Raw genomic sequence first — 57671 nt, forward strand, 5'->3', positions numbered from 1 at the left:
CAAGACGGCATAGCACTTGTCATTATTCTTCACGCCCGGGGGCCAACTTTGTTTTCCAAGATCCTGATTGCCAATCGCGGTGAAATCGCTTGCCGAGTTATCAAGACTGCGCGCAGGATGGGGATTGCGACGGTTGCCGTCTATTCCGATGCGGATGCGCGAGCGCCGTTTGTGAAAATGGCGGATGAGGCGGTGCATATCGGGCCTGCTCCCGCAGCAGAGAGCTATCTGATCCCGGAAAAGATCATTGCGGCTTGCAAGGAAACGGGCGCTGAGGCGGTGCATCCCGGCTATGGTTTTCTTTCCGAACGGGCGAGCTTCGTCGAAGCGCTTGCGGCGGAAAACATCGCTTTCATTGGTCCGCCAGCGGGCGCGATTGCGGCGATGGGCGACAAGATTGAATCGAAGAAGCTCGCCAAGGAAGCGGGCGTCAACGTGGTGCCGGGCTTCGTTGGCGAGATCCGCGACACAGATCATGCCGTCGAGATCGCAAACGAGATTACCTATCCGGTGATGATGAAGGCTTCAGCAGGCGGCGGGGGCAAGGGCATGCGCCTCGCGTGGTCTGAGAAGGACGTGCGCGAGGGCTTTGAGGCGACCAAGCGCGAAGGGCTCAATTCCTTCGGCGATGACCGCGTTTTCATCGAGAAATTCATCGAGAACCCGCGTCATATCGAAATCCAGATATTGGGCGATAAACACGGCAACATTCTCTATCTGAACGAGCGTGAGTGCAGCATTCAGCGCCGCCACCAAAAGGTGGTGGAAGAAGCGCCGTCGCCTTTCGTTACGCCGAAAATGCGCAAAGCCATGGGCGAGCAATCGGTCGCTCTGTCGCGGGCAGTCGATTACCACTCTGCCGGCACAGTGGAGCTGATCGTCAGCGGTGCGGATCCGACGGGTGAGAGCTTCTACTTCCTTGAAATGAACACCCGTCTGCAGGTCGAGCACCCTGTTACCGAGGCGATCACGGGGATTGATCTGGTCGAACAGATGATCCGTGTGGCCGCCGGTGAAAAGCTGGCGATGACGCAGGATGACATCGGCATTGAAGGTTGGTCGATTGAGAACCGCGTCTATGCCGAAGACCCCTATCGTGGGTTCCTGCCCAGCACCGGGCGCTTGGTTGAGTATCAGCCGCCGCTTGCTGGATGGACCGATGACGGCAACGCCAATGGTCGCCGCGGTGTTGACGGCGTGCGGGTCGATGATGGCGTCTATGAAGGCGGCGAGGTTTCGATGTTCTACGACCCGATGATCGCGAAGCTGATCACTTGGGGCGAGACACGCGATGAGGCGGCGGATAAGCAGATCAAAGCGCTCGACAATTTCCGGCTCAAGGGGCTGGGGCACAATGTCGATTTTCTCAGCGCGATTATGCAGCATGAGCGGTTTCGCTCTGGCGAGCTAACCACCGGCTTCATCGCCGAAGAATATCCTGATGGTTTTGAAGGCGCGCCTGCGGATGATGCATTCATGCGCCAACTTGCGGCGCTCTTTGCCGGGGCGGAATTCACCGAACGCGTGCGCGCTCAGCAGATTTCGGGACAGATGGCGAAAATGCCTAATCCGCCCTCTGATTGGTCGGTGAAGATCGGAGATCGGACTTTCGAGGTATTGCTGGAAGAAGGCGGCGCGACCGTTGACGGCTTGGCAATTCGCGGGACTTGGGATTGGGTGCCCGGCATGCGCTCCGCCGAGGTCACGGGTGAGAATGACATTGGCATTCAGATCGAACGCAGCGGTGTGCGCTGGCGGATCACCACACGCGGCGCGTCGCATGATGCGTTGGTTTTGCCCGCGAATATCGCTCCTCTGGCCAAGCATATGATCGAGAAGATCCCGCCGGATCTCTCCAAAATGTTGATCTGCCCAATGCCCGGCCTGCTTGTGAAACTGCACGTGGACGAAGGCGACGAAGTTCAGCCGGGACAGCCATTGGCCACGGTTGAAGCGATGAAGATGGAAAACATCCTTCGCGCTGAAAAAGAAGGCACAATTGCCAAGGTGAATGCGACCGAAGGCGAGAGCCTGGCCGTGGATGCAGTGATCTTGGAGCTTGAATAGAGCGTCACCGCTTCATGCAATCGCTGTGTTGCGTTTTTAGAAACTCACCGTTTCCTTTACTTTTTTACGCAAGATTATTCCAATTTTATAAAACAAGTCTGGTTTGGCTGTGCCAAATTCGGACGTGGCACTTGTTGGAACGCGACAATCTTTCGAATTCGCTGGCCAATCGGAAGATTGCGGGCAATCTTTGACCTCGTCCCGAATCAGCGGGGCCATTCGAGGGGTCGAAATGGCTAAGCAAGGCACAGGATTTTTTGACAGCAAAGGCCACTATTTCCGCTCGCCTGATGAGGCGACGTGCAGTGACTTGGCGGCTTTGCTCGGACAAATCGGCGACGGCGAAAGCCTCGCGCCAGGGATTGCGCACACGCTTCTAAAACGGCGGGCCGACATAGAGCGCCTGTTTGCCGAGCATGACGCCATGCTGATCGAGCAAGAGCGGATTAAGGCCGCGCTCGAAGGTCTGCCAGATAAGGTCGCAAAGTTGCCCACACGGGGCTGAGCCTCCGCTTGCGGTTTACCCCGCGGCCAATTGCTCATCCAAAAACACGGCGACATCGGCCAGGTCGACATCGCGCGCGACAAAGGCTTCGCCAATCGCATTGAGCAACAGGAATGGCAGCGTGCCGCCGGCCATTTTCTTGTCATGCCGCATGTGATCGACGAGCTTGGCACCGCCGCATGACAGGCCTAGCTCACTGATTTCTGATCTGAGGCCCGCATTCTCCAGCGACCGTTTGGCACGGTCGGCATCTGCCATGCTGAAATGTCCCCGCCGCGCGGAATAACGGGCTGCGAGCACCATGCCGAGCGCGACGCCTTCACCGTGGAGCAGTTCCTGCGAAAAGCCAGTTTCCGCCTCCAAGGCATGGCCGAATGTGTGGCCCAGATTGAGCAAAGCGCGCCTGCCGGAAAGCTCGCGTTCGTCCTCAGCGACAATGCGCGCTTTGGCTCGGATGCTAGTGGCTATCGCATGGGTGAGGGCCTCTGGCTCGCGGGCGATCACTTTTGCGCCATTTGCCTCCAACCAGTCGAAGAATTCTGCATCGCCCAACAGACCGTATTTCAGCACTTCGGCATAGCCTGCGCCCATCTCGCGCGGCGGCAAAGTGGCGAGTGTTTCAGGGTCGATTAGAACCGCATTAGGTTGATGAAATGCCCCGATCAGGTTTTTTCCCGCACCCGTGTTAATCGCGGTCTTACCGCCAACCGAGCTATCCACTTGTGCAAGCAGTGTGGTGGGGATTTGCACGAATCCGCAACCGCGCTTCAGCACAGAGCAGGCAAACCCAGTAAGGTCGCCGACAACGCCGCCGCCGAGCGCAAACACATTGTCCCCGCGCTCAATGCCAAGCTCGAGCAGCCAATCGGTCAGCTTTTCAAGAACGCCCCAACTTTTCGCGCCTTCCCCTGGCTCAACCACAAACCAGTCAGCGGTAAAGCCTGCCGATTGAAGCGAGCGCTCGATGGCATCGCCGTAGATCCGTTTGGTGGCTGTATCGGCAACAAATGGCACCGCGCGCTGCGGGGCGCTTCCGGCTGCGCCATAACTCTTGAAAAAGGGCTCAGCGACGCGCGTAAAATCACTCAACAATCCATGATCAATGGTGACATCGTAGCTGCGCCCACCCAGTTCAACTGGAATTACATGCATTGGTCTATTGCCTCGATAATGCGGTGGGCCACGTCGTTGTGCGGGCCGTCCATGCTTTGGACCCTGATTTGGGCCTGTGAGTAGAAGGGTTCGCGCTCATTATAAAGGCGCGTCAGAATTTCCTTGGGGTCGCCGGTGCGCAGCAGCGGGCGCGTGTTGCGCCGCGACGTCCGTTCCACCAGAGTGTCGATATCGCAATCGATCCAAACCGCGATTGCCTTTTCCAAAATCAAGGCGCGCGTCTGATCATCGACGAAGGCGCCGCCGCCGGTTGCGATCACACCGGAATGTTCCTCCATCAATCTGGCAATGACGCGCCGCTCTCCATCGCGAAAATACGCCTCACCAAACTCATCGAAAATCTCAGAGATTTTACGCTGCGCGGCCTCTTCAATTGCATCATCAGCGTCAACGAAATCGCGCGAGAGCATGCTGGCGAGCCTTCGCCCGACTGTGGATTTGCCAACCCCCATTAATCCGACCAACACAATGGGGCGTGCGGTCTTGCGCTTTATACGCGCAATCTCGGCGGCAAAATCATCGTGGTTTGTAACGGGCTGCTCAGTCATTGCCGCATGGCCTATAGATGGGGTAGGGCGCGTGCAATATGGCTCGCACACATGGCACGATTAGACCTATGGAGAAACCGGCAGGGCGTCCCGGTGGCGGCGGGCGCTGGAAATGGTATTTGATAGCGGTGATAATTGCGGTGATAGTGCTGGCATGGGTTGATGGCGGTGAGGAACCGCTGCATCCGATTGTGCAAGAAATTAATGTGCCGGAGGCGCAGTGATGCATGGTTTGAAGATTACGCGCGGTATTCCAAGCCCGCTTGCTGGTAAGCGCACGCGTGTTGTTGTCGCAGCGATGGGCGCGGCTGTTCTGACGGGCGCTCTGGCTGCTGGCTATGCTGGCGCGCAAGATGCGCCGGAATTGCTTCTGCCGCCAGGCTTTGACGATCCGGCTCCGCCACCTCCGCCGCCGCCTCCACCCCCTCCGCCGCCAGCTGGTGTGAGCCCGAGCGGGCCAAGCGGCCCTGTGCCCACTGGGCCGGTTGCGCCGCCGCCACTACCTGGAGGCGGGGAATTGCCACCCGTGCCGAGCATTTCGAGTGACGCGCTGGGCAATTTGCCGACCGTTGCCGAGCTGGAGGGTATGTCGACTGACGAGCTCGACGATTTGCTCGGGCTGAAACCGCGCTATGATATTCCGCCCGCTGCCCGCCGGGCGCTCACGCAAGTTGGCGTGCTGAGCGAAGAGGAAGGCGGATTGCCCACCGCATCGCTGGCCAATCAATCCGCTGAATTGGTTCGCGCTGCGCTGGATGGGACGAGAGGCCAATTGGTTTCGCGCTGGGGTCACATCTTGCTGCGCCGTGCGGCGGTGAGCCGGCTTGAGACGCCCGAGGGTATGGACCCAGTGGAATTTGCTGCCCTGCGCGCTGGTCTGCTCAATCGCTTGGGCGAGTTCGCAGCTGCCCGCGCTTTGGTGCAGGACGTGGATACGGGCAATTGGAATACACCGCTGACGACGGCGGCGCTGCAATCCTATGTTGCCACATCCGATTTCGTCGGCGCGTGTCCGGCGGTTCGCTTGCAAGGGTCCGAACGCGACGATCCGCGCTGGGTCATGTGGCAGGCGATCTGCAACGCCTATGCGGGCGAAAGCGCTCTGGCTGGATCGCAGCTTGACCGCGCGCTCGACAATTCCATCGCGCCGGAGATCGATATCCTGCTGGCGCGCCGATACGCGGGCGCTGCGGGCAGCGGCCGAAGGGCGGTTGATGTGGATTGGGAAGGGGTGGAAGACCTCAACCCATGGCGCTTCGCCTTGGCCAATGCGGTTGGTGAGCCGGTGCCAGAGGCGCTGATCGAAGAAGCGGGCGCGTATTATCACCGCGCCGCAGCAACCGGGGCAATGGTGGCTTTGGGAGAGCGGGCCAAATATGCGGCTCGCGCCAGCAGTGAAGGCATTTTGTCCGCCTCCGCCATGGTTGGGCTCTACAGCCAGATATACGCCGACGATAATATCACTGGCGTGGCGGCAGACACCGCGACCCGCCTGCGCGAGGCCTATGTTGGCGGCGATCCATCCGTGCGATTGGCGGCGATGCAAGCGATCTGGGGCGACCCTTCGGAAGGCGGCGCGATCGCGGATTACAGCGGCTATGTCATGACCGCCTATGCGGCGGCGCGCATGCCCGCAAGCAGCGGCTTGGCTGACCAATCGGGCGCGCTGATTGCATCAATGCTGGCCGCAGGGCTGGACCGGGATGCGCTCGCATGGGCCGAAGTGGTGCCGGGCGGAAGCCTCGGTTGGGCCTTGATCGTGCTATCACAGGCAGAACGCGGCGTGCCCGCTTCGTCCGATGATTTGAGTGAGTTTGTTGGTAGTGATGCCAGCGCTCAGCAGCGCAAATCTCAGTTTCTGATCGCTGGCCTTGCGGGGCTTGGCCGGATTAGTAGCGCGGATCGCTCGACCTATGAGGACGAGCTCAGCCTTAATTTGGGGCGCCAGAGCAAGTGGTCTCGCATGATCTCCCGAGCTGGTGAGGTGGAAAACCAAGCCCTCGTATCCTTGCTCGCCGGGCTGGGTATGCAAGGGGAAAGCTGGGCGCAAATGACGCCTCGGCATCTCTATCATATCGTGTCTGCGCTAAACGCAGCAGGGCTTGGCGCAGAGGCACGCATGATCGCTGCGGAGGCGGTTGCGCGCGGCTAAGGCCGGTGCGCTGAGACAATGTCAGCCGCGACAAAAGCCTTTCTCGATATGCTGGCGGCGGAGCGCGGCGCGGCGCCGAACACTCTTTCTGCCTATGCGCGCGATCTGAGCGGCGCGGAGGAAGAGATTGGCGATTTAGCTAAGGCGAGCCGAGGTGATGTGTCGAAGCTAGCGGGCGCTTGGGCTAGCCTCGCGCCATCGACGGTCGCGCGCAAAACCTCTGCGGTTCGGCAATTCTTCGGCTTTGCACTGGACGAGGGGTGGCGCGAAGACGATCCCTCTGGCGCCTTGCCTCAGCCCCGCACGCGTCGGCCTCTGCCCAAAGTGCTCTCGCATGATGATATCGCGGCATTGTTCGACCGGGCTGAAATGGAGGCAGAGAGCGGCAAGCCGGACCGGGTCAGGCAATTGGCACTGCTAGAGCTGCTCTATGGATCGGGGCTACGCGCGACTGAACTTGTCTCGCTACCGCTTAGCGCGGTTCCGCGTGATGCGCCGTTTCTCACGGTCATGGGTAAGGGCGGTCAGGCGCGGATGGTGCCCGTGAGTCAGCGAGCGCAGGAGGCTTTGTCGGCATGGCTGGAAGTGCGCCCGCAAGAGCCTCGCCATCTGTTCCCCTCGCGCGGCGGCAAACATCTCAGCCGGGTGAGGCTGTTTCAATTGCTTAAAGAACTGGCGGCGCGCGCCGGGCTAGACCCCAAGGGCATCAGTCCGCATGTCCTGCGCCATGCCTTTGCGACGCATCTGCTTGAGGGTGGGGCAGACCTACGTGTGCTGCAAACATTGCTCGGCCATGCCGATATCGCCACCACTCAAATCTACACGCATGTGGACGCAGCCAGGCTCGTGGCTCTGGTGAATTCGCGCCACCCGCTTGCCACCCGCAGCACATCGGACTAGCGCAATTTTATGACTGCTTACCTCGAATTTGAGAAACCCGTTGCCAAGCTTGATGAGCGCATTGCCGAATTGCGCAGCGCGTCAGAAGGCGATGAAGTGGATATCGCGAGCGAGATTACGCGCCTCGAAACCAAGAGCGCCGATCTGCTCGCAACGACCTATGCCTCGCTGACGCCGTGGCAGAAGACACAAGTTGCGCGGCATCCCAATCGCCCGCATTTGCGCGATTATATCGAGCATGCCTTTGATGATTTCGTGCCGCTGGGCGGAGACCGTTATTATGGCGAAGATGATGCCATAATCGGCGGTTTTGCGCGGCTGAACGGCCGCCGGATTATGCTGATCGGGCATGAAAAAGGGCACAATACGGAAACCCGGATCAAGCACAATTTCGGCATGGGCAAACCAGAGGGTTATCGCAAAGCGATCCGTCTGATGGAAATGGCCGGACGCTTTGGTCTACCGGTGGTCACTTTGGTCGATACATCGGGCGCATTTCCCGGTGTTGAGGCGGAAGAGCGCGGCCAAGCAGAAGCAATTGCGCGCTCGACAGAGGCGTGTTTGGCGTTGCCTGTACCGATGGTCGCCGTGATCGTGGGCGAGGGCGGCTCCGGCGGCGCGGTCGCCTTGGCCAGCGCAGAGCGGGTCTTAATGCTGGAGCATGCGGTTTATTCGGTCATCTCACCGGAAGGCTGCGCATCGATCCTGTGGAGAACGGCGGATAAGGCGCCAGAAGCGGCGCAAGCGATGAAAGTGACGGCGCAGCATCTCAAACGCCTCGGCGTGATTGATCGGATCGTAAAGGAGCCGGTTGGCGGCGCGCACCGCGACCCAGCAGCGACAGCAGCAAATCTGGGCAAGGCAATCAGCAAAGAGCTGGACGCTTTGGTCGAATTGCCCAGCGAAACTCTAATCCGGAAGCGCGAGGAACGCTTCCTGCAAATGGGCGGTTAGCGCCGCCTTGGGCTGCGAAACGCGCGGCCTTTTGCAAGTATCGCGCGGTGAGGAGGGCCCATAGGGCTTGCCCAAAGCGTTGTTTTCCCGATATCCTTCAGCGAATTCCGCAAGAGCGGGTGAAAGGGTGCAGCTTCTGGTGGGAGGCTGCTTTTGAGGACCGGGAGAACCACTATGCCCAAGACAATTGCATCCAATTCGAAACGCTCAGGCCAATGCCGGATACGCTCCAGCCGGGCTCTGACTGTGACCATGGCGGCACCTTTGGCATTGGCGCTTTCAGGCTGCTTGGGCGGTGCGCCCATCCCTTCGGCTTCAACTCCGATAACTCAGACCGAAGCGCAGCAAGGCGCTGAATTTCATCCGCAATTGCTGGCCGAGTTCGGCGGTGCAATGACCGGACCTCAGGCTGCCTATGTCGAACAGGTGGGCAAGAATATTGCTGTGCAATCGGGCCTCGGCAATGCGCGCGCGAGCTTTACAGTCAGCACGCTCAACAGCTCGGTGAACAATGCTTTTGCTGTGCCCGGCGGCTATATTTACACAACTCGCCAGCTGGTCAGCCTGATGAATAATGAAGCCGAATTGGCGGCTGTGTTGGGGCACGAGGTTGGCCATGTGGCTGCGCGTCATTCGCAGCGCCGCCAGCGCGCGGCTCAGCGCAATCAGATCGGCGGAGTTCTTGGTGCGGTGCTATCAGGAGTGCTGCTCGGCGATAGTCAGATCGGGAATACTGTCAGCCGCGGCATTCTGCAGGGTTCGCAGATGCTTACCTTGAGTTTTTCTCGCAGCCAGGAATTGCAGGCGGATGAGCTGGGCATCGAATATCTCAGCCGTGCGGGTTACGATACGCGGGCGATGGGCACGGTTTTAGCCAGCCTAGCGGCGCAAAATTCGCTTGATGCGCGGCTTCAGGGACGCGGTGATGCGACCGTCCCAGCCTGGGCTTCCACTCACCCTGACCCTGCGAGCCGGGTGCAAACCGCCCTCTCAAAAGCCGGTCCCAGCGCCGGTGGAACGACCAATCGTGACACATTCTTAAGCCGAATTGATGGCGTGATTTATGGCGATGATCCCGAGCAAGGGGTGATTGAAGGACGCCAGTTCATCCACCCTGAATTGCGACTGTCGTTCACAGCGCCTCAGGGTTTTTACATGGTCAATGGATCGAGCGCGGTAAGTGTTAATGGTCAGGGAGGTCAGGCTCAGCTGACCCTCGCGCCCTATGCGGCTGATCTGAGCAGCTATGTGCGGCAGCAATTCACGACTTTAGGTGGACAGGATCAGCAACTTTCCCCGTCGAGCATCCAGCGCACAACCGTTAACGGGATCAGTGCCGCCTATGGAACTGCGCGGGTCAACAATGGCAATTCACAAGTTGATGTGGTCGTGTTCGCCTATGAGTTTGCGCGCGACCGGGCCTATCACTTTACGGCCATCACGCCTGCGGGGCAGGGCAACGCGTTTACAGCGATGTTCAATTCCATGCGGCGAATCAGTGCCAGCGAGGCCAGCCAAGTGATCCCGCGGCGCATCGATGTGGTGACGGTTGGGCGAGGCGATTCGGTTCAATCCTTGAGCCGGCGCATGGCCTATTCCGATTCCCAAGAGGCCCGGTTCCGGGTTTTAAATGCCTTGGGTTCCGGTGAGGTGGTGCGGGCCGGGCAGAAAGTGAAGCTTGTTGTTCGCGCGCGTTAACACGTTGGATCGTTAGGCTACGCTTTTGGAGCTGTAGGATGTAAAGGTTGTAAGCCTTGTCACCATTGAACAGTGCCACTCACTCTATTTTGGGCAAAAAAAAGCGGCGGGGGAAACCCCCGCCGCTTTTTTTTTGAGAAGTCTTTCGACTTAGTCGTTAGCCATCGAAGTAGACACTTCAGAGAACGTGGTGTTCAGCTGTGTGCCGAGGCCTTGCATAGCGCCGATTGCGGCAACAGCGATAAGAGCAGCGATCAGGCCGTACTCAATTGCGGTTGCGCCCTGCTCATCAGCAAAAAGTTTGTTAAAGAATTTCATTTGTAGTCTCCTGGTTCAGTCTTCGTTACCCTCGCCCACTCTGATTCGGAGTGAACGATCATCGGTCTAGTTATAAGCTGTTGAAGAAATCCTAATTCGCAGGCTTTCTAAAAAGTTAACCGCCCATAACCGCTTCAACGGCAGTTTGAACGCGAGCCCACATTCCCGTGTTCTCATCCGCAACACTGCGGAGAGCACCCAAGATTGCGATCACAACCAAACTGACGATCAGACCGTATTCGACAGCTGTGGCACCTTTTTCATCGCTCCGAATTTTTCTCAGAGTTTTAAGGAAAAGCATGTTTCACATCCGTCAATTACGTTCTCGATGAACAGACAAATGGTCGCAGCTCGTTAAGAAAAGGTTGATGGTAGCAAGAGAAATGGAAAAAATTCCGACATGACGATCAACTGGATGCCCGTTGCAGCAGGGGCGCTACAGGGCGCAGATGGTCTGTGGTTGATGCATCGGCGGCCTTTACACAAAGCGCATGGCGGCCTGTGGGAATTCCCTGGCGGTAAGGTCGAATCGGGGGAAACCCCTAGGTATGCGTTGATTCGCGAGCTTCACGAAGAGCTGGGCATTGTGATCCAGCCGAAGCATTGCAGCCCCGCTGGATTCGCTGAGGACGATGCAGCACCACACGAAAGCCCGATTGTCATTCTTCTTTACACAATCGCCAAATGGCAGGGCCTGCCCGCTGCATTGGAAGGCGGCGAAGTCGGTTGGTTCACCCCTGATCAGATTGCCGCGCTCGACAAACCGCCTTTGGATATCGCGCTAGCCAAGCAACTTTTCAAAAAAGCATGACACTCTCGCGCTAAAGGGATTGCCAAGCGCAGCCACCGCCCGTATGTGCCGCTCCTCCAGCGCACCCGTAGCTCAGCTGGATAGAGTACCTGACTACGAATCAGGGGGCCGGAGGTTCGAATCCTTCCGGGTGCGCCATGAAAAGGGACTGACCACGCGGTCGGTCCCTTTTTTGTTTCGGCTTGCCACCAGCCTAGAAGCCTCGCTCTCTTGCAATCTTCACATTTGCCACGCGTCAGATTTTGCGCAAAGGGTCTGCGCGGGATCCAATGAAGCAATAGAAAGCGATACGAATGAGCGACTTGCACGATCACGATATGGATCCCGACAACCCTGTGGCAAAGCCTGAGGTGCCCGATCATGTGCAGGACGCGATCCGCACATTGATTGAATGGTCCGGCGATGATCCCGCGCGTGAAGGTCTGCTCGACACGCCAAAGCGGGTGGGGCGCGCATGGCTTGAATATTGCCAGGGCTATAAGGAAGACCCCGCTATTCACATGAGCCGGGTATTTGAGGAAGTCGGCGGCTATGACGAGATCGTCATGCTGAAGGACATTCCATTCCAATCGCACTGCGAGCACCACATGGCGCCGATCACCGGCAAGGCGGCGATTGCGTATCTCCCCAATAAGAAGGTCGTTGGCATCTCAAAGCTCGCCCGCGTGCTGCATGGCTATGCCCGCCGATTGCAGATCCAGGAACGGCTAACGGCAGAGGTCGCGGCCTGCATCTGGGACAATCTGGAGCCGCAAGGCGTTGCCGTCGTGATCGAGGCGCAGCATGGCTGCATGACCGGGCGCGGTGTGCGCACACCGGGCGTTGGCATGATCACCTCGCGGCTCTTGGGCTGTTTCCTAGAGGATCACCGCAGCCGCAAGGAAGTCATGGCTCTGATGGGCTATGGCTAGGCTTTAGCAAGGCGGCGAGCCGCACTGGAACGCATTTGCGTTTTTCAAATCTGTGACTTTTGCACAAAAGCGCGTATTTCCAGCGGTTTGCGTGCAAAATGCAACGTGACGTTGTGACTTTTGGGATTTGTGCGAGTTTTGCGTGCCGCCAGCGCGCGAACTGGCCAAGCGCACTGCGCACGCGGACACACGCCGACGTCACCAACCGATCTTCACAATGTAAAAGAGCCGCGATCTGGCTAGCGGATGCGGCACAGGTAGGAAAACGCTCAGGCACTACATGGCACCTAGTTGGTTGCACGTTGTCGGAAACGTACAATGCACGCGTTGTAAATGTGTTATGGCAGCGGCAGTTTTACCAGGGGGGGTGCGGGAATACAATCCAACGTAGGCGAAAACAGAATTGGATAATCGGGTCGCTTGCGCACCACCCTTTTTCACTCAGAAGAAGGGAAACACACATGAAAAATACACTTTTGCTCTCGACAGTTCTATCGGCCGGGCTAGCCGCCGCTTTGATCGCCACACCGCAGGAAGCACGCGCGGATGACTGTCTGCTCGACCGCGACGATGATGGGAATGTGGATGCGGGCGCGACGGATAACGATGGCAGTGCGAACTCCGATAATGATGATACATCGATTGCTTGCGGCATTGGCGCACAGGCCACCGGTGACTTTGCAAGTGCTTTTGGAAGCAATTCAAATGCAGCGGGTGCTCGGACAATTTCGATCGGACGCCTTTCGGATGCGACCGAGGATGATTCAACGGCTGTTGGCCACAATGCGCAGGCCACCGCAGCCAACGCGACTGCACTCGGACAAGGTGCAGACGCGATCGCTGCGCAAGCCACTGCTCTCGGGCAGGACTCATTTGCCGACGGTATCGCCTCTCTCGCAGTGGGTCGTGCATCAGATGCTCGAGCGGACGGGGCTGTGGCCGTTGGCGGCGACGGTAGCGACGCAGGCGTTGATGGCGCTCAGGCGACTGCGATCGACGCGACTGCGGTAGGGGCCGACACGCTTGCTGATGGCGTCGGCGCAACGGCTGTCGGCGCGCAGGCTGACGCTGGTGGGCAAAACAGCTTCGCAGGCGGGTTCGGGTCCAGTGCCAGCGCAGAAAACTCAGTTGCCATTGGCAATGCTGCTATTGCCAGCGACAACGGCAACATTGGCATCGGCAGCAGTGCAAATGCCTCTGGACAGAATACTGTCGCGATTGGGCAAGGCGCAACCGCATCAGGCTTTAACGGAGTTACCATCGGTGGTGGGGCATCGAGTTCAGGCACGAGCTCAGTTGCCGTCGGGGGTAGCTCCAATGCAACTAATTTTGGCACTGCTGTCGGCAGGAGCGCAGATGCTTCCGGGTTCACTGCTGTTGCGGTCGGTATTGCCAGCGTTGCTAGCGGCAGCAATTCGATCGTTATGGGCCGTCTCGCGGATTCCACTGGTGAGGGTTCGATTGCCATCGGGTCAGATGGACAGGGCGGTTCACAAGGCGCGCAAGCAACCGCCGACCGTGCCATAGCGCTAGGTGCAGACGCCAATGCGTCTCAGGCCGAAGCGATGGCGCTGGGCAGCAACACCAATGCCAGCGCTGAGGGCGCGATTGCGATTGGCGGTGATGGAGCTGATGGTGATGCGCTGGGCGCGCAGGCGACGGCTGCGAATGCCATTGCGCTGGGCGCGGATGCTGTGGCGAGCAGTCAGGATGCGAGTGCTGTTGGGTCAGCTACGATTGCGATTGGTCAGGAGGCGTCAGTGTTTGGCGCAAGGGCGCGGACCAATGGCGCGTTGGCAACGGCTGTGGGCGCGCGTTCTGTGGCAACCTCAAATGGCACATCGGCCTTTGGGACGGGGTCTCAAGCCCGCGCGCTTAATGCGACCGCAATTGGCAACTCAGCGCGGGTTGAAGGCGCTTTCTCAACCGGCATCGGTGCAGGCGTCAATATTACTGACACAGCCAACTCAGCGGCTGCGGTGGGCTTTCAAGCAAACGTCAGCGGCAGCGCTGGCACAGCGGTGGGCAGCTCAAGCGAGGTCACCGCGCAATTTGGTACAGCTGTGGGCCGTGAGGCGAGCGTTACGCATGTGAACTCGACTGCGGTTGGTTTTCAGGCAGCCTCCACGGCAGCCAACCAAGTGGCGCTCGGAGGAGAGGGATCATCCGTGCGGATCGGCGATATCGACGCCAGCACGGCGGCTCAGGTGGGCCCGGTTGATGCGGTGACGGTGGATGCGAACGGCACGCTGGGCCGTCAGAGCGTGGCCACCGCCGCCTCGGTCGACAATGTGCGGGTGGCGCTTAACGCGGTTGCGCAGGTCTCCACCGCGCAGTTCGATGCGCTCAGCGGGCGGGTTGAGGCTCTGGATTTTCGGCTTGAAGAGCTGAGTGAGAGCACCAGCGGCGGGATCGCAGCGGCTGCTGCACTAGGCAGCGCCATCGCCATGCCGGACAAGGCCTTCACTATCGCCGGCAATGTCGCGACCTATCGCGGACAGCAGGGCTTTGCCGCGAGCTTCACTGGCCGTGTGAGTGACAGCTTTGCGATTGGCGCAGGGGTCGCTGGAAACACGGGTGACGGCTCCGTGGTCGCTCAGGCTGGCGTGGCGTTCGGGTTCTAAGCCTACTTGTACAGCAATGGCCCGGCGGAACCTTCGGGTCTCAACAAACAAAAAAGGGCGCCTCTTGCGGGGCGCCCTTTTTACGTTTGGATTGACCGGCTGATTACAGCTGGCCGAGCATATATTCCGCGCTGGAGACTTTGAACTCGCCGCCGTCTTCGACGTTCAGTTGTTCCACCACGCCGTCATTCACGACCATGGAGAAACGCTGTCCGCGTTTGCCCATGCCAAAGCCGCTACCATCCATTGTCAGGCCAACGGCCTCGGCAAAGTCGGCATTGCCATCGGCCAGCATGGTGATGTCGCCGCTGCCCGCGGCATCGTTCCATGCGCCCATGACGAACGCATCATTGACCGCTGTGCCGACGATTTCATCGACGCCTTTGGCTTTCAGCTCTTCCGCCTTATCGACAAAGCCAGGCAGGTGCTTGGCCGAACAGGTTGGCGTGAATGCGCCGGGCACGGAAAACAGCGCGACCTTTTTGCCCGCGAAATAATCTGCGGCTTGAACTTGCTCTGGCCCTTCTGCGGTTGCTTTTACCAAAGCCACGTCTGGGAGCTTGTCCCCTACTGAAATCGTCATCGCGCTGTCCTTTTTGTGAGAGTGAACTGTCGCCCATGATTTAATGCCCGCGCGGCCAGCTTCAAGCGCTATGTCGTGCTTAAGATGGCTTTACTGTGCTGGTTCAGCCTTCTGTAAAGGCGGCTGGACCATGGTAGGTTGAAACAGGGTCGCACTCATCTCATTTGTGAAAGCAATCGATCCCATCCCCCGCGCCGGATTTTGATCTGGCGCAAAGGGAGGCGGCTGTGCACGCCCCCGCGCAGCCGCCCACCACTTTACCGCTATTGCCCGCTTGCCGCAGCGCGCGTTCATTCAAGCGCTAGGGGTTCGCCGTGATCACATATAAAGATTACTTTATATTTGCTTGTCTAGCGGGTGGACGCTAGGGCGCATCCAACAATTTCACATTCCCCTAGGAGTCTCTCATGGCCACCGCAGCCGCTACTCAAGACTACATCATTAAAGACATCGCGCTGGCGCAATTTGGCCGCGACGAGATCCACATTGCCGAAACCGAAATGCCGGGCCTGATGGCGCTGCGCGAGGAGTATGGCGCGGCGCAGCCTTTGAAGGGCGCGCGGATCACTGGTTCGCTGCATATGACGATCCAGACCGCTGTGCTGATCGAGACGCTGATTGCTCTGGGCGCGGAAGTGCGCTGGGCGACCTGCAACATCTTCTCCACCCAAGATCACGCCGCCGCAGCGATTGCGGATCAGGGCATTCCGGTGTTTGCGATCAAAGGGGAGACGCTGGCTGACTATTGGGATTATGTTGGCCGCATCTTCGATTGGTCGACCGATGCCGACCCAGATCTGACCGCGAACCTTATCCTGGATGATGGCGGCGATGCGACGATGTTTGCGCTGTGGGGCGCGCGGATCGAAGCGGGCGAGGAAATGCCTGCTCCCGCGAACGCAGAAGAAATCGAATTCCAGCGCGCATTGAAAGCATTCGTCGCGGCAAAGCCGGGCTATCTCACCAATAGCGTCCAGAATATCAAAGGCGTGTCTGAGGAAACCACCACCGGCGTTATGCGCCTTTATCAGATCGGCAAGGCGGGCAAGCTGCCATTTCCGGCGATCAATGTGAATGACAGCGTGACCAAGTCTAAGTTCGACAACCTTTATGGCTGTAAAGAATCGCTGGTTGATGCGATCCGCCGCGCAACCGACGTGATGCTGGCCGGTAAGGTCGCTTGCGTCGCTGGTTACGGCGATGTGGGTAAAGGCTCGGCTGCGTCGCTGCGCGATGGCGGCGCCCGCGTGATGGTGACCGAAATCGATCCGATCTGCGCATTGCAGGCGGCGATGGACGGCTATGAAGTTGTCTCTATGGAAGAGGGCGCCAAGCGCGCCGATATCTTCGTGACCGCAACCGGCAATGAAGACGTGATCACCGGCGAGCACATGAAGCTGATGAAGAACATGGCGATCGTGTGCAACATCGGCCACTTCGACAGCGAGATCCAAATTTCCGCGCTCGACAATTACGAGTGGAAGGAAATCAAAGAGGGCACCGATATGGTGACCATGCCCGACGGCAAGAGCCTGCTGATCCTAGCCAAAGGCCGCCTCGTAAACCTCGGGTGCGCCACGGGTCACCCAAGCTTTGTGATGAGCGCGAGCTTCACCAACCAGACGCTCGCGCAGATTGAGCTCCACACCAAGGCGGACGAGTACAAGAACGAGGTCTATGTCCTGCCTAAGCACCTGGATGAGAAGGTCGCGGCGCTTCACCTTGAAAAGCTTGGCGTGCAGCTTTCACAGCTAAGCCAGAAGCAAGCGGATTACATCGGCGTGCCGAAAGATGGCCCGTTCAAGCCGGATCACTACCGCTATTGATCGTTTCAACTCATCGATAAATTTGAAAGAGCCCTCGCAAAGATACGAATTTGCGGGGGCTTTTTCATGCGCCACCCGTTGCATCGCGGCCCTGCGCCGCATAGCTGCATAATATGGAATTTTCTCCCACCGCTTTGGCTCTGATTGGCCTTGTGCTCGCCGCATGGACGGTGGGCGCTGCGGTGCTGGTGCTGCGCGCCTCTGGCCAGAGCCGGCGTACGGGCGCTTTGCAGACTTCGCTGCGGCGGATGCAGCGGATGCTCGATGTCGCGCCAGCGGTGCCTTTGCTGGTGCGGGTCGATGGCCGGATTGAGGCGCCAGAGCGGCTGGCGCGGTGGTTTGGGCTGGAAACCATGCCCAAGTTTTTAAGCGAGCTTGATGGCGGTGAGGGCGCAGGGCTGTCGGCTGAGCAATTGGCGGATTTGTCGGAGAACGTGCGCCGGACGCAAAAGAGCGCGGCCCCTTTTCAGTTTACTCTGACGCCGCCCGGCTCCGGACGCAGCCTCTCGCTGCAAGGGGCCTTGGCTGATCCGCAGGTTTCTCCGGGCGGCGCAGCGCTCGTATGGGTGTTCGACTTTTCTGAAAGCCAGCAAGAGTTGCACCGGCTGCGCGGTGCGGCGGCGCGGGCGGAGAGTGATTTTGCCGCATTGATCGGCCTGATCGAGGCCGCGCCTATGCCGATGTGGTTCCGCGGTGAAGATTTGAAGCTGCAACTTGTGAACCAGGCCTATGTCGATGCGGTTGCGGCGAGCGATGCTAATGATGTTGTCAAACAGCAGCTGGAATTGATTGAGCCGGTCGATGGAGAAGCGCCGTCAGAGATCGCCAGCAAAGCGCTGAGCGAGCAGGGCAAGATCGAACGGACCGTGCCCGCCACGATCCACGGCCAGCGCCGCAGTATGCGGGTTAGCGATCTGCCGCTCGGCACAGAAGGCGTTGCGGGATATGCGATCGACATCGAAGAGCAGGAGCAGGAACGGCGCGAGTTCAGCGCCTACCGCGATGCTCAGCGCTCCATGCTTGATCAGCTGTCTGCGGGCGTCGCTCTGTTTGATGCGAGCGAGCGCTTAACCTTTGCCAACCTGCCGCTGCGGCGTTTGTTTGAACTGACGGAGGGCTCGCTTGACGGCTCTATTTCCTTCGACCGCTTCCTAACCGATGCGCGCGAGCGTAAGCTGACCCCGGAAGTGCGCGATTTCCCGGAGTGGCGGCGTGAGCATGCCGCATGGTTTGAGGCGGCGGAGACGCAGGAAGAGGCCTGGCCGCTACCCGGCGGCACGCATTTGCGGATCGTGGCCCAGCCTATGCCAGACGGCGGGCTGGTGATGATTGCGGAGGACCGCACCGAGCAGCTCTCGCTCTCGGCGACGCGTGACACTCTGCTGCGCACCCGCGCGGCCACGCTCGATAGCCTGTTTGAAGCGCTGGCGATCTTTGCGCCCGATGGCTCTTTGCAATTGTGGAACCGCAGCTTTGCCGGGACATGGGGTCTGACCAGCGAGTTTCTCGATACGCACCCCAGTGCAGAGGCTCTGATCGCGGCCATCGGAGAGAATTTGGCAAAGCGCGGACAGGCGCAGTCGATCAGCGCGGTGGTGCGCGCGGCTACACTTGATCGTCAGGAAAAGGGCGGGCGGATTGCTCTGAAAGACGGGCGGACCTTGGAATTTGCCGGTGTGCCGCTGCCCGATGGCAATGGCTTGCTGACGGTGCTGGATATCACCGCGTCAGAAAACGCCGAGCGTGCGCTGCGGGAACGCAATGTCGCGCTGGAAGAGGCCGACACGGTGAAGGCGCGCTTCCTCGCCAATATGTCCTACGAATTCCGCACACCGCTGACCTCGATTGGCGGCTTTGCTGAGCTGATCAAGAGCGGCGCAGCGGGCGAGGTGAGCGAGCAAATGGGCGAATATGTCGATGCGATTATCGACTCGGTTAGCCGCCTGACAGACCAAGTTGAAAACGTGCTCGACCTCTCGCAAAGCGAAGCGGGCCTGATGCCGATCAGCAAGGAGGACGTCGATCTTTTGCCGTTCCTCACCGGGCTGGTGCGAGAGCGCGAGACCGCGATCGTCACTGCCGGATTGGGCCTCGATCTGCGGGGCAAGAAAGGCTGCGTTGTTCAGGCCGATCCAAGGCAATTGGGCCGCGCGCTTGGCAATCTGCTCGACAATGCGATTGCTGGCACGCCGGAGGATGGCAAAATCCTGATCAATATCGCGGCCAAGGGGCAGGGCGCAGAAATTGCAATCTCTGACAATGGCCGGGGCATGAGCGCAGAAGAGCTCGCGCGCGCGCTGGGCACGGCGGGCGCCGATGATGAAAAGCGCCAAGGGCTTGGCATACCGCTCGCGCGGCAATTGATCGAAGCGCATGGCGGCACGTTCGACTTGCAAAGCGAAGAGGGCGCAGGCACCGCTGCGATCATTCACCTACCGTGAGGGCGCGGGGATGATGCGTGAGACCTTGAGCGATCTGGCGGCGATGGACGCCTTTGGCGCTCGCATTGCGGCGCAACTGAAACCCGGCGATGCGGTCTCGCTGACCGGCGGATTGGGCGCGGGGAAGACGACGCTGGCCCGCGCGATTATCGCCGCACTTGGCTATGAGCATGAGGTGCCATCGCCGACCTTTACGATTATCGAGACTTACGATGCGCCGCCGCTGCGTGTGCCAGTGGTGCATGCCGATTTTTACCGCTTGGAGCATCCCGATGAGCGGCATGAGATTGGCCTTGATGATTACCGCGAGGGTGCGGCCTTGATCGCGGAATGGCCCGATCATGCAGGCGGATTTGGGCATGAAGCGGCGTGTTTGTCGATCACGTTAGAAAACAGCGGAAATTCTGCGGATGAGGGGCGCATCGCGGCTATTGAAGCGGGCGCAGATTGGCTAGAGCGTCTGCCATGAGTGAACTTCCTGATGGCCTACACGCATTCCTCGCCCAGTCTGGGTGGGGCGATGCCGCGATTGATCCGATCCCTGGCGATGCCTCGTTTCGCCGGTATTTCCGCTTGGCGCGCAGCGGCGGTGTTGGCCCGGACAAAGGCATGCTGATGTATGCGCCGCCGCCGCACGAGGATCCGGTCCCGTTCTTGGATGTGGCGCAGTGGCTGTGCGAAAATGCGATGCGCGCGCCAGAGATTTACGCCAGCGATGCAGCGGCGGGCTGGGTCCTGCTGGAAGATTTCGGCGAAGATCGGATGCGTGATTGGCTGGATGACAACCCGGCGAGCGAGAGCGACGCCTATGCCGGGGCGATTGATGCTTTGGTGGAGCTGCACAAATGCCCGCCCGGACCGTTCGCGCTATACGATATGGCAACATACCAGCGAGAGGCCGCGCTGCTGACCGATTGGTATTGCCCGGCGCAGGGCCTATCGGTCGATGAGGCGGGCTATGCCGCGGCCTGGGAAGAGGTGCTCGCGCCTATGATCGCGCGGCAATCGCCGGGCGTCACGGTGCTGCGCGATTATCATGCAGAAAACATCATGCTGCTGAACGGAGTGCCGAGCGCGCCGCAGGGGCTGATCGATTTTCAGGACGCGCTGGTTGGGCATCCGGCCTATGATCTGGTTTCGTTGTTGCAAGATGCGCGGCGAGATGTTTCGCCTGAGCTGGAGGCGGCGATGCTCGCGCGCTATCAAGAACGCGCCGGAGCGGACGAGCATTTCGCCGCTGATTATGCGCGGCTCGGGGCTCAGCGAAATGCCAAGATTGTCGGCATCTTTACCCGGCTGTTCAAGCGCGATGGAAAGCCGCGCTATCCCACGCTGATCCCGCGCGTGTGGGAGGCGATGGAGCGCGACCTTGCGCATCCGGCGCTGGCGCCCGTTGCCAAGTGGTTTGATGCCAATATCCCGCAGCATTTGCGCGCTGCCATGGGCGGAGAAATCACATGAGCGGTAAGCCCCTCGCTAGCGACACTGCGATGGTGATGGCCGCTGGTATGGGCAAGCGTATGCGCCCGCTCACGGCCAGCCAGCCCAAGCCTTTGGTGCGGGTCGCGGGTAAGCCGCTGATCGATCACGCGCTGGATCGGCTGGCCGATGCGGGGATCGCGCGCGCTGTCGTCAATGTGCATTACCTCGCCGACGCACTGGAGGTGCATGTTGCCGAGCGCAACGCGCCGCAGGTCGTTATCTCGGATGAGCGCAGCGAATTGCTGGAGACAGGCGGGGGCCTGATCAAGGCGCGCTCGCACTTGCCCGATCCGTTTTTCTGCCTCAATGCCGACAACATCTGGCTCGATGGGCCGCGCGATGCTTTCCATGATCTCTCGCAGCGCTGGGATCCTGACGCGATGGATGCGCTGCTGCTGCTCGTGCCGCACGCCAATGCGAAGAATTTCACCGGGCCGGGCGATTTTCATATGGACCAGATCGGGCGGTTGAAACGCCGCGCGCCGGGCCGGATTGCGCCTTTTATTTACACCGGCATCCAGCTGATTTCGCACCGATTGCTGCGCGATGCGCCAGAGGGTAAGTTCTCCACCAACATCCTGTGGACCCGCGCGATTGAGGAAGGCCGCCTGTTCGGCGCGGCGTTCACTGGCCAATGGTTCGAAGTGGGCACACCGCAGGCAATCGCGCCGACGGAAGACGCGCTAAAGCGTGGCTGAGCGCCGCGAACTCAATATTTACTCCATCGCTGCGCACCGCGGCTTTGCCGATGCGCTGGTGGCGGGCCTTGCCCCGCGTTACTCGGACGGCGACCTTGGGTTAGCACGGCTCACTCTGCTGGTCCCCAGCACCCGGGCTGCGCGCACCATCAGCGAAGCGTTCATTCGCCACGCTGGCGAGACGGGCAGCGCCGGACTGCTGATGCCGCGCATGGTTGCGGTGGGTGATCTCGACCTTGATGAGAAGCTCGGCAGTCTGCTCGATCCGCTGGGTGCGGGCGAAATTCCGCCAGCGGTTGAGCCGACGCGCCGCTGGTTTGAGCTGGCGCATTTGCTGCGCGCGGAGCTGGAGAGCAGCAGCAAGCGGACCCCGCCGGGCGCTGCAATCTTGCGGATGGCGCGCGATTTGGCGCGCACAATGGACCGCCTGTTGGTCGAGGAGAAGCGGCCAGAGGATTTGCTCGATGAGACGATCCTCAACCTTGAGCCGAGCCTGGCGGAGCATTGGCAGGAATCGATCCGTCTGTTTGCCAAGGTGCAAGCGCGTTGGCGCTTTGCCTTGGACGAACGCGGCGAGGTGGACGCGGCGACCCGGCGCAATCTGTTGTTTGACCGGGCCGCGCTGGAATGGCGCGCAAACCCGCCGAAATCGCCAATCGTCGCCGCTGGTGTCACCAGCGCCGCGCCCGCTCTGGCGCGTATGTTGCGCAGCATTGCTGACTTAGAGAATGGCGCGGTGATCCTGCCCGATCTCGACCTGCAAATGCCGACTGAGGCATGGGACGAATTGGGCCGGGCGGGACAACGCGATGAGCCAGATGGCGAGGCGTTTGCGCGCGGTGATGCGCTGACCCATCCGCAATATCACCTGAAGCTACTGCTCGGTCGTATGGGTGTTGCCCGCGCAGAGGTCCGCCCGTGGCACCGGCGCGGGATCGCGGCGGCAGACCCAGTGCGCAGCCACGCGATCAGCTCCTTATTCCTGCCGCCAGAGTCGAGCTCTTCCTGGGCCGATTTGGCTCCCGAGAAACGGCGGCTGTCGGGCGTCCGCCTGCTAACCAGCGCCACCGCCGAAGAAGAGGCGCAGGCCATCGCCATGCTCGTGCGCCAAGCGTTGGCTGAGCCGGAGAAACGCATCGCGGTGATCAGCGCCGACCGCAGCCTGGCTCGCCGCGTTGTACAGCATTTGTCGCGCTGGAATATTACCGCTGATGACACCGCTGGCCGTCCCTTGTCGCTGACCCCGGCGGGGCGTCTGCTCGGCCTGCTAAGCGAGCTTGCCAGCGGGGCGATCACGCCCACAGCATTGGTTAGCGCGCTCAGCCATCCATTGGTGCGCGGCGGCGATGATCGCGGCGCATGGCTCAGCAATCTGCGTAAGCTTGAACGCGCGCTGCGCGGACCTGCGCCTGCACCAGGATTTGAGCCTTTGCGCGCCATCGCAGGCGAGGCAGAGGTCGCCGAATGGTGGGCCGAGGTTGAGGCATTGCTGGCGCAGCTGCCCGGTGAAGCGGCGCAGCTGCAGCTGGCGGATGCGCTCGACACGCTCACTGTGCTGGCCGAGGCGCTGGCGGGCGAGGACGTGTGGGCGCGCGAGGATGGCCGCGCATTGTCCGCCATGGTGGAGGATATGCGCCTGCATGCCCGCGCCACCGATACTCAGATCGCAGCGAAAGATTTGGCCAGCGCCCTGCGCGAGGCGATGGACGAGATTGCTGTACGGCCGCCCTATGGCGGGCACCCGCGCGTTGCGATTTACGGCCTGCTGGAATCGCGCATGGCCCGCGCTGACCTGGTGATTTGTGCGGGGCTGAATGAAGGCAGCTGGCCGCAAAGCCCAAGCCCCGATCCTCTGCTTGCCCCCGGCGTGCTGCGCGCGTTGGGCGTGCCGGCATCGGAGTTTCGCATTGGCCTGTCCGCGCATGACCTGGCCGGGGCGATGGGTGCGCCCGAAGTGGTCCTCAGCCGGGCAGAGCGCGACAAAGAAGGGCCGACAATCCCCTCGCGGTTTTTGCTGCGGGTGGAGGCCTTGCTCGGCGAGCTTGCGAAAGATCACCGCGAGAATGCCATCCCCGCGATGCTGCCTGCGCTCGATCGAATGGTGCCGCGCGCAAAGCCCTATGCGCGGCCTGCGCCGATGCCCTCCAGCGAGCAGCGCGCGGTCAATATTGCGGTGACTGCGCTCGACCGATTGCTGGGCGATCCCTATCAGTTTTATGCGCAGCAAATCTTGGGCCTGAAAGCGCTGGAAGTACTGGAGGCGGACCCGTTCAGCGATCCGGCTCTGCGCGGGACTTTGACGCATAAGATTCTGGAATTGTGGCATGAGGCGCGCAGTCACGATCCCTCAGTCGATATCACCGCGATTGCGGAGGCGCATTTCCGCGCTGAGCAATGCCACCCGCTGTTTATGGGTCTGTGGCGACCGCGCCTGCTCGCGGCGTTCACCCGGTTTGCGGAGTGGATCGATGCCGATGAGGCGGCGGCCGAGAAACGCAAAGTCGTCGCGTGGGAGCGCAAGGGGTCAATGATGGTCGATGGCGTGCGCGTCTATGGCCGGGCTGACCGGATCGACCGAATGCCAGACGGCAGCCTCGCGATTGTGGACTATAAAACCGGCGCTCCGCCCAGCGCCGCGCAAGTCGAGGCAGGCTATGCTTTGCAACTTGGCCTGCTGGGGCTGATCGCGCGCGATGGCGATTTCGAAGGGCTGAGCGGCGATGCGGCAACGTTCGAATATTGGTCGATGGGGCGCAGCAAGGCAGACAAACAGTTTGGCTATAAAGAGGCGCCGATAAAGCTGCCGGGCAAGCGTTCTGGCCTGCCGCCGGAGGAGTTCCTGCCTACGCATGAGGACAAGCTGGCCGAGGCCATTCGCCGCTTTATCAAAGGCAATGCGCCGTTCGTGGCGAAGGAAAATCCCGATTACCCCGGCTACACCGATTATGATCAGCTGATGCGACTGGATGAGTGGATCATCGCGCTGGCCGATGGCGAGGATGCGCAATGAGCGGCGCGGTCTTCCCACTGGCGGGCAATCAGCGCGATGCGGTCAATCCGCGCGACAATGTCTGGCTGTCGGCCTCTGCGGGCACAGGAAAGACGCAGGTGCTCTCTGCGCGAGTTCTACGCCTGCTGCTGCGGCCCGATGTCGATCCGGGCCAGATCCTGTGCCTCACCTTTACCAAAGCGGGCGCGGCGGAAATGGCGAACCGCATCAATGCTGTGCTGGCGCGCTGGGTGCGGTTGGAGCCTGCGGCGCTTGCGACGGAGCTTGGCCATTTGGGCGCAGACATTGGTCCAAAAACGCAGGAGCGCGCCCGCACATTGTTTGCCAGCGTGCTGGACTGTCCCGGCGGCGGTTTGCGGATCGATACGATCCATGCCTTTGCTCAGTGGCTGCTGGCGAACTTTCCGGGTGAAGCAGAGCTGCTTCCCGGGGCGCGGCCAATGGAGGACCGCGAGCGCGATCTGCTCGCGCGCGAAGTGCTGTCCGACATGCTCAGCGATGCCGAGCGGACGCGGGATACGGGCGTGCTGGACGCGGTCAGCCTGTTCGCCACTCGCAAAGATCCCGATGCCCTGCGCGGATGGTTGATGCGCTGCGCCAGCGCGCGCGAGATGTGGCACGGCGCGGGCGCGTGGCAGCCGCCGATGATGCCGCGCGTCAAAAGCCTACTCGGTATGCCAGCGGACGCGGATGAGGATTGGGTTCGCGATATCTTCCATCCGGACACATTTCCGGACGCTCAACTGATGCAGATTTTGCCGCTGATGAGGGATTGGACGGCGAAGAAAGGGGATGAAACCGCTGCATTTATCGAAGAGTGGCTGTCTCTTCCTGTCGAGCAGCGCGCTGAGCGCTCGGAAGGGTTTTACGACACCATCCTGAAGAAAGATGGCGAACCTCGGAAAATGGATAAGCCGACAAAGGCTGAGCCAAGGTTGCCGGAATGGCAGTCTGCGGTCGCTGAAGTCTTGGTGCAGTACGAGGAACGCCGCGCGCTGCTCAATCTGGCTGATCTGCTCACCCCATCGCTGGAATTGGGGCGTACATTCGCGCTGCGCTGGGAAGAGGCGAAAGAGCGTGAGGCGCTGCTCGATTTTGATGACCTGATCCAACTTGCCGCGAGCCTACTCAGCCGCAAGGAAGCCTCCGACTGGATCCGCTACAAGCTTGACCGCCGATTTGACCATATCCTGATCGACGAGGCGCAGGATACCAATGCCGCGCAGTGGAGCATTGTCTTCGCGCTGATTGATGATTTTTTCTCTGGGGAAGGGGCGGCGGGTGAGAAGCTGCGCACGGTCTTTACCGTCGGCGACTACAAGCAGGCGATCTTCGGCTTTCAGGGCACCAGTCCAGAGAATTTCGCGCTGGCTAAGGACAAGGTGCGTGCCGCGATTGAGGCCGCGCGCGAAAACGCTGCCGAGATGCGCGATGCCCGGCATGTGCCCAATTGGCAGGACCTCGATCTGGGGCAGAGTTTCCGCACCTCCAACGCCGTGCTCGAATTTGTGAACCGCGCGATTGGCGCGGTTGGGGCGAGTGCATTCGGCCTGAAGGACGAGCCAAAGCCGCATATTGGCGAAGAGCGTGCGGGACTGGTGACTCTGTGGAACCCTGTGACAGGCCAGGAGGACGACAGCGAGCGCGGGGACGGCGAGCAGCAAGATTGGCTGGCACAGCATGACCGCAGGCTGGCCGACAAGATCGCCGATCAAGTGCGCAAATGGCACACGCGCGAAGAGCCGTTTATTCTGATGAAGGGCGGCAATCCGCGCGCGGCGGGTGCGGGCGATGTCATGGTGCTGGTGCGTAAGCGCAAGGATCTCGCCGCGCTGATTGTTGCGCGTCTGCATGCCAAAGGCGTGCCGGTGGCCGGGGTCGATCGCCTGCGTTTGGGCGCGCCGCTGGCGGTGAAGGATTTGCTCGCGGCTCTGCGCTTTGCGGCTCAGCCGCTCGATGATCTGATGCTGGCAAACCTGCTGGCGAGCCCGCTCATCGGATGGAGCCAGGATGACCTGCTCAGCTTTGTGCCGCGCGCAAAGGGTGTGCGCCTGTGGGATCATGTCCGCCGCCACGAGGATCCGTTTGTTGCAGAGACGGCAGAGAAATTGCGCGATCTGCTGAGGCTGGCGGATTATGAAACGCCGCAGGCCTTGCTCGCATGGCTGCTGATTGGGCCGTGGCAGGCGCGGGCAAAGCTGGTTGCGCGGTTGGGGCGTGAGGCGAATGATCCAATTGATGAGCTGGTCAATTCCGCCTTTGCTTATGAGGCGGCGTTCGCGCCCAGCCTGACCGGGTTTCTGCAATGGTTCGACGCTGGCGAGGGGGAGCTGAAACGTGATCCGGGCGAGGCGGGCGAGCAAGTGCGGGTGATGACCGTGCACGGCTCCAAAGGCTTGCAAGCGCCGATTGTGATCCTGGCCGATGCGACCGGCAATCCGGGGCAGGGCGGATCACTGGAATTGGATGAGGCACCACTGGGCGAGGCAACACCGGAGGCTGACCGCCGCGTTGTTCCACTGCCCTCGCTATCGAAGGACGAAAAGGCGGGCCGGGTTAGCGAGGCAGAAGAAGCCTCGAAAATTGCGGAGATGCAGGAGCACTGGCGGCTGATGTATGTCGCCATGACCCGCGCGGAAGAAGGGCTGTTCATCACCGGCTCGCTGGGGCCGCGGCAAAAGAAGGGTCCGCATGAGGACAGCTGGTATGCCCGGCTCGCGCCGATATTTGACGGCGAGGAAAGCGGTGAGGAGCTGGCCGATCCGATCTGGGGCGCGCGGCGCGAATGGGGCTATCGTGCGCTGCATTTCCCAGAGGCTAGCGCGGGTGATGACGCGCAGGCTCTCGCTGAACTGCCCGACTGGGCGCGCACGCCTATAGGGCCAGAGCCTCGTCCACCGCGCCCGCTTGCGCCGAGTTCCGCTGGTGAAGATCAAACCGCTGATCCGCCATTGCCGCCCGATCTCGCGAAGACCGCTGCACGGCGCGGCGTCTTGATCCACAGCCTTCTGGAACGCCTGCCCGACATGGAGCAGGACGAGCGGGAGTTCGCTGCCGAGGCATGGCTGGAGAGGCAAGCGAGCGATTTGCCCGAGGAAGCGCGCGCCGAAATGGCGGCAGCGGCGCTGCGCGTGCTGGAGGATCCGGCTTTCGCCCATATCTTTGAGCCCGACGCGCTGGCAGAGGTGCCTTTGGCCGCAACCGTGGGCGGGATCGTGGTCGCGGGTACGGCTGACCGGCTGCTGGTGAGCGACGACGCCATCACTGTGGTGGATTACAAGACCACGCGCCGCCCGCCGCGCAGCGCGCAGGATGTGCCGACCGCGACGATCAAGCAGATGGCCGCCTATGCCGCCGCGCTGGAAGCAATCTATCCCGGGCGCGAGGTCAGGGCGGCGGTGCTGTACACCCAAACCCCGCAAATCCTGGAGCTATCCGCGGAGCAATTAGGGTTACACAAAAATGCTTTGGGGACGGCGCAGTAAAGCTATTCGCCCAGCGCTTGAGAGTGCGCGCCCGCGCGCCTAAATAGGGATCAACAATGATAACAGGAGAATTTCCATGGCCACCATCAATGTGACCGACGATAGCTTTAAAGCCGACGTGCTCGATAGCGAAACCCCCGTACTGGTGGATTTCTGGGCGGAATGGTGCGGGCCATGTAAAATGATCGCGCCTGCTCTGGAAGAGCTAAGCGAAGAGTTCGCTGGCCAGGTTAAAATCGCGAAGGTCGATATCGTCGACAACACCGACGTTGCCGCTGAACTCGGCGTCCAAGGCATCCCTTATCTCGCGATGTACAAGGGCGGAAAGCTCGTCGCTGAGCAAAAGGGCGCTGGCCCTAAGAGCCAGCTTAAAGCGTTGATCGAAGGCTCTTTGTAAGCCCGCCGAGCAGTTCAAATATAGGGTAGGTGGCGTGGTCGTTAGTTCGGCTGCGCCATTACTTTTTGAGCGTAGGCGTCCCAAATGGCTGGGCTCGATGCGCCGAGCAATCCGGGTATTCCATGCTGATCAACGCGGTATGCGCTGCCATCCAGCCGCGCCGCTTTGCCGCCCGCTTCATTGAGCCACAGCACACCGGCGGCGTGATCCCAGGCGAGTGTGCGCTCAAAACTGGAGACATCATTTTCGCCCAGTGCGAGCCTCGGATATTGCTCGGCAGCGCAGCGGGGAATGTCTGTCAGTGTGTAATGCGGGGTGATTTTTGCATCGACCTCCGCGATCTGATCCTCGTCCAGAAATAGCTTTGAGATTGCGGCAACGGGAGGCTCTTGCCCGGTCGTTTTCGCGGTGATCTTGATGCCGTTCACAAAGGCGCCTTCGCCGGTGCGTGCATGGCACAACCGGTCACGAATGGGATCATACAGCCAGCCCGCCACCGCATGGCCCGCATCCGCCAAAGCGACGATAATGCCGAAGGGTTCTTTCCCCTCAGCGAAATTGGCGGTCCCATCGAGCGGGTCGATGATCCAGCATTGCTGCGACAAATGCTCGAGCACGCTTTCATCAGCGTGTGCCGCCTCTTCGCCCACCACTGGCACGCCGGGCGCAAGCTTGGTTAGCGCCTCGGTGAGGAAGCTTTCCACCTCCCGGTCGACCACGGTGACCGGATCATCCTCGCCCTTCATCTCAATCTCGCCATCGGCAAGGTTCTGAAACCGGGGCAGCATGGACCCGCGCGCAGCAAAGCGCATCAGATCGCGAATTTCTCCATCGAGCGCGCTGATGCCCTCATCGCTCATGATCGGTAATCCGCATTGATCGAGATGTATCCGTGGGTGAGGTCGCAGGTCCAAACACTTGCGCGGCCATCGCCAATGCCCAGATCAACCGCGAGATCAATGGCGTCGCCCTTAAGGTGCTCTGCCACAGGCGCTTCGTCATAATCCTCAACCGGCAGGCCATTCTTTGCCGCCCACAGGCCGCCAAATGCGATGGAGAGCGTGTCGCGGTCCGCCGGTTCGCCAGCCTTGCCGACGGCCATCACGACGCGGCCCCAATTGGCGTCTTCCCCGGCGATGGCAGTTTTGACCAGCGGTGAGTTTGCGATGGCCAGGCCAACGCGGCGCGCGCTGTCGTTATCAGCTGCGCCGTTTACGCGCACCGTGATGAACTTGCTCGCCCCTTCGCCGTCGCGCACCACCAATTGCGCGAGCTGTCGGCACAGATCGGTGAGGGCGGCGGCAAAGGCATCTGCGCCTGCACTGTCAAAGCTCTCGATCCGGGGATTGCCCGCTTTGCCCGTCGCAAAGGCGAGCACCGTGTCACTGGTCGACGTATCGCCATCCACGGTGATGCAGGAATAGGTCTGCGCATTCGCCGCGCTCAGCAGCTCTTGCAGGAACGCCGGGGCGATGTCCGCATCGGTGAAAATATAGCCGAGCATGGTCGCCATATCCGGCGCGATCATGCCGGAGCCTTTGATGATCCCTACCAGCTCCACGCGGGTGCCGCCAACAATTGCGGAGGTGTGCGCACCCTTGGCAAAGGTGTCGGTCGTGCCAATCGCATTGGCGGCGTCTTCCCAGCCCGCTTCCTCTGCCGTGAAAGCAGCAGATAGGCCTTCGCGCGCTTTGCCTTTGGGCAGGGGAACGCCAATGACTCCGGTCGAGGAGACAAACACATCGCCGGGTGAGCAGCCCAAATGCTCGGCAGTTTGCGTCATAATCGCCTCGACCGCCTCGCGCCCGCGATAGCCGGTGAAGGCATTGGCATTGCCTGCGTTTACAATCAGCGCACGGGCGCGGCCATTGGCGAGGTTTTCGCGCCCCAGCTCAACCTCGGACGAGGCGCAGGCGCTTTGCGTGAACACGCCAGCGACACTCGTGCCCTCGGCAAGCTCGACATAGGTCAGGTCGGCCCGGTCCCAGTCTTTGTAGTGGGCGCGCGCCGTGCGCACAGTGACGCCGGCGATCGATGGCATATCGGGAAAGGGCAGGGCCAAGGGCGAAGTCTGAAGTTCCATGGCCGCTGCCGTAATGCGCAATGCTTTCAACCGCAATTGCGCGTTTTGTTGTTTGGTATTTGGCCGCGCTCTGATAGGCCTACGCCCATGAAAAAGATCAGCTTTATGTTCGTCGGCGGGACCTTTGTGATCGCCACTCAAGCCATCGCTCAGCCTGCCAAAGGAGAGGCGGCGGATGCGGTGGAGGAAACGGCTGAGGCGGCAGGGGAGCCCTTGCGGCTTGTGATTCCCCCTCCCGCGCCTCCAACGCGCCTTTCATCTCCTCCTGCACCTCCTCCACCTCCACCTCCACCTCCACCTCCACCTCCACCTCCTCCACCTATTTACCCGCGTGGCCCGCACACGGATGGCGTGCCGAACGAAATTGCAGCGCCGCCATATCTCAAAACCGAACGCCGCAATTTATTTAAAGATGCGGACTATCCGCCAGCAGCGTGGATCGCTGGCCAGGAAGGTACAACCCGCTTCAGCTTGGCAGTGGGGGCGGATGGCAAGCCTGAAGATTGCATAGTTATGGAGTCTTCTGAATCGCTCATTCTCGACCAAGCCACTTGTGATATTGCTATGGAACGAGCTGAGTTTGAACCGTCAATTGGTCTTGAAGGTTCCCCGATCAAAGGGGTGTATGAAAGCAGCTATCGCTGGCGCAAGAAAGAGCCAGAGATGCCGCAAATGCGTGTGGTGTTTCGGTATCTGCACACCGCCGAGGGCGTGACGACCGATTGTGACATCGTAAGCATCGAAGGCGATATTCCTGAAAAAATGCGGGCGGAGATCGACCGTGATCGGGAGCGCGGCAGGCTTTGCTCTGGGCCAAAGGCGCGGCCCGGCATTCCCTATCGCGATGAAAATGGCGTGCCTGTGGCCAAGCGAGTGACTGCGACGATCAATGTCGTGTTGGAGGACCCTGAATAATGCGCGCTCTAAACCAGGCATATGCGCTGGGAATGGTTCTTATCGGTGGGCTCTTCGCAGCTCCGCTTGCTGCGCAGAGCGACAGTGCAGCTGAGGCCGCTGCGGCTGCTGCTGAGGTCGCAGAGGCCCGAGCTACCGAAGTGGCAATGGAGGCAGCAGAAGGTGCACGCGAGAATGAACCCGCTCCTCCGCCACCGATATCGGTTCGGCCTGCACCCGCTTCAGAGCGAAGAGATCCTATGCCAGTTGATGGTGGGTACAACTGGTTCAGGGGCGCGGTCCTGCCCGCCGACTTGTATCTCCAAGAAGCACAAGGCGGTGTCGGCTATGAGATAGAGGTTGATGCGGATGGCAAGCCGACCGCCTGCTCTGTTGCCGAGTCTACCGGCTTTCCAGGCCTCGATGACTTTACCTGCGCCACCGCTATGAAGGTTGCGGAGTTTGAGCCTGCGCTTGATGCCGAGGGCAATGCCGTGGCTGGGACATTCACTGACCGGCACTATTGGCGTTTTCGCAAGCACGAGCTCGATGCATTTTCCTTAACTATCAGCGCAATCGTGCGCTCAGACGGAACGGTGCTGAATTGCAGAGTTATCAATGAAGAAGGGACTGTGCCGAAGGCCTTTCCTGGAGACACGCCGTGTACCGGTTTGACGACGACAGGCCCCTGGCGAGATGCCAACGGCGAACCTCAAGACCGCATCGTAAGATTTACCGTGTCGGTTGAAAGCGAGGCTCCGCCAGAACCGTTGGTAATCGAGCGGGAAACCCCGGCGGAATAGGCGAATTGCGCGCGGGCTAGACGAACCGCCTCGCAGAGCATATATCGGCATCGCTATGCGCCGTCAGATTATCGCCTTTCTCGCTCTGCTTACCGGGTTTGCCGCCATCGGCTCCCCCGCGCATGCAACATTGGCAGAGGCGCTGAACCAAGACATCGGCGTTGCAGCCGGTACCGACGCGAACGAGCCGTGCGAGGCAATTACGCCCATCGGCAAGCCTGAAAAGCAAACCGCGAAGTGCAAGGATGCCAAGAAAGGCAAGCCTGTTCGCGTGCCTAAGGTGCTGCGTCTGCCGGTCCTGATGGGCGTTGATCGCGCCTACGAATAGGCGAAGTTTCGCCTTTTAAGTAACGCATTCTGCTGGCGGCGCGAACACCCCGTGCAAAGCAGACCGCCCACATCTTTCAGGTTTCAGCGCTCAGCGATCCCGCTGCGCCCACACCGCATTATTTCGACAGGTCCACATCCGATGTTTAACGCAATCGCCAAATCACTGTTTGGCTCTTCCAACGATCGCTACGTCAAATCCGTTCGCAAGGTCGTTGATCAGATCAACGCATTAGAAGAGCAAATTCAGGCGCTTTCTGACGAAGAATTGAAGGCGCAGACGGACAAATTCCGCGAACAATTGGACGGCGGCAAAACGCTGGATGAGATCCTGCCAGAGGCGTTTGCGACCGTGCGTGAGGCATCGGTGCGCGTGTTCGGCATGCGCCATTTTGACGTGCAGATGATCGGCGGCATCGTGCTGCACCGCGGCGAGATAGCGGAAATGCGCACGGGTGAGGGTAAGACCTTGATGGCGACGCTGGCGACCTATCTCAACGCGATTGAGGGCAAGGGCGTGCACGTTGTGACCGTCAATGATTACCTCGCGGCGCGTGATGCGGAATGGATGGGGCAGCTGTACAATTGGCTCGGCCTGAGCGTCGGCGTCGTCGTGCCCAATATCGACGAATATGCCCGCCGCGATGCCTATAATGCCGACGTCACCTACGGCACGAACAACGAATTCGGCTTTGACTATCTGCGCGACAATATGAAGCATGAGCGCGGACAGATGGTGCAGCGCCCGTTTAATTTCGGCATTGTCGATGAGGTCGATTCCATCCTGATCGACGAGGCGCGGACCCCGCTGATCATCTCCGGCCCAACCGAGGATAAGTCTGACCTCTACGTCTCGCTCGACGCGGTGGTGAAGGAAATCCCGGAAGACTGGTACGAGAAGGACGAGAAGACCAAGCAGATCCAGCTGACCGAGGACGGCCTCGACAAGGTGGAGCAAATGCTGATCGAGAAGGGCTTGCTCGAAACAGAGAACCTGTACGACGTTGAGAACACGCAAGTGGTCCACCACTTGGATCAGGCGCTGAAAGCCGTGCACATGTTTAAGCGCGATACCGATTACATCGTCAAAGACGACAAGGTCGTGATCATCGATGAGTTCACCGGCCGGATGATGGACGGGCGGCGCTGGTCAAACGGTCTGCACCAGGCGGCTGAGGCCAAGGAAGGCGTGAAGATCGAGCCAGAGAACCAGACCATGGCCTCGATCACATTCCAGAACTATTTCCGCATGTATCCCAAGCTGTCCGGCATGACTGGTACGGCGGCCACAGAAGCGGCGGAATTCTGGGACATCTACAAAATGAACACGGTCGAGATCCCGACCAATGTTCCGGTCCAACGGATCGATGAAGAAGACGAGTTTTACAAGAACACGATGGACAAATTTCAAGCGATTGCGAAAGCCATCGCTGAGAAAGCCGAGATCGGTCAGCCGGTGCTGGTCGGCACGGTTTCCATTGAGAAGTCTGAATTGCTGAGCAAATTCCTCGATGAGGAAGGCGTGAAGCACGAGGTTCTAAACGCACGCCAGCACGAGCGCGAGGCGCATATCGTGGCGCAGGCGGGCCGTCTTGGCGCGGTGACCATCGCCACCAATATGGCGGGCCGCGGCACCGATATTCAGCTCGGCGGCAATTTGGAATACCGGCTCGAGGATGAGCTTAAAGACATCGCGAAAGACGACCCCAAATACGCACTGGAAGCGGACCGGATCAAAGCGGAAGTGGCCGAGGAACGGGCCAAGGTCTTGGAGGCCGGCGGTCTTTTCGTCCTTGGCACAGAGCGGCACGAGAGCCGCCGGATCGATAACCAACTGCGCGGCCGCTCTGGCCGTCAGGGTGACCCCGGCCTCTCGCGCTTCTACCTCTGCCTGGAAGACGATCTGCTGCGCATCTTTGGCCCAGACACTTTGTTCTCCAAGATGATGAATTCAAACCTCGAAGATGGCGAGGCGATTGGGTCAAAATGGCTATCCAAGGCCATTGAAACAGCTCAGAAAAAGGTCGAGGCGCGCAATTACGATGTGCGTAAACAGGTCGTCCAATATGATGACGTGATGAACGACCAACGTAAGGTTATTTACGAGCAGCGCTCTGAAATCATGGATTCAGAGACAGTCGACGATGTCGTCGTCGATATGCGCCACGATACGGTGAATTCGCTGGTCAGCGATGCGTGCCCTCCCGGCTCTTATCCAGAGCAGTGGGATATCGAAACGCTGAAGACGAAGCTGCAAGACGTGTTCGGCATCACGCCTCCATTGGATGATTGGATGGAGGAAGAGCAGGTCGAGCCGGAGCTGATCGAAGAGCGCGTGCGCGAGCAGACCGATGAAATGATCACGGCCAAGATGTCGGAAAGCGATCCGGACCTGTGGCGCGTGGTTGAAAAGGATGTGCTGCTGCGTCAGCTTGACTTCCACTGGAAAGAACACCTCGCCACGCTCGACGCGCTGCGCCAGGTGATCTGGATGCGCGGGATCGCGCAGAAACAGCCGATCAATGAGTATAAGCAAGAGGCGTTCGGCCTCTTTGAAACCATGCTCGATACCCTGCGTGAGGAAGTAACCAAGATCCTGTTCCAGGCGGAACTCCGCATGGCGCCGCCAGAGGCGGAGGCGCTGCCTGATCTGCCAGATTTCCTAACCGGCCATATCGATCCGCTGACCGGGCTCGACAACTCAGCTGATGGCGACGGTTCGGCAGAGCGACCGGAAATGTTCGGCTCGCTCGCTGGTTCGCCGCGCGCGGCATCCGGGCCGGGTGGTTCGAATGCAGACAACCCCTATGCGAACCTCAACGTCAGCCGCAATGCGCCGTGCCCATGCGGGTCTGGCAACAAGTACAAGCATTGCCACGGCGCAGCGGGCGGCAAAAGCGCGGCGTAAACGTATGGCTGGGGGCAGCGCGCGTGACGTCATGACGTCAGCGGCTGCTCGCCCAAATTTTGATGCGAGCCATCGGAGCGTGCGAGCATGATGCTGGGCGCGGTTCCGGTGCTGCTCGCCGCGGCGTTCTTTGTCACGGCGCTGCTCTATGCGGCGGTCGGGTTTGGCGGCGGCTCAACCTATGCCGCTTTGCTGGCGATTTCGGGGCTGGATTACCGGCTGCTGCCGTTGGTGGTGCTGGCGTGCAATATCATCGTGGTGGCGGGCGGCAGCGTGCGCTTTGCGCGGGCGAAGATAACCCCGTGGCGCAGCGCGATTGTGATGACCGCTCTGGCCGCACCAGCAGCCTTGCTGGGCGGTCTCACCCCGATTGACCGCGAGACCTTCATGCTGCTGCTCGGCATCAGCCTGGTGCTGACCGGGATCACCATGCTTATCCCGCTGAGGGAAAAGGCGGCGGGGGCAGGGGAGCTGGGCGAGCCGACGCGCTTCGCAAAAGCAATGCCGTTCATCGCCGCGCCGCTCGGCTATCTCGCCGGGCTGGTCGGCATTGGCGGAGGAATATTTCTCGCACCGCTGCTGCACCTCACCCGATGGAAAAACCCACGCGCCATCGCCGCGACCGCCAGTTTCTTCATTCTGATCAATTCCCTGTTCGGCCTCGCGGGCCAGCTGCTGAAACAAGGCCCCGCTGCATTCGGAGGCGCTGTCGGCGCCGCTCTACCACTGCTGCTCGCCGTCGCCATTGGCGGACAAATCGGCAGCTTGATGGCGGTGAAGTTCCTACCGCAGCGCGTGATCCGCTGGCTTACGGCTGCGCTGGTTATGGTGGTGGGTGTGAGGCTTTTGGTTGGGCTTTAGTGAAACGCAAAAAAGTGGGTTTTGAGCGCCCATACTGTTGCAATTCAACTTGGAATTCCCATGTTACAAACACTACATAGTCGAAGCGTGTTTGGGGTCACCTCCTAAGACAAATACCGGTGAAAAACCCCACTCGCTGGCCTAACGCACTTTCTCGGCTACAATAAGGGACCGGTGCGAGATAGAGGAGTATACACCATGGTGTTTCTCGCTATCGAAGCCAGCAAGCCATGTGGTGCTAAATACCGCTTGGCCTTCGGGTGCAATTTGCTTCCGTTGGTTTCGTGGATAGGCGGCATTTGCAGGCTGCTATGATAGAAGGGCATCTCAGAAATGAGGTGCCCTTTTTCATATTGAAGCGATCCGATTTCCAACAATGTAAGAAAATGGCTCCCCGAGTTGGATTCGAACCAACGACCAAGTGATTAACAGTCACCTACTCTACCGCTGAGCTATCGGGGAGCAGCCCGATAGGCGAAGAGGCCCTATATGGGCGCGTGCTCGGCAATGCAAGAGAGATTGATGGTGTTTTTGCGATTTTACCTCGGGCACATTCGAGCTGGATATGCTCATCGTCTGTGGCTTGGCGGCGGGGTACGGCGGTGAAGCTGCCGCAAGGGCGGTTTTCTGCATTCAGTGCCAGGCCACCCGCCCCCTCCACCCTTCCACCCGGATGGTATCCCGGTAGGCTCCGGGTGGAAGGGTGGAAGGCGCGGGTGGCTAGGTCACCGCAAAACTAAAGCGCAAATTGCTCCGCTACGATCCTTTCATCCAGCGAATGGCCCGGATCAAACAGCAGGGTGAGCTCCGTCTCGCGCTCAATCTTTAGCGTCACATCGGCAATATCGCGCAGTTCGCGCTGGTCGGCCACGGCGGACACGGGGCGCTTTTGCGGCTCCAGAATGCGGAACTTCACGGGCAGATGGTCGGGCAAGATCGCTCCGTTCCAGCGGCGCGGGCGAAACGGGCTGATCGGGGTGAGGGCGAGTAGCTCGCTGCCCAGCGGCAGGATCGGGCCATTGGCCGAGAGGTTATAGGCGGTCGAACCCGCAGGCGTGGACAGCAGCACGCCATCGCACACCAGCTCCTTAATTCGCACCCGGCCGTTCACCGAAACCTCAATCTTGGCGGTTTGGCGCATCTCGCGCAGCAGCGAGACTTCGTTGATGGCGAGGAAGGTGTGCTCGCTGCCGTCTTGCGTTACCGCATCCATGCGCAGCGGCGCGATCTTGAAAGGCCGCGCGCGCTGTACCCGGCGCATCACATTGCCGCCGTCGCGGTATTTGTTCATCATAAACCCGACCGTGCCCAGGTTCATGCCGTAAGCCGGGATCACGCGGCCAGCGTCCAGCATGGCGTGCAAAGTTTGCAGCATAAAGCCATCGCCGCCCAAGACGATCGCAACATCGGCACTCTCCAGCGGCACCCAGTCGTGTTCGTCCTTGAGCGCATTATAGGCGGCCTGAGCGCGTTCGGTCTCTGAGGCAAGCAGTGCAACGCGCTCAAACTCGTGTCTTTTTGGCAAGCTTTCAGTCCTTAAATTCGCAGCCGTACCTGCGGCTATCCACAGCGGCGCGCTAGTCACTTGTCCTGATGTTCCAAATCTGGGCGGATTGCAATTGGCATGCGCGGCTTGCTCAGTTTACAGTAAGCGACAACGATGGACTCAAAACGGCCTTCTTTGCGCGGTGCGCCCTCAGTGTCTGCGCGCGGTGCCCTGCCCGGGGTAAAGCCGGGTATGCTGGAGGCGGACCTGCTGCGCGCGCTGGATCGGCGCGAGATTGAGGTGCTGTTTCAGCCGCAATTTGCCTGCTCTGATGGGGCGATTGTGGGGGCGGAGGCTTTGGCGCGGTGGCAGCATCCCAGCCTTGGCGAGATTGGCGCGCGGGATTTGTTCGCGATTGCAGAACGTGCCGCGTTGGTTGCGCCGCTCTCTCGCCATGTGGTGGCGCGGGCGCTGGAGGATGCGAGCGAGTGGCCGAAGAACCTGCATCTTTCGCTCAATATCACGCCGGAGGAATTGGGAGATCCGCGCTTTTCGGCTGATTTTGCGGAGCTGATTGGGCGCAGTTCAATTGCGCCGGCTCGGCTCGTGCTGGAGATCACAGAAGACGTGCTGCTGCGCAATTTGCAGCAAGCAGCCGAGGCGCTCAGCGCGTTGCGCGCGCTCGGCTTTAAAACGGCGCTCGATGATTTCGGTGCGGGTTTTTGCAACTTTCGCTATTTGAAAGAGCTGCCGCTCGATGCGCTAAAGCTCGACAAGGTGATGGTCGAAGGCATCCCCGGCGACGCCAAAGACCTTGCAGTGTTCCGCGCGATTGTTGGCCTGGGCCGCGCGCTCGGTCTTGCTGTGGTCGCCGAAGGGATCGAAAGCGAGATCCAGCGCGCAACCGTGATCAGCGAAGGCTGCAATTACTGGCAGGGCTTCCTACGCGCGCAGCCCATGCGGAGTGACAAGATGCTGGGGATGGCGAAGGGCGCGCGGGGGTAGGGTCACGGATAGGCAAGCTGTCCAGACTTTTAAAAGTCACCTACATCGCATTGCAGGCATGTAATTCCTCTTCGCCGCCACATATCGACCACCTGTTGGCGGTCATCGACCGTGAACTGGATCGCGCATCCCTCGGCTAACAGACTATCGAGAATCTCTTCTTTGATGATGTGATCAGCCCTGTGGTCACGGTCAGCGCGCATGAGCATTCGCCCGAAAGGAATCTCGTTCCATGAGAGCCACTGTTCAGTCAGTTTTCTAAAGCGTTCGTTCCGTCCGGTGACTAAGATGAGCTGAAAGCTCCCCGAGTTCCACAGCGTTTTATACAAGGATACGACAGGCTCGTTCGGAGTATCATCGCCCATTGCGGCGTTGAAGGCCTTCCAATCGGGATGGGCTTGCTCAAGGAAGCGGCGACGGTGGGCGATGTCAGCCAGCGTTCCGTCAATGTCGAACAGGACGGTCTTGTGCGTGGTTTTGGAGCTATCGCTTATCATTTCGACCCCGCTTTTGCGGCCTTCTTCACCACACCAGACAGACCCTTGGTCAGTTGGAACAGACCGTTGAGGCGGCTTCGCGGGTCGGCCCAGGCGCGGTTGATCACCAGCTTCATATCAGGGCGCAATTTGGCGGTGCCAGCCAAGCGGTCGACATAGGCGAGCAGCCCCGCTGGATCGGGGAAATTGTCCTCGTGGAAGGTCACCAGAGTGCCGCGCGCGCCGACATCGATCTTGGCGATATTGGCCTCGATTGCCTGGTGTTTGATCTCGATCAGGCGGACCAGGTTTTTGGTCGGATCGGGTAGGTCGCCAAAGCGGTCGATCATCTCCGCCGCCATGCTTTCGATCTCAGCCTTGTCAGCCGCTTGGTTGAGGCGGCGATAAAGCGCCATGCGCACGGCCAGATCGGGGACGTAATCCTCTGGAATCATGATCGGCGCATCGACTGTAATTTGCGGAGAGAGTGCGCTGCGTTCGCTCGTCAGGCCCGCTTCGCCAGCCTTCGCGGCCAGGATCGCATCCTCCAGCATGCTTTGGTAAAGCTCAAAGCCGACCTCACGGATATGGCCGGACTGCTCATCGCCCAAGAGATTGCCCGCGCCGCGAATGTCGAGATCGTGACTGGCCAGTTGGAAGCCCGCGCCAAGCGAGTCGAGATCGCTCAAGACCTTAAGACGTTTCTCTGCAATTTCAGAGAGCTGCACATCTTTGCGGTACGTCAGATAGGCATAGGCGCGCAGTTTCGAACGGCCCACGCGGCCGCGCAATTGGTACAGCTGCGCAAGACCAAAGCGGTCCGCGCGGTGGATGATGATGGTGTTTGCGCTGGGCAGGTCGAGCCCGGATTCGACGATCGTGGTCGACAGCAGAACCTCATATTTGCCTTCGTAAAAGGCGCTCATGCGTTCTTCGATTTCGCCCGCGCTCATCTGGCCGTGCGCGGAGACGGATTTTACCTCTGGCACATGCTCGGCCAGCCATTCCTCGACATCGGCCATGTCCGAAATGCGGGGGACGACGATGAAGCTTTGCCCGCCGCGATGATGCTCGCGCAGCAAGGCCTCGCGCATCACCATATCGTCCCACTCCATCACATAGGTGCGCACCGCCAAGCGGTCGACGGGAGGGGTCTGGATGGTGGAGAGTTCGCGCAGACCCGCCATCGCCATTTGCAGCGTGCGCGGGATCGGTGTCGCGGTGAGCGTGAGCATGTGCACGTCGGAGCGGAGCTGTTTCAGCTTCTCCTTGTGGGTGACGCCAAAGCGCTGCTCCTCATCGACGATGACCAGCCCCAAATTCTTGAAATTGGTCGATTTGGACAGGATCGCATGGGTGCCGATGACAATGTCGATATCGCCGCTGGCCAGGCCGTCGCGGGTGTCTGACATCTCTTTTGACGAAACGAGGCGAGAGAGCCGGCCCACATTGAGCGGAAAGCCGGCAAAGCGCTCTGAGAAGTTCTGATAGTGCTGGCGGGCGAGCAGGGTGGTGGGCGCCACGACAGCGACTTGCTGTCCGTTCATGGCCGCAACAAATGCGGCGCGCAGGGCAACCTCTGTTTTGCCAAAGCCAACGTCGCCGCAGACCAGACGGTCCATCGGGCGACCGCTTTCCAGATCGCGCAGCACATCAGCGATGGCCGCGTCCTGATCGTCGGTTTCTTCCCAAGGGAAGCGGTCAACGAATTGGTTGTAGCTGGCCTCGTCTGCGGCCAGCGAAGGCGCTTTTTTGAGCGCGCGCTCGGCGGCGACTTTCATCAGCTCACCGGCGATCTCGCGAATGCGCTCTTTTAGGTTTGAGCGCCGCCGCTGCCATGCTTCCCCGCCCAGCTTATCGAGCATGACGGCATCTTCGGAAGAGCCGTAGCGCGAGAGCACATCAATGTTCTCAACCGGGATGAAAAGCTTGTCACCGCCGCGATATTCCAGGCTGACGCAATCGTGCTGGCTCTTGCCAACGGGGACAGGGTCGAGGCCGAGATATTTGCCGATCCCGTGCTCAACGTGGACGACCAGATCGCCGCGACCCAGCGCTTGCAGTTCGGCGAGGAAGGCATCGGAATCCTTGCGCTTTTTCTTGCGCCGGACCAGCCGATCACCCAGCACATCTTGCTCGGTGAGGACTTCCATTTGCTCGTTGGAAAATCCGGTGTCGAGCGGCAGGACCATTGCCACAACGCCGCCTTTGACCGATGCGCCTAGCGCCTCTTGCCAACTGTCGGCGACCTGCGTTTTGACGCCCGCTTCGGACAGGATTGAGGTGATGCGAGAGCGACTGCCGGTGGAATAGGCGGCAAACAACGCGCGCTTACCGGATTTGGCCAGCGCAGCAAAGTGCTTCGCGCCTTCTTCATAGACATTGTCGCCGCGTGCGCGCTCTGGCGCGAAATCGCGCGCCGAGCTGAAACCGAAGTCGATGTTCGTATCGCTGTCTGGTGCGGCGAAGATCTGGCTGCGGTGCGCCGGGGCGCTGGCGATGGCGGCGTCGAATTCTTCACTGGATAGGTAGAGCGCTTCGGCCACCAGCGGACGATAACTGCCCGCCGCTTCGCCTGCGGTGCGAGTTCGCTGTTTGCAGTAATCCGCAATGTCGGAACGCCGCTCTGAGGCCGCGCCAATCGCGCCATTGTCGATCACCACAACGTCGTCTTCTGCGAGGTGGTCGAACAATGTCGTCAGGCGTTCTTCAAACAGCGGTAGCCAATGCTCCATCCCGGCAAGGCGGCGGCCATCGCTGACCGCTTCGTACAGCGGATCTTGCGTCGCGGCCGCGCCGAACATCTCGCGATAGCGGCTGCGGAACCGCGCGATGCTGTCCTCATCGATCAGCGCCTCTGAGGCGGGCAGCAGTAGATGCGATTTGAGCGTGCCGGTGGATCGCTGAGTGCTGGGATCGAACAGACGCAGGCTCTCCAGCTCATCGCCAAAGAAATCGAGCCGCAGGCCTTGCTCTAGCGAGGAGGGGAAGATGTCGACAATCGAACCGCGCACAGCAAATTCGCCGTGGTCGATCACAGTGTCCGTGCGCGAATAGCCCTGGCGGGTCAGCAGCGCGGCGAGGCTCTCATGGCCAATCGTCGTGCCTTGCTTAAACTCGCGCACGCTCTCGCGAATGCGGAACGGGGTCAGCACGCGTTGCAGCACGGCGTTGACCGTCGTGATCAGCAATTGCGAACCAGAGTTCGGATTTTGCAGCGCATGGAGCGCCGCGAGCCGCTTTGCACTGACCGATAGAGCCGGGCTGGCGCGGTCATAGGGCAGGCAATCCCAAGCCGGAAATTCGATCACTTCCACTTCGGGAGCGAAGAACTTCGCTGCATCGCTGGCAGAGCGCATCGCTGCATCATCGGGCGCGATGAACACCGCCCGCTGCCGCGCCGCACGCGCCAGATCGGCCAGCACCAAGGGCAGGCTGCCCCGCACCAGCGAGGACAAAGTGAGCGGTGCATCCGCCGCTAATATGCGCGAGAGATCAGGCATGGTGTCGGGTCAAGTCTTGGGTGAGAGGATGGTTCCAGCGCGCCAGTCAGCGGCTCATATCGACATAGTCGAGGCGCTGCATCAGCTCGATCAGCGGCCCCTGAAAACGCGGTGGTGTTGGCTGGGATTTGAGCGCCCAGGCCATCACATCGACATCGTCTTCCGCCAGCAGGTCTTCAAACCACGCCATCTCCGCCTCGCCCCAGCTTTCGTGGTAGCGATCAAAGAAACCGCCGATCATATAGTCGGCCTCACGCGTGCCGCGGTGCCAGCTGCGAAATTTGGCGCGGGCCAGGCGCGCGGGTTCAAGCGGTGAAGAATTGTCAGACATGCCGCGCGGTTAGGACAACGGGCGGGGACGCGCAAGCGGCGGTGTCTTGGCCAGCGCTGGTAAGGCGCTATAGGTCACCAGATTATGCGCCCCGAGGTTCTCAATCCCCTGTTTGTCGAAGCGACCGCGCTGGAAGGTGTCGGTCCCAAGCTGATGAAGCCGCTCGAGAAGCTGGGCCTCACGCGGGTGCGCGATCTGGCTTACCATTTGCCAGAACGGTTTGTGACACGCAGGACCGTCGATGATCTGGACGCAGTAGGCGAGGGGGAGCAGGTAATCATTCCCCTGACCCCGACAGAGCACCGCGCGCCCCGCAATCCTGGCCGCGGTCCGTACCGTGTGCTGGCGGCGGATGATGCGGGCAATATCTGCGCGCTCACCTATTTCGGACGCGCGGCCTACACCGCGAAGAAACTGCTGCCGGTCGGGGAGAAGCGTTGGATCGCGGGCAGGGTGGATCGCTATGGCGACATGCTGCAGATCGTTCATCCCGATCATGTTGAGAAAGACGCCTCAGCGCATCTCGCGCGCCTTAATGAACCGGTGTATCCGTTGTCTGAGGGGCTGACACAGCCGCGCATGGCCGGGCTGGCGGCGCAGGCGCTCGAACGCCTGCCAGAGCTCGCCGAATGGATTGAGCCGAGCCAGTTTGAGCGCGAGGGCTGGCCCGCTTGGCGCGATGCTTTGGTGCTGGCGCATAAGGATGAAAATGCCAGCGCGCGCGACCGGCTCGCCTATGATGAGCTGCTCGCAAATTCGCTCGCGCTGCTGCTGGTTCGCGCGGATGGCAGGCGGCGCAAAGGGCAACCGCTGGCGGGCGATGGCTCGCTGCGGGAGAAGCTCAATCTGCCCTTCGCGCTGACTGGCGCGCAGACCCGTTCTATTGGTGAGATTGAAGGCGATCTGGCGCAGGAAGCTCCGATGCTCCGCCTGCTGCAGGGCGATGTCGGTGCGGGTAAGACCGTGGTCGCATTGGAAGCCATGCTGATCGCGAATGAAGCGGGCAAGCAAGCGGCTCTGCTCGCGCCAACGGAAATTCTCGCGCGCCAGCATTACGAGACTTTGCGCACGATGGCCCGGCCAACCGGGGCCGAGGTCGCGCTGCTAACGGGACGGGCCAAGGGCAAGGAGCGCGAGGGCATCCTGATGGGATTGCACGATGGCTCGATTGATATTCTGGTCGGCACCCATGCGATCTTTCAGGACACGGTGGCCTATAAGGATCTGGGCCTAGTTGTGATTGATGAGCAGCACCGCTTTGGCGTGGCCCAGCGCCTGCAACTGGCCGCCAAGGGCAAGCGCGCGCCGCATACGCTCGCGATGACCGCAACGCCGATCCCGCGCACGCTCACCCTTGCGCAATATGGCGAGATGGATGTGAGCCGCTTGGATGAATTACCGCCGGGTCGGCAGGCGATTGATACTCGCGTGGTGGCGCAAGACCGGATGGAAGACGTCGTCGCTGGCGTCGCGCGCCACGTCGGGTCTGGGCAGCAGGCCTATTGGGTGTGCCCGATGGTGCGTGATAGCGAGGTGGCCGATATCGCGGCGGCCGAGGCTCGCTATGCTGCGCTGAAAGAGCGTTTTGGCGATGATGTCGTGATGGTCCACGGCCAGCTCAAGCCAGAGGAAAAGGACGCCAATATGGAGGCCTTTGCCAGCGGCCGGGCGAAACTGCTGGTCGCGACCACGGTGATCGAGGTTGGCGTCGACGTGCCCAGCTCAACCTTGATGGTGATTGAGCAGGCCGAGCGCTTTGGTTTGGCGCAATTGCACCAGCTGCGCGGACGAGTGGGAAGGGGCGCGGATAAATCGGTGTGCTTGCTGCTGCGCGGGAATGAGATGTCGGAGACTGGTCGCAAGAGGCTCGCCCTGATGCGCGAGACGCAGGACGGATTTCGCATTGCGGAGGAAGACCTAGAGCTGCGCGGCGGCGGCGAATTGCTGGGCACCCGGCAATCCGGCGATGCGGCGTTTCGGATCGCCAATCTGGAGCAGGTGCAACGCTTGCTCCCCATAGCCCATGCGGATGCGCGTATGCTGATCGACGGGGCGGAAGACAACGGCGGCTGGCAATCGAGTTCACGCGGCGAGGCTGCGCGCGAATTGCTTTATCTGTTTGAGCGCGATTGGGGCGTCCAATTGTTGAGGGGTGGCTGAAATGAAGAAACTGTGCCTTTGTGCTGCGATGTTTGGCATTCTCGCTGGTAACGCGCCGCCCCAGCCTGGGGAGGCTAATCAGCCGGTTCTTGAAGGCGTAACTGTCGAGCTCCTCCCGATAGCTAAATTGAATAATGAAGAGTTCAAGGCGATCGTTGGTACGGTCGAAGAAGTAGCTGCGAAGTTTTACGCATGGGAGATAGCGAAAACGGATGCACAGAGCGATGATCCAGTTTCCAGCTCCATTTCCGAGGGATGGGTCGATTCCAATGTCTATTTGCGTATCAACGAAGATCGATTGGATTTCTATTCTCGTGGCCCAACTCGCTACGAAAACGCCACTTTCTATTGCCGAGTGACCGTCTCCGTAGATGAGTTTTCGTCTGTATTTCCGGAAGCCTATCCCAAGTGGTTTGTCGACCTTCGCAAATGTGCGCCACAGAGCAATATACTCCTCGGTCTATTTAGGCGCAACGTCATCAACCGAGGTAAGCCTTCGGCTACTAAGCGCTTTCAGCTAGATAACGGCCGAGCTGTTAGTGTAAGTTATATGAAGCCGAACAGAGGTGGTGGTCTTCTCCCACTACCTGGTGAAGTTAAATTGCGGATGCTGCACACTCTGCCTGCGCGTCGGGATCAGATAAACAAAAGTGCCTATCGGTACGCAGTAGCGCATTTTGAAGATGGGGTTTTCGCTCTTTTGGCTGAATTCCCGAGATATGGTTCTTCTAACGGTGGGTGTGTGATCTCCGACAAACACGGAACGTTCCCAAGGCGGGAATGGATCACTGAAGAAGTTCGTGAATGGTGCGTTGAACGTGCTGGTGAGTATGAGAGCAGCTTGCCTAAGCAGCCTATACCACTGCCTGCTCCTGCTAAGAAGGCGCAGTCCTAACGGCTCAGCATTATGACCAGCGCATCTGCCGCAGCTGCGACATCCTCCCAAGTTTCATCAAACTGGTCTTCGCCATCATAGTAAGGATCCGCTATCGCTGCGCCTTCGCGGCCCGGCACGGCGTCCATCAGCAGTGACACCTGCGCACTCGCATCGGCGGGCCGCATGGCCTCGATATTGCGCAAATTCTGGTGATCCATCGCAAAGATATGGGTGAAGCGGGTGAAGTCCTCCGCCGCCAATTGCCGACCACGCAGGCCTGAGATATCGATCCCATGGGCCGCTGCGGTCTCAACCGAGCGAGGGTCGGGCGGCGCGCCGACATGATAGGCCCCTGTGCCGCAGCTATCGATCTCCACGTTCAGCCCCGCTCTGTCCGCAGCGGCGCGCATCGCGCCCTCGGCCAAGGGGGAGCGGCAAATATTGCCCAAGCAGACGAACAGAAGCGCGGGTTTTTGCATCGCTAAGTCTTACTGGACCACGCCCCGCTCAAGCAATATGCAATGCGCGAAACAGGAGAGAATTTCATGCGTTCCATGATCGCCGCTTTTGCCCTCGCTGCAACCTCGCTGAGTGCGCCTGCCTATGCGGGCCCGAAAGAGGATTATGAGGCGCTGCGCGAGGAAGTGTGGCAGGCGGTGCTCGATAGCAATCCTCAACTGGCCACCAGCGTTGGCGATCGGCGCGGCGATGGGAAGCTCGGTGATCTCTCGCTTGCAGAATATGACCGCGCGAATATTGAAGCGGAGGGCTTTCTCGCCCGGCTGTACCAGATCAATGCCGATGATTTGCCGCAGGATTTGCAGATCGATTACGCAGTTTTGCGGCGCAGCATTCGCGACCAGCTGACAGGCGCTCAGTTTGATCACACCCGCTATCAGATATTCACCAATCGCGGCGGCTGGTTCTCCGGCTTTGCCTCATTGCCCAACCGTTCGCCGCTATTCACACTGGCCGACTACGAAAGCTATATTGGCCGGTTGGAGGGCTATGCCCAGGTCAATGCCGATGGCATCGCCCGCAGCCGCGAGGCCATTGCGCGCGGGCTGACCCATGCTTGCGAGCCGATGCAGGGATTGGAAGATCGCATCGCTCGCCAAATCGTGGATGACCAGGAACAATCGCCGTTCTGGAAGCCGTTTGCAGGCGACAAGCCAGCCGCAATTTCGGACGCAGACTGGGAGAACCTGAAGGATCGCGCCAGCGTCGCATTGGAAGAAGCGGTCTTCCCGTCCTATCGCGATTTCCTGAACTTCTACACCGAGGAATATGCGCCCAATTGCCGCACGGGCACACCCGGCGTGCTCGCGACGCCGGGGGGCAAGGAATATTACGACTACCGGGTGAAGAGCTTCACCACGACCGATATGACGGCGGACGAGGTGCACGATCTTGGCCTATCAGAGGTCGCGCGGATCCGCGCTGAAATGGTCGAGGTCGCGAAGCAAGCGGGCTTTGACACGCGCGAGGCCTTCGTTGAGCACCTGCGCACCGATCCGCAATATTACATGACCGATGCGGACGAATATCTTGCCTACACTCAAGCACTGGCCAAGCACATTGATGGGTTCATGCCGAAGCTGTTCGGCCGCCTGCCGCGCAATCCCTATACGGTCTCGCCAATCCCCGCTGCCCAAGCGCCCGGGAATACGACGGCCTATTATGAGCCCGGTTCATTGAAGACGGGCCAGGCGGGCATTTACCGGCTCAACACGACAGAGCTGGACCAGCGCCCCTTGTGGGAGCTGCCCGCGCTGGGCGTGCACGAGGCGGTGCCGGGGCATCACCACCAAATTTCTCTGCAGCAGGAATTGGACATCCACCCGCTGCGCGCGAATGGCACCTATTTCACCGCCTTCGTGGAGGGGTGGGGACTTTATTCAGAGCGGCTTGGGATCGAGATGGGGCTGTATGATACGCCCGCAAAGGAAATGGGTCGGCTCAGCTATGAGATGTGGCGCGCGACCCGTCTGGTGGTCGATACCGGCATTCATTCAAAGGGTTGGTCGAAGAGCCAAGCCGTGGATTACATGCGGGACAACACTGCGCTCTCGCCTGCCAATATCGATGCGGAGGTCAATCGCTACATCACCTGGCCGGGACAGGCGCTGGCGTACAAAGTTGGTGAGTTAACGATCCGCCGACTGCGCGAGCGGGCGGAAGAGAAGCTGGGGGCAGAATTCGACCTTCGCGCCTTCCATGACACCGTGCTGGAGAATGGCTCGATACCATTATCTGTGCTTCAAACGCATGTGGAGCTTTGGCTTCAGAACGAGCAAATTCGCATCAATCGGGAACGTCGTGCAGCGGAAGTCGCAGCAGAAGCGGAGCAAGGTGGCGCAGATTAAGCCGCCTTTGCGGGCAGCGGATCGGTGCTCGCCAGCACTTCCTCGCTGATCCTGCGGATGTTTACCTGCGCCTTCAGGCGCGCGCCGAGCAGCGCGGTGCCGCTCACCTTGCGCTGAACGAATAGGGTTTCAACCGGCGGAAAGGCCCAGGTGTCCTTGTCCTGCGCGATTTGCATGCCTTCATCGCGCAGCAGTGGGACAAACGCGCGGTCGCCAAAGTCGAACGGCGCATCCTCGCGCATTTCATTCACGACAATGTCGATCATCTTGTCGACTCGCTCACCGTGTTTCTCGACCACGATCGGCAGCATAAATCCGGCGGCGATCGTTTCTTCGCGCACTTTATCCTTGTCGCCCGCCAGACCCGCTTCGAGTAAGCGGCGGTAGGCATTGCCGACATCGGGATCCACATCGCGGCACGCGCCAAAGTCGAGCAGCACGATCTCGCCCGTCTCCTTGCGATAGCGGAAATTGGCGAAATTCGGATCGGTTTGCATCACGCCAAATTCAAACAGCTCGCGCGCGACAAGGCGCATCAGGCGGCCCATCACTTCATCGCGGCGTTCATCCGTTTCGTTCTCCAGCTCTTCGATGGAGCTGCCTTCTTCAAAGCTCATGGCTAGAATGCGATCCCGGGTCAGCTCTTTATGCAGGCGCGGGACGACGAAGCCTTCCTCTCCGGCCAAGCGCTCTCGGTACATCTCCATCTGTGCGCCTTCGCGGTGGTAGTCCGCTTCTTCGTGCAGCTGTTTCTTGGCCTCGGCCAGCAGAGCATCAATCTCCAGCTCTGGCGGGGCAAAGCCGGATACGCGCAGCAGGGTCATCACATTGTCGACGTCGCTGTCGATGCTGTCGGCGATGCCGGGATATTGCACCTTAATCGCAAGCTCTTGACCATCGCGGGTCAGCGCCTTGTGCACCTGGCCAATGCTGGCGGCGGCGATGGGGCGCGGGTTGAACCAGCGGAACTGCTTGCGCCAGTCCGGGCCCCATTCCTGTTTCAGCACGCTGTCGAGCTGCTTTGCAGGCATGAAATTGGCCTGATCGCGTAAGGTGGCGAGGATTTTCGCGAGCTCCGGCGGCAGGAAGTCGCCCGAATCCATGCTGATCATCTGCCCCATCTTCATCGCCGCGCCGCGCAAGTGGGATAGGCGGTCGGTCATGCGCTGGACATTGCCGGGGGTCAGGACGAGATCGCGCGCATTGATGCCTTCGCCGCGAGCCAGCCTGCGTGCCCCCTCGGCCATCATACCGCCAGCTACGCCGGAGGCCAGCCTGCCGAAGGTGGCCAGCCTAGACACCCGGCCCGATGGCACTGCCCGCTGGCGCGCCCTGTCTTCCCGGCTGTCAGCGGGGCGGCTGTTTTCGTCGAAAGTGTCGTCGCTGCTCAATGTCTATCCGATCAAATGGCGCGGGGGTATCCGCGCGGTTACCCGACAAAACGGTTCGGCCCTCGCAGCGTTCCTAGTCTTATGCAATCGCTGTGCAAACAGGCGCTGCGCAGTGATGAGCGAGGGGCAGGGAGAGAACAACTGGCGGGAACCAATCGCCTATGCCAAACGCTGCTCCCTCGATGACACAAGAGGCTTCTCTCACTCTCGCCGCGCGAATTCTTGGCTATGCCGGGCTGCTCCCTCAGGGGATCGCGCTTGGTATGGTGCTTCATGGCGGTGAGGGGGCTTACGTCGCACTCGCAGGCGGGTTTGCTTATGCGGCGCTGATTTTCAGCTTTCTGGGCGGTGTATGGTGGGGGCAGGCTCTAGCGAAAGGCAATGCGGGTGCGGGCTCTTACCTGATGGCGGTGCTGCCCAGCCTGATTGGCCTCGCGCTGTTCCTGCCATGGACCTTTGGCTGGGAATGGCCGGGTCCGGCGCTGCTTTGTCTCGGCGTATTGATCGCGCTTAGCCCGCTGGTCGACCGCGCTCTCGGCTATGCCGCGCGCGATTTTCTGTCGCTGCGCTGGCAATTGTCGATCGGGCTGGGCGCGCTTACGTTCGTGCTGGGGTTGGCGGCTAACCGCATCGTTTAACCGCGAGGCCCAAATTCAGCCTAACACCGTATTACCGCCTATTGCGCGCGGGCGATTAACCTAAATTCCGACCAAATTTCAGTATTGGATGTCGTTAACAGAGGCCTATTCGGCGCTCATTTGAAGCTCAGCGTTAACCCTAAGTCGCAGCTAAGATTTCACCAACATCGCATAGTGGGGGTCGCATAGGAGACCAACTATGCGTCAGAAAATTATCTATGCCATGCCCGCTGCGGCAATGATGTTTGCGGCCACGCCAGCGATGGCTGGCGAGCGTGCGCAAGGCGGCTTTCGCGTCAGCGCGCAAGTGCCCGTTTCATGCAAGATTGAGCCTGGCGTGTTCAGCGCTCAGGACGACAATGAAGTGGTAACAGGCACTTTGTTTGAAGCGTGCAACACGAACCGCGGCTTCTCCGTGATCGCGACGCACCGCGAGTTGGCGGTAGGTGAGCGCGTTAGTGTCCAATATGGCCGCGACACCAGCGAACTGAACCCGGGCGGCTTCTCTTTTGTCGCGATGCGCTCAGGAGCGCGTTTTGGCCCAGTGCCAGTGACAATCCAAACGGGTGATATTGCGCAGCCAATCTCGATCAGCTTCTCGCTGACGGCTGTCTAACTTACCCAATCACGGTAAAATGCAAACGGCCAGCACCCACAGCGGGCGTTGGCCGTTTGCTTGTCTAGGTTTGGCGTTGGTCGCGCAACGCTGCTGGCGGTGCAATGCACCGCCAGATGAAAGTGCTGATTAGATCGCGCTAACTGACACTCTGACGCGGTCGGCATATTTGCCAGCTTCGGCAAAGAATGGATCCACCATCACCCGCAGCGGGTGCAGATCGCCCAGCGAATTTGTGTGCTCCACAAACTCGCGGCCGTTTGCGCCCATCAGATCCACCTTCTCGCCGCGCATCCGCAGCACATAGGGGATCTCATCGCGCCCTTGATGATGGCGCAGCACGCCTTGGTTTTCCGATCTGAATTCAACGCGGTAGGGCGAAGTGCTCCAAATCCGCAGACCAAAGGGGTCGGACCGCGAAAATGCATCGGGGTCCAGTGTCCCGAGATTGATACGCCGAACGCTGCCGCGTCCGCTGGCGCCGACAATGCGCAGGGCGACCGCGGATGGAATGTTGACCCGTACGGAGAGCTCCAAGGTATCAACCAGATCGCCATTTGCATCGCGCAGGGTGGCGACGAAATCGCGCGAATAGGTGCCCGCATCAAGGCCCCATTCGGTCGGGAAGCCCAGCTGAACGCGCACCGCGCGCCCATTGCGGCTGCCCGGGACGCCTCGCAGGAACAAATCGTTGTTGATCGGACCTGCGGTTGCATCGTCAGCCAGGACCTCAAGCCGCTGTCCGCCGGAGCTAAAGTTGAACTGGACAGGATCATCACCCGCCACGCTGTTGCGGCGAGCGATGCGCATGAACGCCTCGCAAGGACCGTTGCCAGCTGCGTTGCGAACCCGGATTTCAAAGTTTTCGCGGGCGCGTTCACCAGCGCCGATTTGAATGCCAGAGACGTTTACGTTCTCGGTTGTGTCCACAAACTCAGGGCGGCAGCCGCCATCTTGAGCGGAAACAGAGGCGCTCGCGCAAAGGGCGCCAGCAACAAAAATGGTGCGAAGAATGGTCATAATATGCTTCCTTATTCCTCGATCGCCGGGAGCTTAACGTCACCCAAGCGGAACAAACCGTCTGAGTCCTCCGGCACGGTAAACTCAAAGCTCGACGCGCCGTTGTCGTAAGTGACACGGTAGCTCTTGCCCGGTGCAAATCCGATCATGCCGAACCGGCCTGTAGAATTGGTGAAGAACTGCTTTTCTTCAAATTCATCATCATCCAGCGCGACAATCGTACCGGAGACGAGCGAAACGGGCTCTTCACCGCGATAGAGATTGCCAACGATGCTGACGAAGTAGTCATTACCGACCTCAAGCGTGTAGCCAGCCCGATATGGGGGATCCAAACGCACTGAGCCTTCTCCGATATCGTAGCCAATCGCGCCGCCTTCGACGTCATATTGTACCGTCTGGTCGGTGTAGGACGACAGGCGGCCCTGTAGCGCGCCGCCAAATACGCCGCTGTTCGCTTCGTATTCGTTGTCGGCCAAGGTGCGCCCGCTGATCACTTCGCCTTCGGCCAAGGTTTCGTGCGGGTGGAGAATTACAAAGGCATCGCGCACAGGGCGACCAATCGCGAACTCCTTGCCCGCAAAGGCGACGGAGGTGCCGACCTGCAAGCGGTAGCGTTGTTCTTGATCAAGGTTGCCGAAGTTATCGCCAGCGGTGAACGCCGAGAAGCGCGTGTCGAACCGATTTGCGGTGTAATCAAACGAAGCGTCTATGCGCGATTGGTTGGGGTCGGTTGTGACACCAACATCATAGCCGAACGCACCGACACGATTTTCGCTGCCTTTCGACAGGTTGGCGCGGAAGGTTTCAGAGCGGCTGCGATAATCGGCAAGCGCGCGTGTGCTCGGGCCAAAGACATAAGAGACAGCAACGCGTGTGCCCCATTCGCTGCCAAAGGCATCACCCGTCCCGTATTCCGCGCCGACTGTGACCTGCAAGCGGTCGCTGACGCGGTGGATGTAATCGACAAAGACGTTGGTTAGATCTTCCTGAGGTCCGGAGCGATGCGAATAGAGCGCGCCGGCCACCATCCGGCCGCGGTCGGTTAGGGTGCGGTTATAGTTTGCACTGACCGTTACCAGATCGAACGCCACCGGAATGAGGCTGGAAATGGTGGTAAAACCTTGACCAGTGTAATCTACATTGAGCGTAAAGCCGCTGCGGTTTGTGAAGCTGTTGCCGCCGGTAAAGCGATAGCTCGCCCGCGCCGCAAATCCCGTACCGCCATCTTCGCTAAAGCTCGCGGCCCCTTGCAAGTCGAAGAAGCCGGGAATGAATTGCGGCACGATGCTGCTTTCCACACCGAACAATTGCACGTCTTCAGAAATCTGAGCCGCGCCGCCCAGAACCAGATTGTCCGAAATGCCTTTGCGATAGAGCCCGGTTACGGCAAGATCATTGGTATAGTTCGGCTCAAAGGCGAGATCGCGGGCGATGAAACCTGCGGCGAAGGAATATTCCACTTCGCCTGCTTCCAAGTTGAGCGGTTGGAAAAAGTAGTCGAGGTTTACGAGCTGTTCGCGTCCGCCAGAATCGCGGATTCTCAGCTCAACGTCATTTGCCCCGAGCTGAACCGGAAGGCTGGCGAGGTCATAGGTGCCCGCATCCAGCTCTAACCGCTGAAACTGCTCTCCATTGATGACGACGTCGACCGTTGAGCGGTTGTCGAGGAAAATCTCGCCCGCGCCCAAACGAGCAGCGGGCAGAAATGGATCGAAGACACGGCGGCTCTTCTCAACGCTGACGCCGCCCAGGAATGGGGTGCGCAGCAGGCTGAGCGATTCCAAGCGCAGGTCACCTGCGGCAAAGCGGCGATATTTCTCGCGCTGATCATAGACAGCTCGAACGCCGCGGCGGAAAAACCGCATGCCATCGCCAAGTTGGTCTGAATAGGCCCCATCATATTCGACGACAATGTCGCCGATACGGGTTGCGCCATCGAAGAAGAATTCGGGTGTGAACTCGTCTTCCTCGGTGTCATATTCAAGATTGGTGTTGATGTTGAGATAAGTTGAGAATTTCTCTGGCTCGAGCAGCGTCAATTCTTCACGACTGCTTCTGGAATCTTGAGCAATCAAATCGCGCGTTTGCCGCAGAGTGCCATCAATCTGGACGATCGTGACCTCTAGCAGGTTCTGATTAAACGCGAGCTCAATACCCGCCTCGGCCAGCGGCTCTGGGCGGATATTCTCGCGGTTCGCGCTGTAGGTGTCGAACCGGCGCAAACCCTCTTCATTCAGGATCAGCGCAAGCTGCTCACGCAGCATGTCTGTGCCGATGAGGACGCTGCCATCGCGTTCAACTTTTACCGCGACATCGCCCAGCACTTGGCTGCCCGAGACGAGCGGGACATTGAATTCGAGAGAAGGGCGCTCTTCAACCGTTTCCACTTCAGGCTTGCGGTTGACGAATGTGATGCCCGACCGTGTTTGAACGGCGGGTTCATCATTCGCAGCAGCGGCCGGCAGAGATGGAGCATTTTGGCCAGCTTCATCATCAGCGGGATCCGCTGGCGCATTGTCCTGCGCATAGGCAGCGGTTGCGAGCGGAGCTTGCAAACACCAGGCGAGCGCAACCAGGCTCAAAGCCGGCGATTGCAGGGCTATCTTTGTGGGGCGCATCATGGCCTCACTGCTCTACTGGTGTGTCGATCTCGATCGTAACCGAGGCGGGATCGAGTTCGGCGTCCATCGGGACGAAGAACAAGCGATCTTTGCCCGGGGCGACCACACCTGCGCCGATAAATCTTGCGATTTGTTCGGGGGTGAATGTCGCTTCGAAGGGCTCGCCATCGGTGCGTGTGCCGGTCATTCGCCATGTGGAAAGACCTGCTAGGAAGTAGCGGTTGCCATCATTGCCAACGAGAACCTGCAGCCCCTTTTCCGCGCGTGTCGGCGGGGGAGCGTCAGGGTCGTCCTCAGTCTCAGTGGCTTCGGTGGTGGGAACTGTAATTGTTGCTGGAGGTGTGGCCGGAGTCGTGCCATTATTCTCAGCAGCGGTCAGGGCCGCATCGCGAGCGTCTTGCTCAGCTTCCAAAGCGGCTTGCGCTTCTGCGGCTTGCTGCGCTTCCAGCTCGTTGATCTCGCTCTGCAGCAGCGGGACTTCACGGGTGACCGAGCTAACTTCGCGGATAACGGGCTCAGAGCGTGCGCCCTCAGGGAACACGTTCATCAAAACATTGTAATTGATGACGACCTGGACTTGCGACTGGGCCTCCGCATCAATCTCAACCGGCAACTGCCGGATCGACATGTAGTAGATCTCTGACGTAGCAATATCGGGATCGCCGACATATTGAACGCGGAAAACCTGACGCGACTTGCTCTTCAGCAACACTTGGGTGGGGAACACCAGAAAATCTTCTTCAGCCGGGGTCAGGCTAAGCTCACCCTCGGTTGAGATGTCACCGCGCATCATCAAAACTTCGTAAGCGATGTCATTGTTGGAATCGCTCACCATTTCGATGCGCGTGACTGCGCCGCGGCCATCAGGCTCGAGGTCTGCGATCATCGGTGAAACGCGAGCGGCCATTGCGGCGCTAGGCGTTAGTAATAGAGCGAGCGCGCTGAAGGCTGCCCAAATCGGCCGAAACATGGAAAAATCCCCCTACAAGTCAGCAGTGCGCCCATGCACAGTGTCTTGGTATCCTCGAAACCGACCCTTATTTTTGTTATTGGACCTCAAATAGAGTCCAACTATCGCCTCGCGCAAGTGAATTAACTCTTAATCAAGAGCGGCCTGCCGGGGCTGTGTCTTTTGGGTTGAACCGTTGTGGTTTCTCACCCGGAGTTGAAACGGGGGAAAGGAACGAATTCCTCTCCCCCAATCTCATTTATAAGCGAAGTGTCGCTTAGATTGCGCCGAGTGTAACGGTCGCAACAGCAGCGTAGATGCCTGCCAGTGGACGTGGCGATTCTTGATCGTTCACGTTGATCACTGTGCGCAGAACTGCGCGGTTGTGAAATGCACCCACTTGAGCAACGGTGGTTGATGAACCGTCTACAGTGCGGTGATCAACAGTTGCGAAGTCGGTGTTGTCATCTGCGCGCAGACGAAGACGATACTGAAGTTCATCAGTGAAGTCGTCGGCGTCTGGACCGTCGTTGGTTTGCACGAAGTTCTGCATCGCGTCACCTTCGAGGGTGATCGAAGCTGGGTAGTTGCAGCTTGCCCAAATGCGCTGACGCTCAACGTAACGGTTGTTTGTCAGTGTAAGTGCGTCAGAGCCTGAATCTTCCTCAATGTCGAGGAAACCGAAAAATACGGTGTCAGGATCGTCAACGCTGCACTCAGCTTGTACGAATGCAAGGATGCCAAAATCATCAGAAGCGGTCGCTGATTGAGCGGCGGCAGGTGATGCGGCAAAAGCAGCGCCGAGTGCGCCAGCCATAAGTAGTTTCTTCATTTATCTTCCCCTCTAGAAAGTAACTAAGATCCCAAGTCATCAACGCCCTGATTATCTTATACTCGACGCGAATCGAGTGCGAACTTGGTAAAGAAGGTATTAACGCGTAATCGCTGATATGCAACGACTCATCCCAGCTTCTAAACAAGGATATCTGATTTTAAAGGATAAATTCATGTAACGTGACGGGGTTAACTGCGTTCTGTGTCAATTCGAAACAACGCAACACATGCGTCTTACCGTCATTTTTGCTCCTGCCGACGTTTTGCGCTTTTGGTTAACGGGGCCTCGCCCGATTCAGTCGTCAAGCGCGATCACTACTTGGGTATTTGCCGCAGGTTCGCAGGCTGATGAAGTGCAGCCCATTCGCGTTCAAACAGCCACCTGCATAGAAGACTGGTATTTCATCAGTGATATGAAAATGGTCGGGGAGAGAGGATTCGAACCTCCGACCCCCTGTACCCAAAACAGGTGCGCTACCTGGCTGCGCCACTCCCCGACCGGTCATCATCCCTCGCGGCTTAGGCTCCATCAAAAGAGCGCGCACAAGGCGATGTGAGGCGCGCCTATTAGGAGTGGTTTATCGCTATGGCAAGCGGGTTCCGCACCGGCAGTAAAAAGCGGTGGAAGAGAAGCCGGGGCAGCGGGTGACAAATGGAGCGGTGGCGCGCTAAGATCGCCCTCATGGCAATGCTTGAAAACGCTGAAACACATCCGTCTGAACTGCTAGGCCCAGGGGCGCCGGGCGCGCACCCGGAATGGCAATATCTCGACCTGATGCGGCGCATTTGGGAGACTGGCAGCGAGCGCACTGATCGCACGGGGATTGGCACACGCTCTATAATGGGCGCGCAATTGCGGTTTGATCTTGCGGATGGCGCCATGCCGTTGCTGACAACCAAAAGGGTCTATTGGAAGACCGCGACGCGCGAGATGCTGTG

General features: G+C 59.9%; 47 protein-coding genes and 3 tRNA genes (1 of these 50 running past the window's edge). 31 read left to right on the forward strand and 19 right to left on the reverse strand.

The window, feature by feature from the left end; genetic code table 11:
• Positions 1–48 precede the first annotated feature (48 nt).
• Together AC0V6V_RS00005 and AC0V6V_RS00010 are read left to right on the forward strand one after the other, a co-directional pair.
• Positions 49–2067, forward strand: a complete 2019-nt coding sequence (locus tag AC0V6V_RS00005) for an ATP-binding protein (RefSeq protein ID WP_486165983.1) — start codon at positions 49–51, stop codon at positions 2065–2067.
• Positions 2068–2299: 232 nt separating this feature from the next.
• Positions 2300–2572: a hypothetical protein gene (locus tag AC0V6V_RS00010; RefSeq protein WP_486139472.1), complete on the forward strand. Its 273-nt coding sequence runs from the start codon at positions 2300–2302 to the stop codon at positions 2570–2572.
• A 15-nt stretch (positions 2573–2587) separates the two neighbouring features.
• On the opposite strand, the gene aroB is transcribed toward AC0V6V_RS00010, so the two are convergent.
• Entirely contained in the window at positions 2588–3724 is a 1137-nt protein-coding gene (aroB, locus tag AC0V6V_RS00015) for a 3-dehydroquinate synthase (protein WP_486165984.1), read from the reverse strand.
• Positions 3715–4293, reverse strand: a complete 579-nt coding sequence (locus AC0V6V_RS00020; RefSeq protein ID WP_486165985.1) for a shikimate kinase — start codon at positions 4291–4293, stop codon at positions 3715–3717. The genes aroB and AC0V6V_RS00020 overlap by 10 nt, the downstream gene beginning before the upstream one ends.
• Before the next feature lie 38 nt (positions 4294–4331).
• On the opposite strand from AC0V6V_RS00020, the gene AC0V6V_RS00025 reads away from it, so the two are divergent.
• From AC0V6V_RS00025 to AC0V6V_RS00045, 5 genes are all read left to right on the forward strand, one after another.
• Positions 4332–4517 (forward strand): hypothetical protein, encoded by a 186-nt coding sequence (locus AC0V6V_RS00025; protein ID WP_472644892.1) that lies wholly within the window; start codon positions 4332–4334, stop codon positions 4515–4517.
• Complete coding sequence (locus AC0V6V_RS00030) at positions 4517–6445, forward strand: hypothetical protein (protein WP_486166117.1); 1929 nt, start codon at positions 4517–4519, stop codon at positions 6443–6445. The genes AC0V6V_RS00025 and AC0V6V_RS00030 overlap by 1 nt, the downstream gene beginning before the upstream one ends.
• 18 nt (positions 6446–6463) lie before the next feature.
• Entirely contained in the window at positions 6464–7345 is an 882-nt protein-coding gene (locus AC0V6V_RS00035; RefSeq protein ID WP_486165987.1) for a tyrosine recombinase, read from the forward strand.
• Positions 7346–7354: 9 nt separating this feature from the next.
• On the forward strand, positions 7355–8299 hold the full coding sequence (locus AC0V6V_RS00040) for an acetyl-CoA carboxylase carboxyltransferase subunit alpha (RefSeq protein WP_486165988.1): 945 nt from the start codon (positions 7355–7357) through the stop codon (positions 8297–8299).
• Between the two features lie 174 nt (positions 8300–8473).
• Positions 8474–9997: a M48 family metalloprotease gene (locus AC0V6V_RS00045; protein WP_486165989.1), complete on the forward strand. Its 1524-nt coding sequence runs from the start codon at positions 8474–8476 to the stop codon at positions 9995–9997.
• Positions 9998–10147: 150 nt separating this feature from the next.
• Here the strand turns inward: AC0V6V_RS00045 and AC0V6V_RS00050 are convergent, their stop codons facing one another.
• Both AC0V6V_RS00050 and AC0V6V_RS00055 read right to left on the reverse strand, forming a co-directional pair.
• A complete protein-coding gene (locus AC0V6V_RS00050) occupies positions 10148–10315 on the reverse strand; it encodes a Flp family type IVb pilin (protein WP_486165990.1) in 168 nt (55 codons plus the stop codon).
• 115 nt (positions 10316–10430) lie between these two features.
• Positions 10431–10616, reverse strand: a complete 186-nt coding sequence (locus tag AC0V6V_RS00055; RefSeq protein ID WP_486165991.1) for a Flp family type IVb pilin — start codon at positions 10614–10616, stop codon at positions 10431–10433.
• A gap of 99 nt (positions 10617–10715) precedes the next feature.
• Between AC0V6V_RS00055 and AC0V6V_RS00060 the strand changes: the two genes are divergently transcribed.
• The 4 genes from AC0V6V_RS00060 (at position 10716) to AC0V6V_RS00075 (ending at position 14661) form a co-directional block, all read left to right on the forward strand.
• The gene (locus AC0V6V_RS00060; protein WP_486165992.1) at positions 10716–11126 is read left to right on the forward strand and encodes a (deoxy)nucleoside triphosphate pyrophosphohydrolase; all 411 of its coding nucleotides are present in this window, start codon (positions 10716–10718) and stop codon (positions 11124–11126) included.
• A 61-nt stretch (positions 11127–11187) separates the two neighbouring features.
• Positions 11188–11264, forward strand: a tRNA-Arg gene (locus AC0V6V_RS00065).
• Positions 11265–11419: 155 nt separating this feature from the next.
• Complete coding sequence (gene folE / locus AC0V6V_RS00070; protein WP_486165993.1) at positions 11420–12037, forward strand: GTP cyclohydrolase I FolE; 618 nt, start codon at positions 11420–11422, stop codon at positions 12035–12037.
• 461 nt (positions 12038–12498) lie between these two features.
• Positions 12499–14661: a hypothetical protein gene (locus AC0V6V_RS00075; RefSeq protein WP_486165994.1), complete on the forward strand. Its 2163-nt coding sequence runs from the start codon at positions 12499–12501 to the stop codon at positions 14659–14661.
• Positions 14662–14764: 103 nt separating this feature from the next.
• On the opposite strand, the gene AC0V6V_RS00080 is transcribed toward AC0V6V_RS00075, so the two are convergent.
• The gene (locus tag AC0V6V_RS00080) at positions 14765–15244 is read right to left on the reverse strand and encodes a peroxiredoxin (protein ID WP_472644902.1); all 480 of its coding nucleotides are present in this window, start codon (positions 15242–15244) and stop codon (positions 14765–14767) included.
• Positions 15245–15651: 407 nt separating this feature from the next.
• On the opposite strand from AC0V6V_RS00080, the gene ahcY reads away from it, so the two are divergent.
• From ahcY to trxA, 8 genes are all read left to right on the forward strand, one after another.
• Complete coding sequence (ahcY, locus tag AC0V6V_RS00085) at positions 15652–17070, forward strand: adenosylhomocysteinase (RefSeq protein WP_486165995.1); 1419 nt, start codon at positions 15652–15654, stop codon at positions 17068–17070.
• A gap of 113 nt (positions 17071–17183) precedes the next feature.
• Positions 17184–19511 carry a sensor histidine kinase gene (locus AC0V6V_RS00090; RefSeq protein WP_486165996.1) on the forward strand — a complete coding sequence of 776 codons (2328 nt, stop codon included), beginning with the start codon at positions 17184–17186 and terminating at the stop codon, positions 19509–19511.
• A 13-nt stretch (positions 19512–19524) separates the two neighbouring features.
• Positions 19525–19980, forward strand: coding sequence for a tRNA (adenosine(37)-N6)-threonylcarbamoyltransferase complex ATPase subunit type 1 TsaE (gene tsaE, locus AC0V6V_RS00095; RefSeq protein WP_486166114.1), 456 nt, complete (start codon positions 19525–19527; stop codon positions 19978–19980).
• Positions 19977–20972 (forward strand): aminoglycoside phosphotransferase family protein, encoded by a 996-nt coding sequence (locus AC0V6V_RS00100; RefSeq protein ID WP_486165997.1) that lies wholly within the window; start codon positions 19977–19979, stop codon positions 20970–20972. Before tsaE ends, AC0V6V_RS00100 begins: the two co-directional genes overlap by 4 nt.
• Positions 20969–21691, forward strand: a complete 723-nt coding sequence (locus tag AC0V6V_RS00105; RefSeq protein ID WP_486165998.1) for a nucleotidyltransferase family protein — start codon at positions 20969–20971, stop codon at positions 21689–21691. The genes AC0V6V_RS00100 and AC0V6V_RS00105 overlap by 4 nt, the downstream gene beginning before the upstream one ends.
• Positions 21684–24701 carry a PD-(D/E)XK nuclease family protein gene (locus AC0V6V_RS00110; RefSeq protein WP_486165999.1) on the forward strand — a complete coding sequence of 1006 codons (3018 nt, stop codon included), beginning with the start codon at positions 21684–21686 and terminating at the stop codon, positions 24699–24701. The genes AC0V6V_RS00105 and AC0V6V_RS00110 overlap by 8 nt, the downstream gene beginning before the upstream one ends.
• On the forward strand, positions 24698–28186 hold the full coding sequence (addA, locus tag AC0V6V_RS00115; protein WP_486166000.1) for a double-strand break repair helicase AddA: 3489 nt from the start codon (positions 24698–24700) through the stop codon (positions 28184–28186). Before AC0V6V_RS00110 ends, addA begins: the two co-directional genes overlap by 4 nt.
• A gap of 76 nt (positions 28187–28262) precedes the next feature.
• Positions 28263–28583 carry a thioredoxin gene (gene trxA, locus AC0V6V_RS00120; protein WP_486139451.1) on the forward strand — a complete coding sequence of 107 codons (321 nt, stop codon included), beginning with the start codon at positions 28263–28265 and terminating at the stop codon, positions 28581–28583.
• A gap of 41 nt (positions 28584–28624) precedes the next feature.
• Here the strand turns inward: trxA and AC0V6V_RS00125 are convergent, their stop codons facing one another.
• On the reverse strand, positions 28625–29443 hold the full coding sequence (locus AC0V6V_RS00125) for an inositol monophosphatase family protein (protein WP_486166001.1): 819 nt from the start codon (positions 29441–29443) through the stop codon (positions 28625–28627).
• The gene (argJ, locus tag AC0V6V_RS00130; protein WP_486166002.1) at positions 29440–30666 is read right to left on the reverse strand and encodes a bifunctional glutamate N-acetyltransferase/amino-acid acetyltransferase ArgJ; all 1227 of its coding nucleotides are present in this window, start codon (positions 30664–30666) and stop codon (positions 29440–29442) included. Before argJ ends, AC0V6V_RS00125 begins: the two co-directional genes overlap by 4 nt.
• 87 nt (positions 30667–30753) lie before the next feature.
• Here argJ and AC0V6V_RS00135 point away from each other — a divergent pair, with 87 nt between their 5' ends.
• The 5 genes from AC0V6V_RS00135 (at position 30754) to AC0V6V_RS00155 (ending at position 36459) form a co-directional block, all read left to right on the forward strand.
• A complete protein-coding gene (locus tag AC0V6V_RS00135) occupies positions 30754–31581 on the forward strand; it encodes a TonB family protein (protein ID WP_486166003.1) in 828 nt (275 codons plus the stop codon).
• Positions 31581–32363, forward strand: a complete 783-nt coding sequence (locus tag AC0V6V_RS00140; protein WP_486166004.1) for a TonB family protein — start codon at positions 31581–31583, stop codon at positions 32361–32363. Before AC0V6V_RS00135 ends, AC0V6V_RS00140 begins: the two co-directional genes overlap by 1 nt.
• Positions 32364–32418: 55 nt before the next feature.
• Entirely contained in the window at positions 32419–32691 is a 273-nt protein-coding gene (locus AC0V6V_RS00145; protein WP_486166005.1) for a hypothetical protein, read from the forward strand.
• A gap of 141 nt (positions 32692–32832) precedes the next feature.
• Positions 32833–35598 carry a preprotein translocase subunit SecA gene (gene secA, locus AC0V6V_RS00150; RefSeq protein ID WP_486166006.1) on the forward strand — a complete coding sequence of 922 codons (2766 nt, stop codon included), beginning with the start codon at positions 32833–32835 and terminating at the stop codon, positions 35596–35598.
• Between the two features lie 90 nt (positions 35599–35688).
• Positions 35689–36459, forward strand: a complete 771-nt coding sequence (locus AC0V6V_RS00155; protein ID WP_486166115.1) for a sulfite exporter TauE/SafE family protein — start codon at positions 35689–35691, stop codon at positions 36457–36459.
• A 387-nt stretch (positions 36460–36846) separates the two neighbouring features.
• Here AC0V6V_RS00155 and AC0V6V_RS00160 read toward each other — a convergent pair.
• Together AC0V6V_RS00160 and AC0V6V_RS00165 are read right to left on the reverse strand one after the other, a co-directional pair.
• Positions 36847–36921: transfer RNA gene (locus AC0V6V_RS00160), tRNA-Asn, on the reverse strand.
• A 274-nt stretch (positions 36922–37195) separates the two neighbouring features.
• Positions 37196–37984 carry an NAD kinase gene (locus AC0V6V_RS00165; RefSeq protein ID WP_486166007.1) on the reverse strand — a complete coding sequence of 263 codons (789 nt, stop codon included), beginning with the start codon at positions 37982–37984 and terminating at the stop codon, positions 37196–37198.
• Positions 37985–38119: 135 nt separating this feature from the next.
• Here AC0V6V_RS00165 and AC0V6V_RS00170 point away from each other — a divergent pair, with 135 nt between their 5' ends.
• A complete protein-coding gene (locus AC0V6V_RS00170; protein ID WP_486166008.1) occupies positions 38120–38950 on the forward strand; it encodes an EAL domain-containing protein in 831 nt (276 codons plus the stop codon).
• A 29-nt stretch (positions 38951–38979) separates the two neighbouring features.
• Here AC0V6V_RS00170 and AC0V6V_RS00175 read toward each other — a convergent pair whose 3' ends face one another.
• The 3 genes from AC0V6V_RS00175 to AC0V6V_RS00185 are packed head-to-tail and all read right to left on the reverse strand — an operon-like array spanning position 38980 to position 43260.
• A complete protein-coding gene (locus AC0V6V_RS00175) occupies positions 38980–39447 on the reverse strand; it encodes a phosphatase domain-containing protein (protein ID WP_486166009.1) in 468 nt (155 codons plus the stop codon).
• The gene (gene mfd, locus AC0V6V_RS00180) at positions 39444–42929 is read right to left on the reverse strand and encodes a transcription-repair coupling factor (protein ID WP_486166118.1); all 3486 of its coding nucleotides are present in this window, start codon (positions 42927–42929) and stop codon (positions 39444–39446) included. Before mfd ends, AC0V6V_RS00175 begins: the two co-directional genes overlap by 4 nt.
• A gap of 46 nt (positions 42930–42975) precedes the next feature.
• Positions 42976–43260 (reverse strand): FAD assembly factor SdhE, encoded by a 285-nt coding sequence (locus tag AC0V6V_RS00185; RefSeq protein WP_486166011.1) that lies wholly within the window; start codon positions 43258–43260, stop codon positions 42976–42978.
• An 84-nt stretch (positions 43261–43344) separates the two neighbouring features.
• Between AC0V6V_RS00185 and recG the strand changes: the two genes are divergently transcribed.
• Positions 43345–45420, forward strand: coding sequence for an ATP-dependent DNA helicase RecG (gene recG, locus AC0V6V_RS00190; RefSeq protein WP_486166012.1), 2076 nt, complete (start codon positions 43345–43347; stop codon positions 45418–45420).
• A gap of 1 nt (position 45421) precedes the next feature.
• Complete coding sequence (locus AC0V6V_RS00195) at positions 45422–46315, forward strand: hypothetical protein (RefSeq protein WP_486166119.1); 894 nt, start codon at positions 45422–45424, stop codon at positions 46313–46315.
• Here the strand turns inward: AC0V6V_RS00195 and AC0V6V_RS00200 are convergent.
• The gene (locus AC0V6V_RS00200; protein ID WP_486166014.1) at positions 46312–46776 is read right to left on the reverse strand and encodes a low molecular weight protein-tyrosine-phosphatase; all 465 of its coding nucleotides are present in this window, start codon (positions 46774–46776) and stop codon (positions 46312–46314) included. The genes AC0V6V_RS00195 and AC0V6V_RS00200 overlap by 4 nt on opposite strands.
• Positions 46777–46818: 42 nt before the next feature.
• Between AC0V6V_RS00200 and AC0V6V_RS00205 the strand changes: the two genes are divergently transcribed.
• A complete protein-coding gene (locus tag AC0V6V_RS00205; protein ID WP_486166120.1) occupies positions 46819–48663 on the forward strand; it encodes a DUF885 domain-containing protein in 1845 nt (614 codons plus the stop codon).
• Here the strand turns inward: AC0V6V_RS00205 and AC0V6V_RS00210 are convergent.
• Positions 48660–50054 (reverse strand): ABC1 kinase family protein, encoded by a 1395-nt coding sequence (locus AC0V6V_RS00210; RefSeq protein ID WP_486166121.1) that lies wholly within the window; start codon positions 50052–50054, stop codon positions 48660–48662. The two genes, AC0V6V_RS00205 and AC0V6V_RS00210, sit on opposite strands and share 4 nt — an antisense overlap.
• A 182-nt stretch (positions 50055–50236) precedes the next feature.
• Between AC0V6V_RS00210 and AC0V6V_RS00215 the strand changes: the two genes are divergently transcribed.
• Entirely contained in the window at positions 50237–50692 is a 456-nt protein-coding gene (locus AC0V6V_RS00215; protein ID WP_486163503.1) for a DUF3429 domain-containing protein, read from the forward strand.
• A 199-nt stretch (positions 50693–50891) separates the two neighbouring features.
• Positions 50892–51308 carry a hypothetical protein gene (locus AC0V6V_RS00220; RefSeq protein ID WP_486163504.1) on the forward strand — a complete coding sequence of 139 codons (417 nt, stop codon included), beginning with the start codon at positions 50892–50894 and terminating at the stop codon, positions 51306–51308.
• A gap of 129 nt (positions 51309–51437) precedes the next feature.
• On the opposite strand, the gene AC0V6V_RS00225 is transcribed toward AC0V6V_RS00220, so the two are convergent.
• The 5 genes from AC0V6V_RS00225 to AC0V6V_RS00245 all read right to left on the reverse strand — a co-directional run bounded on the left by AC0V6V_RS00225 (position 51438) and on the right by AC0V6V_RS00245 (position 57229).
• Entirely contained in the window at positions 51438–52328 is an 891-nt protein-coding gene (locus tag AC0V6V_RS00225; RefSeq protein ID WP_486166122.1) for a hypothetical protein, read from the reverse strand.
• An 11-nt stretch (positions 52329–52339) separates the two neighbouring features.
• Positions 52340–54949 carry a fimbria/pilus outer membrane usher protein gene (locus tag AC0V6V_RS00230; protein ID WP_486166123.1) on the reverse strand — a complete coding sequence of 870 codons (2610 nt, stop codon included), beginning with the start codon at positions 54947–54949 and terminating at the stop codon, positions 52340–52342.
• A gap of 4 nt (positions 54950–54953) precedes the next feature.
• Positions 54954–55919, reverse strand: a complete 966-nt coding sequence (locus tag AC0V6V_RS00235) for a fimbrial biogenesis chaperone (protein ID WP_486166124.1) — start codon at positions 55917–55919, stop codon at positions 54954–54956.
• 256 nt (positions 55920–56175) lie between these two features.
• Positions 56176–56730 (reverse strand): hypothetical protein, encoded by a 555-nt coding sequence (locus AC0V6V_RS00240; RefSeq protein WP_486163509.1) that lies wholly within the window; start codon positions 56728–56730, stop codon positions 56176–56178.
• Positions 56731–57152: 422 nt separating this feature from the next.
• A tRNA-Pro gene (locus tag AC0V6V_RS00245) sits at positions 57153–57229 on the reverse strand.
• A 191-nt stretch (positions 57230–57420) separates the two neighbouring features.
• On the opposite strand from AC0V6V_RS00245, the gene thyA reads away from it, so the two are divergent.
• A protein-coding gene (thyA, locus tag AC0V6V_RS00250; protein WP_486166017.1) for a thymidylate synthase crosses the window boundary here: on the forward strand, positions 57421–57671 show its start. The gene runs 736 nt beyond the window's last position; the window shows 251 of its 987 coding nt (coding positions 1–251); the start codon lies at positions 57421–57423; the stop codon falls past the right edge of the window.

The sequence above is a fragment of the Erythrobacter sp. S249 genome, from assembly GCF_057364975.1.

Excerpts from the sequence above, each read along its gene's own strand:
- AC0V6V_RS00010 (WP_486139472.1), top strand. The coding sequence starts at position 2,300 with ATGGCTAAGCAAGGCACAGGATTTTTTGACAGCAAAGGCCACTATTTC.
- aroB (WP_486165984.1), bottom strand. The coding sequence starts at position 3,724 with ATGCATGTAATTCCAGTTGAACTGGGTGGGCGCAGCTACGATGTCACC.
- AC0V6V_RS00020 (WP_486165985.1), bottom strand. The coding sequence starts at position 4,293 with ATGACTGAGCAGCCCGTTACAAACCACGATGATTTTGCCGCCGAGATT.
- AC0V6V_RS00025 (WP_472644892.1), top strand. The coding sequence starts at position 4,332 with ATGGCTCGCACACATGGCACGATTAGACCTATGGAGAAACCGGCAGGG.
- AC0V6V_RS00030 (WP_486166117.1), top strand. The coding sequence starts at position 4,517 with ATGCATGGTTTGAAGATTACGCGCGGTATTCCAAGCCCGCTTGCTGGT.
- AC0V6V_RS00035 (WP_486165987.1), top strand. The coding sequence starts at position 6,464 with ATGTCAGCCGCGACAAAAGCCTTTCTCGATATGCTGGCGGCGGAGCGC.
- AC0V6V_RS00040 (WP_486165988.1), top strand. The coding sequence starts at position 7,355 with ATGACTGCTTACCTCGAATTTGAGAAACCCGTTGCCAAGCTTGATGAG.
- AC0V6V_RS00045 (WP_486165989.1), top strand. The coding sequence starts at position 8,474 with ATGCCCAAGACAATTGCATCCAATTCGAAACGCTCAGGCCAATGCCGG.
- AC0V6V_RS00050 (WP_486165990.1), bottom strand. The coding sequence starts at position 10,315 with ATGAAATTCTTTAACAAACTTTTTGCTGATGAGCAGGGCGCAACCGCA.
- AC0V6V_RS00055 (WP_486165991.1), bottom strand. The coding sequence starts at position 10,616 with ATGCTTTTCCTTAAAACTCTGAGAAAAATTCGGAGCGATGAAAAAGGT.
- AC0V6V_RS00060 (WP_486165992.1), top strand. The coding sequence starts at position 10,716 with ATGACGATCAACTGGATGCCCGTTGCAGCAGGGGCGCTACAGGGCGCA.
- folE (WP_486165993.1), top strand. The coding sequence starts at position 11,420 with ATGAGCGACTTGCACGATCACGATATGGATCCCGACAACCCTGTGGCA.
- AC0V6V_RS00075 (WP_486165994.1), top strand. The coding sequence starts at position 12,499 with ATGAAAAATACACTTTTGCTCTCGACAGTTCTATCGGCCGGGCTAGCC.
- AC0V6V_RS00080 (WP_472644902.1), bottom strand. The coding sequence starts at position 15,244 with ATGACGATTTCAGTAGGGGACAAGCTCCCAGACGTGGCTTTGGTAAAA.
- ahcY (WP_486165995.1), top strand. The coding sequence starts at position 15,652 with ATGGCCACCGCAGCCGCTACTCAAGACTACATCATTAAAGACATCGCG.
- AC0V6V_RS00090 (WP_486165996.1), top strand. The coding sequence starts at position 17,184 with ATGGAATTTTCTCCCACCGCTTTGGCTCTGATTGGCCTTGTGCTCGCC.
- tsaE (WP_486166114.1), top strand. The coding sequence starts at position 19,525 with ATGCGTGAGACCTTGAGCGATCTGGCGGCGATGGACGCCTTTGGCGCT.
- AC0V6V_RS00100 (WP_486165997.1), top strand. The coding sequence starts at position 19,977 with ATGAGTGAACTTCCTGATGGCCTACACGCATTCCTCGCCCAGTCTGGG.
- AC0V6V_RS00105 (WP_486165998.1), top strand. The coding sequence starts at position 20,969 with ATGAGCGGTAAGCCCCTCGCTAGCGACACTGCGATGGTGATGGCCGCT.
- addA (WP_486166000.1), top strand. The coding sequence starts at position 24,698 with ATGAGCGGCGCGGTCTTCCCACTGGCGGGCAATCAGCGCGATGCGGTC.
- trxA (WP_486139451.1), top strand. The coding sequence starts at position 28,263 with ATGGCCACCATCAATGTGACCGACGATAGCTTTAAAGCCGACGTGCTC.
- AC0V6V_RS00125 (WP_486166001.1), bottom strand. The coding sequence starts at position 29,443 with ATGAGCGATGAGGGCATCAGCGCGCTCGATGGAGAAATTCGCGATCTG.
- argJ (WP_486166002.1), bottom strand. The coding sequence starts at position 30,666 with ATGGAACTTCAGACTTCGCCCTTGGCCCTGCCCTTTCCCGATATGCCA.
- AC0V6V_RS00135 (WP_486166003.1), top strand. The coding sequence starts at position 30,754 with ATGAAAAAGATCAGCTTTATGTTCGTCGGCGGGACCTTTGTGATCGCC.
- AC0V6V_RS00140 (WP_486166004.1), top strand. The coding sequence starts at position 31,581 with ATGCGCGCTCTAAACCAGGCATATGCGCTGGGAATGGTTCTTATCGGT.
- AC0V6V_RS00145 (WP_486166005.1), top strand. The coding sequence starts at position 32,419 with ATGCGCCGTCAGATTATCGCCTTTCTCGCTCTGCTTACCGGGTTTGCC.
- secA (WP_486166006.1), top strand. The coding sequence starts at position 32,833 with ATGTTTAACGCAATCGCCAAATCACTGTTTGGCTCTTCCAACGATCGC.
- AC0V6V_RS00155 (WP_486166115.1), top strand. The coding sequence starts at position 35,689 with ATGCTGGGCGCGGTTCCGGTGCTGCTCGCCGCGGCGTTCTTTGTCACG.
- AC0V6V_RS00170 (WP_486166008.1), top strand. The coding sequence starts at position 38,120 with ATGGACTCAAAACGGCCTTCTTTGCGCGGTGCGCCCTCAGTGTCTGCG.
- AC0V6V_RS00175 (WP_486166009.1), bottom strand. The coding sequence starts at position 39,447 with ATGATAAGCGATAGCTCCAAAACCACGCACAAGACCGTCCTGTTCGAC.
- mfd (WP_486166118.1), bottom strand. The coding sequence starts at position 42,929 with ATGCCTGATCTCTCGCGCATATTAGCGGCGGATGCACCGCTCACTTTG.
- AC0V6V_RS00185 (WP_486166011.1), bottom strand. The coding sequence starts at position 43,260 with ATGTCTGACAATTCTTCACCGCTTGAACCCGCGCGCCTGGCCCGCGCC.
- recG (WP_486166012.1), top strand. The coding sequence starts at position 43,345 with ATGCGCCCCGAGGTTCTCAATCCCCTGTTTGTCGAAGCGACCGCGCTG.
- AC0V6V_RS00195 (WP_486166119.1), top strand. The coding sequence starts at position 45,422 with ATGAAGAAACTGTGCCTTTGTGCTGCGATGTTTGGCATTCTCGCTGGT.
- AC0V6V_RS00200 (WP_486166014.1), bottom strand. The coding sequence starts at position 46,776 with ATGCAAAAACCCGCGCTTCTGTTCGTCTGCTTGGGCAATATTTGCCGC.
- AC0V6V_RS00205 (WP_486166120.1), top strand. The coding sequence starts at position 46,819 with ATGCGCGAAACAGGAGAGAATTTCATGCGTTCCATGATCGCCGCTTTT.
- AC0V6V_RS00215 (WP_486163503.1), top strand. The coding sequence starts at position 50,237 with ATGACACAAGAGGCTTCTCTCACTCTCGCCGCGCGAATTCTTGGCTAT.
- AC0V6V_RS00220 (WP_486163504.1), top strand. The coding sequence starts at position 50,892 with ATGCGTCAGAAAATTATCTATGCCATGCCCGCTGCGGCAATGATGTTT.
- AC0V6V_RS00225 (WP_486166122.1), bottom strand. The coding sequence starts at position 52,328 with ATGACCATTCTTCGCACCATTTTTGTTGCTGGCGCCCTTTGCGCGAGC.
- AC0V6V_RS00230 (WP_486166123.1), bottom strand. The coding sequence starts at position 54,949 with ATGATGCGCCCCACAAAGATAGCCCTGCAATCGCCGGCTTTGAGCCTG.
- AC0V6V_RS00235 (WP_486166124.1), bottom strand. The coding sequence starts at position 55,919 with ATGTTTCGGCCGATTTGGGCAGCCTTCAGCGCGCTCGCTCTATTACTA.
- AC0V6V_RS00240 (WP_486163509.1), bottom strand. The coding sequence starts at position 56,730 with ATGAAGAAACTACTTATGGCTGGCGCACTCGGCGCTGCTTTTGCCGCA.